Below are 54,706 nucleotides of genomic sequence, written 5' to 3' on the forward strand. Positions count from 1 at the left end.
TACGGCGATCTCGACGTGTTGAAGGGTGTTGATCTCGACATCGCTGCCGGAACCGTCACTTGCATCATCGGCCCTTCCGGCTCGGGAAAATCGACGCTGCTGCGATGCATGAACAGGCTTGTCGAGCCGAAAGGCGGCGACATCCTGCTCGATGGCGAGAGCATCCTGGCGATGAAGCCGGAGAGGCTGCGCCGGCGAGTGGGCATGGTGTTCCAGCACTTCAACCTGTTTCCCGATCACACGGCACTCGAAAACGTCATGCTTTCGCTGACCAAGATCAAGAAGATGCCGAGGCAGGAGGCGCAGCGCATCGCCGAGGCGCGTCTGGCGGAGGTCGGTCTCGCAGAGCGTAGGGATCATCGGCCCGCAGGCCTGTCGGGTGGGCAGCAGCAGCGCGTCGCCATCGCCCGCGCGCTTGCCATGGATCCGGAGGTGATGCTCTTCGACGAAGTGACAAGTGCGCTCGATCCCGAACTGGTGAAGGGCGTGCTCGACCTGATGGCCGCTCTCGGTCGACAGGGCATGACGATGGCCGTGGTGACGCATGAGATGGGATTTGCCCGCAGGGTGGCAGACCAAGTCGTCTTCATGGATGAGGGTCGCATCGTCGAGGCCGGCTGCCCGGAGCAGATCTTCGACAATCCCAAAAGCGAGCGGCTGAAGCGCTTCCTTGCGGAAGTTCTCTGAAGCGCCTGAGGCAACGCATGGTGCCCCCGGTCGTCCTCATGCCGGGTGCGCCGGATTTCATTCGATGTAGCAAGAGCAGACAACAAGGTTATCGACATGAATGCTTCCACCAAACCTTCGAAGGTCGTCGTCATCGGCGGCGGGATCTTTGGCGTCTCGACGGCTGTCCATCTGGCACGGCTCGGGGTCCGCATCGTGCTCATCAATGACGGCCCGCTCGCCAACGGCGCCTCCGGTCGTTCGCTCGCCTGGCTCAATTCGGCGCGCAAACGCACCGATGCCTATCACCGGCTGCGGTTGGCCGGCATAGATCGCTACCGCACGCTGGCCGTCCGGTATCCCGATGCGCCGTGGCTGTGCTTCGATGGCGGCCTGACCTGGGATGCGGACGATGCCGGCAACGAGATCGCTGAGATCTTCGACTATGAGCGCGATCTCGGCTATCACGCGCAGTGGCTCGCCCCCGAACGAATTGCCGCGGCGACGCCGGGTGTCGATGCAAGTGTGGTGACGCGGCAAGGCGCGATCTTCAACCCCGGGGAGGGCTGGGTCGATCTTCCGTCCTTGATCGCCACGCTTGTGGAAGAATTCCGCACGCTGGGCGGCGAGATCATCACGGACGCGGGTCGCGCGACGGTCGATATTGAAGGCGGGCGCGCCCGTGGCGTGATCACCGCAGACGGCATGCGCCGCGACGCGGATGCCGTGCTGCTTGCTGCCGGCGGCGACGTTCCCGCAATCGTTGCCGAGGCCGGCCAGCATATCGGCGATGCAACGCCCGTCGCCCTTCTCGTCAGGACAAAGCCGATCCGCCACCCGTTGAAGGCCGTGCTCAATACCCCTCGCGTCGCCATCCGGCCGACGCCCAACGGTGGCTTCGCGCTCGATTCCGCCTGGTCCGAGGAGGAGGTGAGCGTGAAGCCCGACGGCAGCTATGAAATCAGACAATCGACGCTGGAGGGGCTGCTGCGCGAGGCTTCCAGGGTTCTCGAAGGCAATCCTGCGCTGGAGGTCGAAGATTATGGGGTCGGCCTCAAGCCTATCCCGGGCGACGGCGAGCCCGTTTTCGGCGAACTGCCGTCGATCCCGGGTTATTTCGTCGCCTTCAGCCATAGCGGCGCCACCCTCGGCCTGATTGCCGGCGAACTGCTGGCGGACGAGATCGTCACTGGACGCCGGCATCCGCTGCTGGCGGAATTTCGGCCGGAGCGCTTCAGCGCGTCGCGACGGTGAAGGCCGGAGCGGAGGCCGATGCATCCTTCTGAGCCGTCGAGCGTTCTATCGCCAGGAACAACTGGAGACACATCATGCTCAAGGACGAACTCGGGGATACCGGCACAAACAAGGATATGCGCGACGCTGTGGAAACCGCGCCGGCCTCCTTCGAAGAGGCGGGCATCAACCCTGATCTTATCAGACGTGAGGGTTTCGCCAGCGAGGCCGAATATCGGGCATATATTGCGACGCTCGGTGGTTATGCTTCCGTTGGAGACACCGTCGAGGAGCCCCTCCCGATCTACGAAGGTCATGTGCTGGAAGGCCGTCTGCAAGAACTGCGAGAAGAACTCGAAAACCTCCGCGCTCGCCTTCACGTGATCCAACATCAGGCCGCGACCGTCGTGACGGAGAACGTCCGATGGGCCGATGCCAGCGCCCATGCGCAGCTCGGCAAACAGCCTTGGCTCAAGCTCGCAGGTGCAATGGCGGCGACCTTCGTCGTCACCAGGGGCATCATGCGCTTGCCTCTGGGAGCCGTGGCGACGACGGCGCTACCGTTGGTGGCGGCGGTGATGAACCGGAAGCTTGCCCGGTGAAATTCGTCATTGTCGATGACTGATCAGGCGAAGCCGATTTCCGCGAGCAGAGGCAGGTGGTCCGAGGCAATCCTTGTCAGGCGGTTTTCGAGGACCGCCGCCTGTTTGACGATGAGATCGTCAGTGACGAAGATGTGGTCGAGGCGCATCAGCGGGTAGCGCGAGGGAAAGGTGGCTCTCGGCGCGGCGCTGCCTGCGAGCTGGGCGTCCTTCAATGACCGCGCGGCAAGTCGGTAAGTCGCCGATGACGGAATGGCGTTGAAATCGCCGCAGAGGATGGTTGGAAGAGGTTCATCCGTCGTGCCGCGTAGCCAGCCGGGGTTCAGCAATGTCGTCATCTGCCGGATGCGCTCGCGGCCGCGAAGGCCGAGATGGGTGTTGACGACCAGCAGTTTTCTGTCGCCGACCACTATTTCGACGGAAATGGCGCCGCGCTGTTCGCCGATGGATGGCAATGGTCCGGCCTTCACCGCGCCGGTCGGCAGCGAAGTGATGATCGCATCGCCATACTGCTCCTCAGCGATCGACAGCGCCGGATGGAAATGAGCCTGCATCTTCAAAAGCGAGGCGATCGCATGGGCCTGGTCGACGCCGCCGGTCCTGCGGCGGAGGACGTCGACCTCCTGAAGAGCGACGATATCAGCCTCAGCCTCGGCAATGACAGAAGCGATGCGGCCGGGATCGAGCTTCCGGTCGCCGCCGATACAACTGTGCACGTTATAGGTCAGGATTTTGATTGATTGATCCGGCATAGGCCCTGCTGAACTCGTTCCCCCCGGGGAAACATAGAAGTTCCCCCCGGAAAGCACATAGAAGCTCCCCTGGAAAACATAGAACTGGTTCTGCAGGGAACACAAAACTCGTTTGATCGTTCCCGATCATCGACCATCGCGCTCGCACTCCTGAGGACAATCGATGAGCTTGAAAAGCATGATATGGAATGGACTGCTCGTTGCTGCCCTTTGTCTTGCGGTCTTTCTCCTCTATCGAATATTCCAACAATATAGCCTCGATCAGATCGTCCAATCGGTTCGCAGCATACCTCTTTCGACCTTTTGCACTGCACTTCTCTTTGCGGCGGCGTCCTATCTGTGCCTCAGTTGCTTCGACCTCCTGGCGATCCGCTCGCTCGGCAAATCCTTGCCCTACCGGAATATCCTGCTCGCCTCGTTCATCAGCCTTTCGCTCGGCCACAATATCGGCTTTGCCGGGCTGAGCAGCGGCGCCTTTCGCTATCGTTTCTATTCACGCTGGGGGCTGACGGCGGAGGACGTGGCGAAGATCATCCTGTTTTGCGGTGTCACGGTAGGGCTCGGGCTGATCACGCTTGGCGGCATCGCCATGATCGTCAATCCCGGCGATGCCGGGCGCCTTCTGCGCATCGACCCGGCAAGTGTGCGCATCTTCGGTTTGCTGGCGCTGGTCGTGCCGGCTCTCTATGCGGGCCTGGCGTTTTTCATCCGCGGCACGTTGGGGCTGTGGCGCTGGTCGTTTCAGTTGCCACCATTTTCGATCGCGGTCGCACAGGTTGCGGTCGGGACGATCAATTTCATGCTCGTCTCCGCCTGCCTGCACCAGATGCTTTCGGCCTTCGGCGACGTTGCCTTCTTCAGGTCGGTGACGGCTTACGTGCTTGCCAATTCGGCGATCCTCGCGACGCATGTTCCGGGCGGTCTCGGCGTGCTCGAGGCGACAGTCTCCTATGTCGTGCCGAAGGAGGCGTCGATCGGCGCGCTGATTGCGTTCCGCTGCGCCTATTTCTTTATTCCACTGGCGCTCGGCACGACGCTGCTCGTCATCAGCGAGGTCGTTTTCCGACGGAGGTCAGGCGGGGCGAATGAGGCGGCGGACGAGCGCGCCGAGGCCCAATCGGTTTAAAACTGTGAACGGTCGAACCGGGTCGAAGATCGCCGTGCCTGAAATCGGTGAAATGCTGCCCGACAGCTCGACGGTGAATTCCCGTAAACCCCGAGGCCCGTCATTGAGAGCGTCGACCGCCTCGATCAACGTGCCGCTTTGCATCAAGGCTGCGGCGAAGGTTTCCGGGGTGGTTCCGAGATATTCCGAAAGCAGGTGATTGCGCAGATCCGCGATCGCGCCGCGGTGCGCGTCACTACCTGCCTCAAACAACATGTCGCATTCGCCATCCAGCCCTTCCGAGCGATTGTTGAGATTGGAGGAGCCGATGCGGACCAGCTCGTCATCGGCGATGATCAGTTTGGAATGGACGAGCACCTCCACCTCGCCGTTCTCTCCGGGCGTGACTGGCCCGGGTACGACGGCATAATAGACGCGCAAGCGATCGGCGCGATCGGCGCGTTTGAGGCGGCGGATGACGCGGTCGCGATTGCCGCCCATGACAAGCTTTTCGATCAGCCCATGAGAACTGCGCGTGCAGATAATGACGACCTCGGGGCCGTCCTCCTCCTGCAGCCGCGCCGCAATGGCGTCAGCGACGCGGAAGGAGGCGAGATATTGCGCCTCGATGTAAAGCTGCCGCCGCGCCCGGGCGATGACGTCCAATGTCATGGCGATTCCGTCGCTGATGCCGGGGCGAAAAGCGGTCGACGGCTCCGTCAGCGCGAAGCTGACCGCGATGTCCCTCATCGAAACGGCGAGATCGTCCGGCCAGGAAAAAGCGACATCTTCGGCCAACGGCAGGTGGTTTTCACCGGTCGCGTTTTCCCAGCGCCGCCTGGCGATATCGCCGATCAACCTAGCAGCATCGCCGGTGACCATTGCCTGAACGTCGTGCAGGGGATCGTATGAAACGCCCTCGGGATCGCGCCGAAGTTTATCTTTGGCGCGATGAAGCCAGGTGTCCCATCGCCGCGATGTCAGGTCCATGCCGCCAATGAAGGAGACGGCATCGTCGATGCAGACGAGCTTCTGATGGTGGCAGCCGCGCACCGCGCGCTGAAGATCGAAGCGCAGATCGATCCGCTCATTCCTTGGGAAACTCTTCTTGCGAAGCAGCCGGAGCGACTTGTCCGAATAGATGGGGCCGAGGGTCCAGACGAGGATGCGTATTTCGAGCTGCGGATTTGCGGCCGCCAGTTCATGCAGTAGGTCGGACAGGGTCTCGTCGGATTTATCAGGTTCCATCGGGATGTCGGGGTTGAAATCCCAACCGACGATCCAGACGGTGCGCCGTGCCTGCCGCAGTGCGCGCGCCAACTCCGCAAAGTAGCTATTGCCGTTGATCAGGAAGGTCGCCTTCGCAGCGCTCCCGTGGAAACGCAAGTCGCTGCCATCCTGTTTTTGGCGGTCGCTCGGCCGTTTTGATTTTGTCTGGGGCAAGCTCGGGTTATTGAAGATGGTTTCGAATGTCGTCATGATTGCCTCGGCCTCTAACTGGAGCACAAACGCTCAGGATTTTCCCGGGTTCCCTACCGAACCTGATCAGGCGGCACCCGGCGATCCGAAATGCAAGGAAACGAGATGTCACAACGAGCAGGCAGCGCCGATCTTCCCCTTCACGGGGGACGCGTGCCTTATTGGCTTGGCGACAGGATGACGCGGCTCGGAACGCTGATCACCGAGGCGATCGTCCATCATTATGGCCGCGACGAATTCCTGCGCCGGCTCGCGCATCCCTTCTGGTTCCAGTCCTTCGGCGCGGTGATGGGCATGGATTGGCATTCTTCCGGCATCACCACCAGCGTTCTCGGCGCGCTGAAGCGCGGGCTGAAGCCGCGTGCCGGCGAGCTCGGCCTGCATGTCTGCGGCGGCCGCGGCGCGCATTCGCGCAAGACGCCGCAGGAGCTCGTCTCGATCGGCGAGCGGGTCGGTCTCGACGGGGAGGGGCTCGCGACCACGAGCCGTCTTATTGCCAAGGTCGACAGCGCCGCCCTCCAGGACGGGTTCGACCTTTATCTACACGGGTTCATCGTCGCCGATGACGGCCATTGGGTGGTCGTGCAGCAGGGCATGAACGGCGATAAGCGGCAGGCCCGGCGCTATCATTGGCTATCCGAAGGGCTGGAGAGTTTCGTCGACTCGCCGCATGCGGCAATCGAGGGAAGAAGCCAGGGTGAGATCGTCAATCTTGCCGACCGGCGTGCCGAGCGCTCGCGTCGCGGTCAGCTCGATCTGCTGGCGACCCTCGGTCCCGACCGGATCATCCGCGAAGCCGCCGCACTGCTGCGTGCCGAAGCGCCGGCGCCCGAACCCGCCGAACAGCCGATGCTGCCGCATCTGATCATGCCCGCCCATCACGATGTCCGCGAGAGCGACGTCAACATGCGGCGCCTGCATGGAAATCTGGCTGCCGCCGCCGACCGCGGGCCGGCGGATTTCGAAGAGCTGCTGCTCGTTCCAGGCGTCGGCGCCCGCACGGTGAAGGCGTTGGCGATGGTGGCGGAAGTCGTCCACGGCGCGCCTTGCCGTTTTTCCGATCCGGCGCGCTTCTCGATCGCCCATGGCGGCAAGGACCGCCATCCTTTTCCGGTCCCGCTCAAGGTCTATGACGAGACGATCGCCGTGATGAAATCGGCGGTGCAGAAGGGCAGGCTCGGACGCGAGGAGGAGTTGCAGGCGCTCAAGCGCCTGGACGACCAATCCAGGCAGATGGAACGCTATGTGACCGGTCCCGACCTCAAGGAAATCATCGCCGGCGAATTCCGCCAATCCGCCGATTTCGGCGGCCGGAGTGTCTTCGGCTGGGAGGAGCCGCCCGCAGAATAGGGCACGCTTTATGCCATGATCTTAACTCGCTGAGCCAGGCAGGACGACCTCGCCGTTTTCCTCACCATCCCAGTACCGGATGGAGGACGCTGAAACCTTGATAAGAACGATCCCAGGAGTATCCACTCCTTCAGGAAACCACCGCTCGATATCGGGCACCCAATGTTCTTCGAATGCCGCCTTGTCCCGCACCAGCGAGGCGAAGCCCTCGACAGCGATGAAAATCCCCGGCTTGCCGAGGAGGCTGGGAGGCGCCGTGAACGTCAGCGAGACGGTGTCGATGCCTTCGATCTCCGTGATTTTCCTGGTGTCTTCATAGGAAAAGAACCAGGAATCCCCGTCATATTCGACGTCGCCGTTATTGCTCATCGGTCGGGCCGAGATGCGGCCCGACCCGGCATTCGTCGACAGCATGCAGAAATCGATCTTCTTCAGTTGCGAGGATAGGTCTTCGAGGGTCATGGACGCCATTGCGATCTCCCGGGTTTGAATGCTCGGGAGTAGCGTGCAAGCGTCCAAATTGTTCCCTGGAAGGCCCGCGTGACTGAGCCCCCATCCGTTTGATCTATTCCCGCACGGTTTAAGGATGGAAGTATGCAGGAATTCCAGGAGTTACAGCCGCGTCCCATGCGAAGCTGAAAGATAAGCAGCGCTGTAGCCCTTAATGGCCGTCGGGCGGGACGGCCTCAGTCGGAACCGTCTCTTTCAAATTCTTCCGGTGGAAGATGAAGAGCCCGGCAACGACGATGATTGCGGCGCCGACGATGATCTGCGCATCGGGAATATCGTTGAAGAACAGGTAGCCGAGGACGATCGCCCAGAGCAGCAGCGTATATTGCAGCGGCGCGAGCAGCGATGCCGGTGCGAGCTTCAGCGAGCGGGTGATGAGCAGATGCGCGCAGGAGGCGACGATGCCGAGCAGCAGCATGCCGGACCAGTCGATGAGCGTTGCCGGCTGCCAGTGGCCGATGCTCAAGACGATGCCGGTGACGAGCGCGGCGATCGTCTGCCATGTCACCAGCGTCGTGTCGCTGGTCGAGCGCAGATAGCGGCTCATCACCAGCGACAGCGCAAAGGCAAGGCTGCCGGCAAGACCGAAGAGCGATGGAAGCGACAGCATCGCCGTGGATGGACGCAGCGCGATGACGACGCCGGCAAAGCCGATCAGAACGGCCAGCCAACGGCGCCAGCCGATCTTCTCTCCGAGAAAGAAATGCGAGAGCGCCGCGATATAGATCGGTCCGGCCATATAGAAGGTCATCACATCTGCGAGCGGCAGATAGGCGACGGCAGCGTAGAATAGGGCGACATCGACAGTCGCCATGAAAACACGGATGAACTGCAAGCCCTTCTGCTCGACGCGGAACAAGGCCATCGGCCCTTGCCGCAGGATCATTGGTCCGAGCACGATGAAAGCGCCGACCGAGCGGATCACCAGCACCTGGCCGACGGCAAAGCTCGCGACCAACCACTTGCCCATTGCATCGTTCAGCGCAAAGAGCAGATCGCCAAGCAGCATCAGCAGGACGCCGGTCATGATCAGGTTTCCGGCGTTGGCTACGCCAGTCTTGGTTGTCATCTCTCGCATCCTCGCAAAGCAGCCGCGCATGCGTGGCCGAGTGCGGCTTCTGCCTTAACAATGCCGATGTCAAGCGCTCGATGATGCGATGAAGCTGACCACCGGCGCGATGGATCCGACCTAAAGCGCCCAATCATCCCAATTCTGGACTTCGGCCGCTTTGTCCTCGCGGCAAATGGTTTCCAGCGCCAGCGAGGCACGACTGGAGTGCCTTTGTTTATGCCGCAGGATCGCAAATTGGCGGGACGGCAGAGGGAAGCGCGCCTTTACCAGCAGACCTTGCGTCAAGAGCGGTGCGGCCACGGCACCTGAGACGACCGTCGCGCAGAGGCCTTCTCTTGCCGCCGATATGACCGCCTCGTTCGACGGCAGCTCAAGCGCGACAGCCAGATCTGCGGGGGCTATGCCGAGACTGGAAATCGCCGCCTCGAAAGCCGACCGGGTTCCGGACCCCTTCTCCCGCATGACCCATTTTGTGCCCGAAACCAGCTCTGCCGGTGTTATTGGTTTGCCACGCGCCCAGGGATGGCGCGGACCGACGACGACAAGGAGTTCGTCCTCGGCAAGCGGCTGAACATTGAGCGCCGGCTCATCAACGCTGCCTTCGACGAAACCGACTTCGGCCAATCCATCGAGAACCGCTTTTGCTGCCGTGGTCGTGTTGCCAATCATCAGCTTCAGGTCAATGCCCGGGTAGCGGATCTTGAAACGCATCAGCATCGCCGGCAGCCAGTAGCTGGCGATCGTCTGGCTCGCAAAAACGACCAGTTCGCCCTTTTGCAAGCCGCCGAGATCGGACAGGACGAGCGCTGCCGCCTTTGCGCGCGCCAGCGTCGCTCTAGCCTCCCCCAGAAACACCCGTCCTTCATATGTCAGCTCTATGCGGCGTCCGACGCGGTGGAAAAGCTCGACGCCATAGGAGGTCTCGAGATTGCGGATAGCCGAGCTGACGGCCGATGGCGTGAGCCCGATCGCAAAGGCGGCTTTGGTCAGATGCTCGCGTTCTGCAACCGCGATAAAAATGGAAAGCTGTTCAAACGTCATTGAATCAATCGTTCGATTTTACCGAATGAACCATGCTATACTATTCAATGGAAGTCGACAATTGAGTGTGGGAGATTAGAGCCCTACGCAAGGTCTTGCCGATGCTCGTTTCCACCTCACGTTCCCTGTCGCTTCCTGCCGTCCTGCCGGGGCTTGTCCTGTGTGCGGCAGTCACGCTCTCTGCATATCTCGTTGAACAGCTGCAGACGATGGTTTTCGGCTCGCACTGGATCGAGAGCCTCGTGCTCGCCATTCTGATCGGCATTGCCGTGCGCTCCTCGGTCTGCCTGCCGCAGACGCTTATTCCCGGCATCCAATTCGCCGCCAAGACATTGCTCGAGATTGCGGTCGTGTTGCTCGGCGCCTCGCTCAGCACGGCTGCCATCAGGCAGGCCGGACTGCCGCTTGTCGGCGGAATTGCCGTTCTGGTTGCTCTGTCTTTGGCCGGCAGCTTTGTTATCGGGCGGCTCTTCGGGTTGTCGGCCAGCCTGGCGACGTTGGTTGCTTGCGGCAACTCGATCTGCGGCAATTCCGCGATTGCCGCCGCAGCGCCCGTGATCGGCGCCAAACCCGACGATATCGCGGCCTCGATAGCCTTTACCGCACTGCTCGGCATCGGTGCAGTGCTGACGCTGCCGCTTCTTCACCTGCTCTTTGGTCTGAGCGCCGTACAATATGGCGTTTTTGCAGGAGTGACAGCCTATGCCGTCCCGCAGGTCCTGGCGGCCACGGCCTCTGCCGGAGCCATCAGCACCCAGGTGGGCACGCTCGTCAAACTGATCCGCGTGATGATGCTCGGACCGGTCATCCTCGTGCTCGGCGCAGTTCATGGCCGCCGCCCTGGCGGTTCGCCAGTCAATCTCCGCCATGTTCTCCCATGGTTCATCCTCGGTTTTGCAGCCATCGCGACGCTTCGTTCCCTCGACGCGATCCCGGCGCCGCTGCTGCCCGGGATGGCGGCGGTCTCCGCCGCCTTCACCGTCACCGCCATGGCGGCTTTGGGCCTCTCCGTCGATGTCAGATCCGTCGCCCATACCGGCGGTCGTGTCCTCGCATCGGCGGCGCTGTCGCTGTTGGCGCTGGGGGCTCTGGGGCTTTGCCTGATCGGGCTGCTGAATATCGTCTGATCGAGGTGATACGCCCAAAATACTTGCAAAGATTCCGGGTGCCTTCCAAGCGATCGGCGGCCAGCCCGCGCATCCAAGTCAGGCGGAAGCATAGGTCGTCATGTTTCCGTGACCCCTATTGCGCGCAATCGGCTGTAGAGCAATTCCACCAAAGTGCCTCGCGGACTTGCACCCGGATTGCACAAAACCAAAAGATAAAGCGTTCCCGGTGCGCGGAAAAGCGGACGCGCTCTGTTGGGGTCGTTTGCGGAACTGGGCGACATCACCAGTCGCCACGACGATCGGCATGAATTCTCGAGCGCTGGGCGGCTTACATCGACCGCCACGCGAGAGAGCGTTGTGAAATATATTTCACATAATGAATTATATTGACAGCGCTCTGCCGTTGCGATTATCTGCCCATACCGGACTTCGAGGAGGAACTCCGGTCTTCAATGGATCATCGGCAGCCGCTGAGGCGCCGCCGGATATTTGGGAGGGGCTTCGGCCTCGAGGAGGAAACTTGCGCAAATTTCTAAGCACGACCGCATTGGCGGTCCTTGCATCGACGCTTTTCGCCGGCGCGGCCAATGCGGACGCGGAAAATCCGTTCCGCTGCAAGCCCGGTGAAAAATACGTCATGAACGTCATGGTATCGGGCGTCGAATATTGGTTCCCGGTCTATGAAATGTTCAAGCAGGCCGGTCAGCAGCTCGGTTGCGAGACCGCCTATACCGGCACGCCGGAATATGACGTCAACAAGCAGATCGCCACTTTCGACCAGGCGCTGGCCCAGAACCCGGCCGGTATTCTCGTTCACCCGATGAACTCCGACCCGTTCATCGAGCCGATCAACCGGGCGATCGACCAGGGCACGGCGGTCGTGACATTCGCAGCCGATGCGCCGCTTTCCAAGCGCATCTCGTTCGTCACGTCGGACAATACCCGCGAAGGCACCTATGCGGCCGACGCGATTGCCGAAAAGATGGGTGGCAAGGGTGAGTATGCCGTTCTCGAAAATCCGGGCCAGGACAACCACGACAAGCGTATCGCCGCCTTCATCGCCCGTATGGAGGAAAAATATCCTGATATGAAGCTGGTCGGCCGCGCTGCGTCCAACCAGGACCCGAACAAAGCCTATCAGGGTCTGATGAGCTTGGTGCAGGCACATCCGAACATTGGCGCCGTCTTCATGCCGGAAGCGAATTCGGCCATCGGCGCTTCGCAGGCCAATAAGGAAAGCGGCGGCAAGATCCTCGTGATGTGCGCCGACGTCAACGCCAACATTCTCGACATGATCAAGGCGGGCGAAGTGTTCGGCTCGATCAACCCGAACCAGGGCATGCAGGGTTACATGGGCTTCATGCTCCTGTGGCTTGCCAAGCATCCGGAACTCATCGACCCGATGAACGACGCCAAGCGCGTCGGCTTCAATCCGATGAGCATTCCGTTCGTCGACAACGGCTTGTCGATCGTCACGGCTGCCAATGCCGACGATTTCTACTGGGACAAGTATCTGAAGCGGCGGGGCACCAAAGGCATCGAGGAGTAAGCTTTTGTGCCGGCTGTCCGGGGGCAGGAAACTCCGGACAGCCACCGCGAGCGGGAGGAGGAGACGATGATGGCGTCGGTGCCGGTTTTGGAAATCCGCAATGTCAGCATGCACTTCGGTGCGGTGAAGGCGTTGACGGAGGTGAGCTTCAGCCTGGAGAAGGGCGAGGTTCATGCGCTTTGCGGCGAAAACGGCGCGGGCAAGTCGACGCTGATGAACATCATTGCCGGCGTGCTGCAGCCGACCGAGGGGGATGTTCTCGTCGATGGCGCGCCGGTAAAAGTGACGTCGCCGGCCGTGGCGCAATCGCTCGGGCTTGGCCTCGTGCATCAGGAAATCGCGCTCTGCCCCGATGCGACGGTGGCCGAGAACATGTTCATGGCCGCGACCAACCGCCGCCGCTCGCCTTTCATGAATTATGGCCGGCTGGAGCGGGATGCGCAGGTCGTGATGAACCGTCTGGCGCCGATCGACGTGCGCCGCAAAGTCGGCGACTTGTCGATTTCCAGCCAGCAGCTTGTCGAGATCGCCAAGGCGCTGACGCTCGATTGTCGGGTGCTGATCTTCGACGAACCGACGGCGGCTTTGACGGAATCGGAGACGCAGGTCCTGTTCGCAATCATCCGCGACCTCAAGGCGCAGGGTATTTCGATCATCTATATCAGCCACCGCATGGCCGAAATCTTCAGCCTGTGCGACCGGGTCACCGTGTTTCGCGATGGCCGTTATGTCTCGACGGAGAAGGTGGCGGACGTGACGCCGGATGATGTTGTGCGCCGCATGGTCGGGCGCGAGATCACCCAGCTCTATCCGGAAAAGCAGGCGCCGGCGGAGCGGACCGATGAGGTCATTCTGAGCGTTCGCGATCTCGGTGACGGCAGCCGCTTCACGGATGTGAACTTCGACCTGCGCAAAGGGGAAATTCTCGGCGTCGGCGGGCTGATCGGCTCGGGCCGCACCGAGATGGCCGAAGGAATTTGTGGATTGCGTCCGGTAATCGACGGCGAGGTGCAGCTGCACGGACAGCGGCTGCGGGCGCGCTCCTATGCGCAGGCAGCGCAGGCGGGCGTCGTCTATCTGTCGGAAGACCGGAAAGGCTCCGGCATATTCCTCGATCTTTCCATTGCCCAGAACATTGCCGTTCTCGATTTGAAATCGCTGACCGGGCCACTGGGACTGTTGAATTCCAAGGCCGAGGCGGATCGCGCCCACAACCTGGTCCGGCGGCTCGGCGTGCGGATGGGTGGCATCGACATGCCGGTCTCGTCGCTGTCGGGCGGAAACCAGCAGAAGGTGGCGATTGCCAAGCAACTGGCGGTCGATCCCAAGGTCATCCTGATGGATGAGCCGACCCGCGGCATCGATGTCGGCGCCAAATCGGAAATCCATCGGCTGCTGCGCGATCTCGCGCGCTCCGGCATCGGCATCGTCGTCATCTCGTCGGAACTGCCGGAGCTTCTCGGTCTGTGCGATCGGGTGCTGGTCATCCACGAAGGTACGGTTGCAGGCGAGGTCGAGGGCGAGGCGATGACGGAGGAAGCGATCATGCGGCTCGCCTCGGGTATCGGCGGTCACAACAATTCAAAGGCATCAGAGCATGCCGCATAGGGAAAAAGCAGGGGCAGGAGACAGGGTCATGGCGGACGCTACATTGGCAACGGCACCTCAGGCACGCGCGCCCGGCTGGAAACGGCTGGGGACGATGCGCGAGGCGGGACTGATCGCGATCATCCTGGCGCTCTGCATCGTCATGAGTTTTGCCTCGCCGCATTTTCTGACGCTCGGCAACTTCCGGGCGATGCTGATGTCGTTCTCGGTGGAAGGGATCGTCGTCGTCGGCATGACCATCCTGTTGATCGTCGGCGGCATCGACCTGTCGGTCGGCTCGGTCGTCTGCTTCTCGATGGTGCTGTCGGGCTCGCTGTTCCTGATGGGGCTCGATCCGTGGAGCGCATCTCTGATCGGCATTCTTGCCAGCGGCCTGATCGGCTGTGCCATGGGCTTCTTCGTCACGGTCGTCGGGCTCAACCACTTCATCACCTCGCTTGCGGCGATGGTCATCGTGCGTGGTATCTGCCTGATCATCACCAAGGGAACGCCGCTGTCGCTGTTCACCTTGCCGCCCTCGTTCAAGGCGGTCGGGCAGGGCACATTCTATGGCGTCCCCTATGTGATCCTGATTTTTGTTGCGGTTGTCGTGCTGTTCGATTTCCTGCTGCGCCGGGCAACCGCCTTCCGCAAGGTGTTCTACACCGGCAGCAACGAGAAGGCGGCGCTCTATTCCGGTATCAAGACCAACCAGGTGAAGTTCTGGGTGACGGTGCTCTGCGCCACACTGTCCGGTGTTGCCGGGGTCATCTACATGTCTCGCTTCGGTGCCGCGACCCCGACCTTTGGTGTCGGCATGGAACTCAACATAATCGCAGCCGCTGTGATTGGCGGTGCGTCGCTGAATGGCGGTTCCGGCACGATCCTTGGGGCTATTCTCGGCATTGCCCTGCTGTCGGTCGTAACAAGCTCATTGATCTTGCTCGACGTGTCTGTCTATTGGCAAGACATGATCAAAGGCTGCATTCTGCTTGCCGCCGTCTCGATCGATCATTTCCTGCACAAGCGGAAGGCTGCCTGATATGCCGATAGCCAAGCTCAAACCCGCAAATGCGCCGCGCGAGGAAATCGTCATCGCCCGGCAGATGCACCAGGCTCTGGTGCTGCATTTCCTCGAAGGGCTGACGCAGGCGCAGATTGCCGATCAGCTTGGCATCTCGCACGCCACCGTCAACCGGCTGATCAAGCGCGGCCGCCAGCTCGGTCTGGTCGAGATCAAGATCAAGTCGCCGGTCGAGCCGCTGGTCGATATGGAAGAACGGCTACAAGCGCTTGGCGGTATCGGCCGCGCCGTGGTGGTGCCGACAGTGTCCGACAATCCGCAGACGGCACTTCAAGCCGTCGGCGAAGCGGCAGCAAGGTTGCTGCTGGAAGAGATCACCGACGGCGATACGATCTGCATCACCGGCGGCAAAGGGGTGAGCGCCGTCGTTGCCGGTCTGCAGCCGCCGCGTCGTTTTGATGTCGAGGTCATTCCAGCAACTGGCTGCGTGCAGGGTAAACACTATACCGACGTCAATCATGTCTCGACCTTGATGGCCGACCGGCTTGGGGGGCGTTCCTACCAGATCCATGCGCCCCTCTTTGCCGATGATGCCGAGCAGCGGGCGATGCTGATCAACATGCGTTCCGTTGCAGACGTTTTCAAACGGGCGCGTGAGGCGAAGGTGGCGGTGGTCGGCATCGGCTCGATCCTCTCGGACGATTCGAGCTATTACGACCTCCATCCATCCTCGAGCACCGACCGCGCCGCGATCGAGCGGTCCGGCGCCTCCTGCGAATTGCTGGCGCATCTGCTCGATGATCATGGCCAGGTCTGCGACTACAGCCTCAACCGTTCGCTGGTGTCGCTGACGCTGGCGGAATTCGCCTCCATCCCCACCAAGATCGGTGTGGCGAGCGGGCCGAACAAGGCAGGTCCCATCCTCAGTGTTCTGCGCGGCAATCATCTCGATACGTTGGTGACCGATGAGGCGACGGGTGCCCGCGTGCTGGCACTGGCGAATGGTGAAGGAAAATGGGCATGAGCGAACAGCAACTGACACGTGAGATCGGCAGATCGGGCGTTTCCGCCTCGGCGGTGGGGCTCGGCACCTGGGCGATCGGCGGCTGGATGTGGGGTGGGACCGATGAGGCCGAATCCATCGCCGCAATCCAGGCATCGCTCGATGCCGGCGTGACGCTGATCGACACGGCGCCGGCCTATGGGCTCGGACGTTCCGAGGAGATCGTCGGCAAGGCACTGACCGGGCGCCGCGACAAGGCTGTCATCGCTACCAAATGCGGCCTTTTCTGGCATACGCAGAAGGGCCGTCGTTTCTTCGACCAGGACGGCAAGCCGGTCCACCGTTATCTCGGCCGCGACGCGATCCTGCACGAGGTCGAGGAAAGTCTTAGGCGGCTCGGAACCGACTATATCGACCTCTACATCACTCATTGGCAGGACCCGACGACCCCGATCGAGGAAACGATGCGGGCGCTGCAAGACCTGCGCTCATCGGGCAAGATCCGGGCAATCGGCGCAAGCAATGTCAGCCCCGACGACCTCAATGGCTATATCGCTGCCGGTGATCTCGATGCGATCCAGGAGCGGTTCAGCATGATCGACCGGGAAATCGAGGCGGAACTTCTGCCGCTGACAAAGGCCAACGGCATTGCGACGCTGAGCTATTCGTCGCTGGCGCTGGGGTTGCTGTCCGGGACCATCGGTCCTGACCGCGTGTTTTCCGGCGACGACCAGCGCAAGGGCAATCCGCGCTTTTCAGTCGGCAACCGCCGGAAGGCAACGGCGCTGGCCGACGCCATCCGGCCGGTCGCCGAAAAACACGGCGCCAGCATCGCCCAGATCGTGATTGCCTGGACGCTGGCACAGCCTGGCATCACTTTTGCACTTTGCGGGGCGCGCAATCCGGCACAAGCGCTCGATAATGCGCGGGCCGGGACCATCCGGCTGAATGCGGCCGAGCTTGCGGCCATCGATACGGCCATAGCGGCGAAACTGACTGACATGGACAGGTAGCGGATCGCCATCATGAAACGGCAAGAGATATTGGACGGGCTCCGCCGGAGCCCGAAGGTGGACGTGTGTGTCATCGGCGGCGGCATCAACGGCATCAGCGTCTTTCGGGAGCTGTCGCTCCAGGGGCTGAACGTGCTGCTCGTCGAGAAACACGACTATTGCTCCGGGGCCAGTTCGGCGCTGTCGCGCATGGTGCATGGCGGGCTTCGCTATCTTGAAAACGGCGAATTCAAGCTGGTGCAGGAATCGCTGGTCGAGCGGGACCGGCTGCTGCGCAATGCGCCACACTACGTCGCGCCGCTGCCGACGACGGTGCCGGTGTTCGATATCTTTTCCGGCCTCGGCAATGGCATCGTCCGCTTCCTGGGTCTCAGCCGCCGCCCGAGCCGGCGTGGCGCTATCGCCATCAAGGCAGGCCTGAGCATCTATGATTTCCTGACCCGCAAGCGGGCATTGATGCCGCACCACCAGTTTCGCGGCCGCCGCACGACGCTTGCCAAGTGGCCGGCGCTCAATCCCGACATCAAGAGTTCCGCCACCTATTTCGACGCCTGGGTCAGCCATCCGGAGCGGCTGGGCATCGAGCTTCTACAGGACGGTCTGTCAGCAAAGTTCGGGGCAATGGCGCTGAACTATGCGGAACTGCGGCTGACAGAGGATGGTCAGTACCGTGTCGAAGACCAGATCGGCGGTGCGTCCGTTGCCGTTGAACCGGCGCTGATCATCAACGCCACCGGCGGCTGGATCGACATCGCCAATCAGACCTTGTTTTCGCCGGAAGCGCGGCCGGCTCCACTGATGGGCGGCACCAAGGGCTCGCATCTGATCGTCGACAATGCAGAGCTGCGCGACGCGCTCGCCGATCACATGATCTACTATGAGAACGAGGACGGGCGCATCTGTATCCTGTTTCCCTATCTCGGCAAGGTTCTCGTTGGTTCCACCGATATCCGTGTCGATGATCCGGAAACGGTGCGCTGCGAGGCAGACGAGCGGAATTATATCCTGCAATCGCTCGCCTTCGTGCTGCCTGATATCGTCATCCGGCCGGAACAGATCGTTTTCCAGTTTTCCGGCGTGCGGCCGCTGCCGGCCAGCACCGACAGTTTTACAGGGCGCATTCCCCGCGATCATTTCTGCACCGTGCTGGAGCCTTCCGAGGGTGGTCCACCGGTTCTGTGCATGATCGGCGGCAAGTGGACGACATTCCGGTCCTTCGGGGAACTGGCGGCCGACATGTCTTTGGAACGGCTAGGCAGGCAGCGCCGCGTTCAGACAACCGATCGGCCGATCGGCGGCGGGCGGTCATTCCCCGCCAACGCGCCCGCTTGGCTAACGCAGGTGGCAGCCAGCAAGGGCCTCTCCGGCCCACGCATGGGCGAGCTGTTTGCCCGATACGGTACGGATGCGGAGACGATTGCCGGTTTCATCGCGGCAGGCCCCGATGCCGCGCTGCCGCACGCCGGCTACTCGACGCGCGAATTGCAGTTCCTGATCCGCTGTGAAGCGGTGGAACATCTCGACGACCTGCTTTTGCGGCGCACGACGCTGGCTGTTTCTGGCGAGCTTTCGCTCGACATGATGGATGCTGTGCTCGACCTGCTGACGCAGGAAAAGCACTGGACGCTCGCGCATCGCACCCGTGAGCGCGACCGTTTTCTCACCCTTCTCACCGGACGCCACGGCGTCGACGAAGACATGCTTTCCGCAAGGAACGAACCAAGGAGCATAGAATGCGACACAACAGCAAAGTCCGGATGAACCGGCTGTTCGGCGGCGGCCGTTGCCTCGACGTGGCGATCGATCACGGCGTGTGCAACGAACCGTCCTTCCTCAACGGGCTGGAGGATATTCAGGCCGTCGTCAAGGCGCTGGTTTCTGCGGGGCCGGATGCCATCCAGATGAATTACGGCCAGGCGGACCTGCTGCAGGACGTGTCAGGCAAGGACAAGCCGGCTCTGGTCATGCGCATCGACATGGGCAATCCCTATAACCGGATCCGCCATCGCGACATGTGGGCGGTGCTGCAGAACGAGGCCGAGCCGCTGATCGGCGCGATCGAAATGGATGCGGCCTGCGTCGTCGTCAACCTGTTCATGCTGCCGGACGAGCCGGACCTGTTCCGCCAATGCGTGCAGAACATTTCCCGGGTGCGGGCCGATTGCGACAAGTATGGCATGCCGCTGATGATCGAGCCGCTGGTGATGCAGCCGGTCACCGAAAAGGGTGGCTACATGGTAGACGGCGATGCAGACAAGATCGTTACGTTGACGCGGCTTGCCCGCGAGATGGGGGCGGACATCGTCAAGGCGGATCCGACCACCAATGCCGAGGATTTCCATAGAGTGGTGGAAGCAGCCCGTTGCCCGGTTCTGGTGCGCGGTGGCGGCAAGGAAGATCTTCGTGCCGTCTTCGACAAATCCGCCGCCTTGATGCGACAGGGCGCAATGGGCATGGTTTATGGGCGCAACATCTATCAGCACGCCAATCCGAGTGCGGTGGTGCGTGGGCTGATGGCGATCGTGCACGAGGATGCGAGCGGCGAACAGGCCATTGCGCTCTATCAGCAGGGTTGAGCAGCGATCTCGAACCTTGGGAGGGTTCTGCATGGGAAACTATCTTTTGGGGCTCGACGCCGGAAACACCGTCATCAAGGCGGTGATTTTCGACCGGGCGGGCAAGGAGATCGCAGCTGCGTCCGAAGAAGGACACAGCCGCATGCCGAGCCCGGGGCATGTCGAGCGGGGTCTGGACGAACTCTGGACGAATGCACGGCAGGTTATCCGCGCTTGCATCGAAAAGGCAGAGATCCAGCCGGAGGAAATTGCCGCGATCGGTTGCGCCGGGCATGGCAACGGTCTCTATGCGCTTGATCGCGACGGCGCTCCGCTCATCGGCATCCAGTCGCTCGACACACGGGCGGCCGGGCTGGTCGATGAATGGCGAGAAGCCGGCGTTGGAGACCGGACCTATCCGATTGCCCGCCAGCGCCCGTGGCCATCCCAGACGCCGACATTGCTTGCCTGGCTGAAGCGTCACCGGTCGGACCTGTTCAACCGCATCGGTACGGTGTTCTTCTCCAAGGATTTCGTCGTCAACCGCCTGACTGGCCGCCGCGTCAGCGAGGTATCCGACATGTCGGGGGCCGGTCTGCTCGATCTTGCCGCGCGCCGCTACGACAAGGCACTGATGGAGGCCTATGGGCTGGGCGATTGCATGGACCTGTTGCCGCCGCTCATCGAAAGCGCCGACATTGCCGGCACGGTAACGGAAGAGGTGGCGGCGCAAACCGGGCTCGCCGCCGGGACGCCTGTGGTCGGCGGGCTCTTCGACGTTGTCGCCTCGGCGCTCGGCTCGGGCGTTTCGCGCACCGGCAGCGCCTCGATCATTGCCGGCACCTGGAGCATCAACCAGGTCGTTATCGATAGTCCCGACCTCGACGGGCCGGTCTTCATGTCCTCGACCTTCGATCGCAGCCGCTACATGGCGATGGAAAACAGCGCCACCTCGGCGGCCAATCTCGAATGGCTGGTGCGGGAGTTCTTCGAAGGCGAGCATGCGGAAGGCGTGTCGCCCTTCGATGCCTGCTGCGCGCTGGCCGGGGCGATCGAGCCCACGGCAGACGACCCGCTCTACCATCCCTATCTCTATGGCGCCCAGCAGGACGGCCGCGCACGCGCCGGCTTCTATGGCATTGCCGGTTGGCACACCAAGGGGCATCTCGTTCGCGCGCTTCTCGAAGGGGTCGCCTTCGGTCATCGCCAGCACATCGAGACGATCCGAAAGGCCGGCGCGGTGTTCAACGAAGCGGTGCTCTCCGGCGGCGGCTCGCGCAGCCTGATCTGGCCGCAGATCTTTGCCGATGTGCTCGGCGTTCCGGTCAGCGTTGCCCGCTCGCGTGAAACCGGTGCGCTGGGAGCGGCGATTGCGGCTGGAACCGGCGTCGGCATTTTCGCGGACTTCGGCGCTGGTGCTGCGGCCATGGTCCGGACCGAGAGGCTTTATCGTCCGGATGTCTCGCTTGAGGCGCATTACGCGCGGCGCTACGCTCTCTATCAGGATATCGCCGAAGCGATGGCACCGCTCTGGCGGCGTCTGACGGCGGTCCCCCCGGCGGCAGCGGGGGCAGCGGCGTGAATATTCGTGTGAATGATGCAGCCATTGATGCGGGAAGCTACGACATCATCATCGTCGGCGCGGGATCGGCGGGATGCGTTCTGGCCAACCGGCTATCGGCCGATCCGAAAACCCGCGTCCTGCTGCTCGAAGCCGGCGGCAGCGACCGGTACCATTGGGTGCATGTACCGATCGGCTATCTCTACTGCATGGGCAATCCGCGCACCGATTGGATGATGAGGACGGCGGCGGAGGCCGGACTGAACGGTCGGTCACTGCCCTATCCGCGTGGAAAAGTGCTGGGCGGCTGTTCGTCGATCAACGGCATGATCTACATGCGCGGCCAGGCGGCCGATTACGACGGCTGGCGGCAGGCGGGTAATTCCGGCTGGGGCTGGGACGACGTGCTGCCCTATTTCCTGAAATCCGAGGACAACTATCGTGGCCAGTCGCCAATGCACGGGGCAGGCGGCGAATGGCGGGTGGAAAAGCAGCGGCTGTCCTGGCCGATCCTCGATGCCTTTCGCGATGCCGCCGAAGAACTCGGCATCCCGAAGACCGACGATTTTAACGATGGCGACAATGAAGGCTCGGGCTATTTCGAGGTCAACCAGCGCGGCGGCCTGCGCTGGAACACGACCAAGGCCTTCTTGCGCCCGGCGATGAAGCGGCCCAATCTGCGTGTGCTGACCGGCGCCGAAACCGAGCGGATGGAATTCGAGGGCAGAATGGTGACCGGCGTGCGGTTCCGGCTGAACGGACGGAGTCATCTGGCTCGCGCCGGTCGCGAGGTCATTCTGTCTGCCGGTGCGATCAATTCGCCGAAAATCCTTGAGCTTTCCGGGATCGGTCGACCGGATGTGTTGTCGGCTGCTGGGCTGGACGTCGTCCACGAACTTCCAGGTGTCGGCGAAAACCTGCAGGATCATCTGCAAATCCGCACGGTCTTCCGCATCGAGGGCGCAAAGACGCTGAACCAGCTCTATCACAACCTGTTCACCCGCGCGGGCATGGGGCTTGAATATATGCTGCGCCGGTCCGGGCCTCTGTCGATGGCGCCGAGCCAGCTCGGTATCTTTGCCAAGAGCGATCCGGCTGTTGCGACCGCCGATCTCGAATATCACGTGCAGCCCTTGAGCACCGACCGGCTCGGCGAGCCGCTGCACAAATATCCCGCCGTCACCGTCTCCGTCTGCAATCTGCGGCCGGAGAGCCGGGGGAGCGTGCATGTTAGCGGCCCGAACCTTTCGGTGGCGCCGGAAATACGCCCGAATTATCTTTCGACCGTCGGCGACCGGATGGTTGCGACGAAATCGATCCGGCACGCCCGCCGGCTCATGGAGGCCGGTGCCATCGCCCAGTACCAGCCGCAGGAGATGTTGCCGGGCACGGAATACCGGACCGACGAGGACCTGATCCGTCGTGTCGGCGATATCGCCACGACGATCTTCCATCCGGTCGGCACCTGCAAGATGGGCAGCGACACGATGGCGGTTGTTGATTCGCAATTGCGGGTGCATGGGCTGGCGAAACTGCGGGTGGTCGATGCCTCGATCATGCCGACAATCGTGTCGGGCAATACCAACTCGCCGGTGATCATGATTGCCGAGAAGGCCGCGGAAAGCATTCTATCAGGGGTGTGATGGGCTCTTCGCCGTGATGAACTCCTCGCATTGTCTAAAGCGAATGCGTGGAACATCCTTTTCTCAGAGACAAAATGCTCAGTTTGCCGCGACTGCGCTGGCGTGAGGGTCGTCACTATTCGGAATTTCCAAGGTGCTGACGTTAAACGACACGCCCAGACCTCGATTGGCGGCGTTTCGGCTTAAAGCATGTCGCGCAACTGTGCAGCGGTTTTCCGACAACGACATGCGCACAAAGACCTAAAGCGCGAAGAGCGAATATGAAAAATCGCGCCGCGCTGTAGAGTACGAAGGCATTCGCGCCTGCGGCTCGTAATGATGAGCCCAACCCGCTCAATGCAGGTTGGGCCATTTTTGATCAGAGAGTCGAGACGTTCTCAGCCTTCGATTTTCCGGTCTTGCGATCTTGTCCAACTTCGAAGCTGACCTTGTCGCCTTCGCGGAGCGACCCGCCGCTCTGCAGCGCAGACACGTGAACAAAAACGTCCTGCCCGCCACCCTCAGGGGTGATGAAGCCGAAGCCCTTGTCGTCATTGAAGAATTTAACGGTACCTGTCGGCATGAGATAACTATTTCCTTGTGTCGTTCAGCGATTTGCGAAGGCGAAACTATAGCTTCGGGGCTTCTCTATCAACCCTTTAGCACGCCGACGGCTCTTTGAATGTAAAAAGATATCAGCTCCGACGAAGGTCAATGCGGCTCGTAACAACCGATCGACCTGTAGCGGGGTCGGTATCGACGGTTGTGAGGCGCATGCCCGATGCCCCGGTTTTTTCGATCGTCATCTGCGCACGGCGGTCGCCATTGACCTCTTTTGCCCATTTGATCGCGAGGCTTATGGCATTACCAGCGCGCTTTCCGCCTAGACCCGCGGTGCCGGTGCCCGCGCCCACGTAGGAGCCGGTGTAGCTGTCACCGCTAGCCTTGAGGTTAGCGCTGATGACACGGGAAAAAACGACGAGACTGGTGCAGCGTCCATTGAGTGCGAGGGAACTTGCATTCGCGTCCGACTTGAAGCGGCAAGTGACTTTAATGGTGGGTGCGTTTGTTCGCACTTTCACCGTACCGTTACCGCTCCAATTTCCCGCCAGTGTTTTGAGGAAGGCGGATTCGTCGGCGTGGGCGGCGCCGGCCGTGAGCATTGACGCCGTCGCAGCGGCGATTGCGCAGGCAAGGATCTTAAACATCTGGCTAACTTTCGGGCCGCATAACATCCGCATCATGACGCTCGGCTCTTCGAGGAGGAGGGTGTCATATAACCGCTCGACGATGATTTGGTTCCGCATGGGCGGCATTCGATCGCGTTCCCAACACGGCGCGCACGTTTTCAACAAGATCAACGGGCCAATGATGCCCACGCACGCTGAAAGGGATTGCCGATCTACCGCCTGAAGCTTTAGATCGGTCTTGCACAATGAGATTGTGCGAGCCGGCTGGGATGGCTTCAGTTCCGCTACAGCGCCGCGCGTCTTGAGATGCGCAAAGCAGGTTGTTGCGTTTTGAACTGCTGCATAGGGGGCCGCCGACAGAAACTTTGCCAGCCCACGGGGCTGTCACATATGAGGGGGCCGACGCCTTTGATTTCGCTTGTTCTTCCTGGTCGCCCGCTCTCGTTGGCGCGCAACGTCATCTCCACGCCGAATGCTTACTTTTGGTCAACGCCCATTATCCTGGCACTGGCTGGCTTTCTATTCGTCTCGGAAGCACCAGGTGTGATCCGCGATTTCCAGATCAGCCAGAACCCTTTGACGCTCGAAAATGGCGACGTGCAAAATGGGCGATGCACGACACGCAAGGCAGTCTTTACCGATTGCGAGGCACGCCTGGTCTACAGCTACGGTGGACGAGACTACGATACCGAAGTCGAGGTCATGTTCGTCGATTTCCATACCGGCGACTATGAAACGGGTCTGGTGATATCAGCCGATCACCCGGAACTTGCGACGATGAGCCTGGGTCTGGACATGCTCTGGAACCGGATCATCACGCTTACTGTGTTTGCCGTCCTGCTTGGCGGCATGGGCCTGGGGATGATTTTTCTCGCCATCCGCATTTGGCGGGTCAAGGGCCAGTTGCTTCGGCCTGCCATGCTGACCCCTGTCCCGGTCGAGATCACCGCATTCGACCGCAAACGCGGCGTCCTTTCCATCACCTACAACGACAAGATTGCCGACGACAAAACAGGGCGATCGGCTTACACGCGCATGAAGGATGGAGAGGAGCCTCTGATCGTCGGTGAAGCCAATGGCAAGGCGATCGGATTGGCCGTGAGGCACGGCAATACTGCCCTGCCGGTGCTTCTCGACGATCGGCTGCAGCGTGTGGAGCTTACGGATAAAGAACGCACCGCAGCTCTTGCACCTTTCGCGTATCAGCAAGAACGCGATCAGAGCGTTCCGGTGTTGATCGAAGACACCAAAAGGACGGTATCGATCTGGAAGCGGGTGAAGTTTTTCTTCGGTGTGTTGCTTCTGATGGTCGTCGGTGTGGTCGGCTTCTGGCTCTGGTACATCACGACTTCCCCGACAGCATTCCAATCGCCTGGCATGGACATCAACAATCTCATGCCAGCGCCGTTGAACGAGTGGGGATGCGAGCAACTGAAGAAGCGGTTTGGTCAGGGTCGCGCGCCGTTTGGTTGCGTCGCCGACGATTATACGAGCTGGAAATAAAAAGATGGCGCCCGCTGTTTGACCGGGCGCCCTCATCATCGGTAGGGGCAATCGGCTGCGCGCGTGGAAGCGGTCGGCCAAAGGGGCACAATGCTGCACGGTTGTAGGTGCCCCGTTCGGTTGCGCGCACCGTAACCCACTTCTCTTCCACTCTCGCGGCTCAATGGGTAGCAACTGGCTACGTGGTGCTGCCGTGAATGCCGGCCAGCGCGCGAAAGGTGCGGGCCATTTCCGACGAGGCGCGGACCTTGCCCATTCGACCGGCGCTTCCCTCCTGGGCAACCAGATCGAGACCCTCGCCGAAAAGGCCCGCATTGATCTACGAAACGGCAAGGAAGGTGGTATGCCGAAGGCACCCCTCGGCCTGACGGATCGGGAATTCGAGGTCCTCCGGCTTCTCGCCGCGGGACAGAGCAATTCATCTCCAGGATTGGCAGGAGATCACTTCTGCTATCGAAGCCCATTGCGGTCGGTAGCTTGTGGCATCAAGAAGCAGGCAGGGCCGTACCGACCAACAGCTACGCCCTCCCGTACATCCGGCTCGCGCGCAGCAGGCGTTGCGAGTAGGGGTGTTCGACCGCACCTCTTCGGAGGGCGCCGACATCGACTTGTTCGACGATCTCGCCCGCTTCCATGATGGCGACGCGGCTGCACATGTGCGAGACGACGGCGAGGTCATGGCTGACAAGCAGATAGGTCAGACCGCGATTGACGCGCAAATCCTGGAGGAGATTGAGGATCTCGGCCTGAACCGACACGTCGAGCGCCGATGTCGGTTCGTCGAGAAGCAGAACGTCCGGATTCAGCATCAGCGCGCGGGCGATGGCCACGCGCTGGCGCTGGCCGCCGGAGAGCTGGTGCGGAAATCGGTAGCTCAGCGCCGGATCGAGGCCGACCGATCTCAGGACGGCGTTGACGTCGACGGAATTCGTATCGAGGCCCTGGTTGCGCAGCGGTTCTTTCAGCTGCGAGCGGATGGTCTTGCGGGGATGGAGGGATCCGTAGGGGTCCTGGAACACCATCTGCACCCGGCGGAAGAATGGCCGGCTGCGCTGTTGACTTAACGGCTCGCCGTGGAGCTCGATCCGGCCGTCATAGTTGGCGTTGAGGCCGGAAAGCGCCCTCAAGACAGTGGACTTCCCGCAGCCGGACTCGCCGACCAGACCGAAAGCAGTTCCCTTTTCGATGGCGAAGCTTACGTCTCGAACGACAGGCCGCTGCCCGGGTCCGAAACGGACCGTAAGATTGTCGATTTTAATCACCGCGGCGGCTCCAATGCGAATTCTTCAAGCCAGGCCGGATCTCGTTTAAGGATCGGCAGCCGGGCAGGGGGATCTTCGATCGTCGGCAGGGATGCCAGCAATCCTTGCGTATAAGGATGTCGGGCCTTGTCGAGATCGCGCGCTTCGAGCACTTCCACGACCCGCCCCGCATACATGATGAGGACGCGATCGCAGAAATTCCGGATGAGATTGAGGTCGTGGCTGATGAAGATCAGCCCGAGATTGCGCCGCAAGACGAGCTCGTCGAGCAGTGCCAGGATCTCGAGCCTCACCGTCACGTCGAGCGCTGACGTCGGCTCGTCGGCGATCAGCACTTCGGGTTCGGCAATCAGCATCATGGCGATCATCGCCCGCTGACCCATGCCACCCGAGATTTCATGCGGGTAAAGGCGGGCAACACGCTCGGGATCACGGATCTGGACGGCTTCGAGCATATCGAGCGCTTGCCTGTAGGTCTTGCTCTTGCTCACCCTCGGATGATGGAAGCGGTAGGTCTCGGCGATCTGTTCGCCGATCCGCATGACGGGATTGAGCGAATATTTCGGGTCCTGCAGGATCAGGCCGATCCGCCGGCCCCTGATCATCATCATCGTTTTTTCGTTCGCCTTGAGCAGATCGACGTCGCGAAACCGCATCCGCTCGGCATTGACGATCGCGGTCGGTGGCAGCAGCTTCATGATGGCGCGGCCGACGGTCGACTTTCCCGATCCGGATTCACCGACGATCCCGAGCTTTTCCTGTCCAAGCGAAAAGCTCACGCCGCGCACGGCCCGCACCTGTCCGCCGCCAAATGCGATTTCGAGGTTCTGAATATCGATCAGGTCAGTCATTCGGAACCTCTAGGATCAAGCACATCGCGAAGCGCATCGCCGACGAGGTTGAAGGCGAGGCTGACGAGCGCAATGGCAATGCCGGGTGCTGCGATGACCCAGGGGCTGTCGAGCATGAATTCACGTCCGCTGGCGGCCATCGACCCCCATTCCGGCCATGGCGGCTGCGCGCCGAGGCCGAGGAAGCCGAGACCGGCGGCAGTGATGATGATGCCGGCCATATTGAGGGTGACGCGGACGATCACCGAGGGAATGCACATCGGCAGGATGTGACGAGTGATGATCGCGAGTGATGTCGCGCCCTGCAGGCGCACGGCGGCGATGTAATCCGCCTTGCGAAGGCTGAGCGTCTCGGCGCGCGCAAGACGCGCGATCGGCGGCCAGGCCGTCAGTGAAATCGCGATAATCGCATTGGTGATGCCCGGACCGAGCGCTGCGGCAAAACCCAGCGCCAGCACGAGACCGGGGAAGGAGAGAAAAATATCGGTGACGCGCATCAGGATTTCGTCGACGAGGCCGCCGAAATAACCTGAGACGGTGCCGATCAGCAGGCCGAGCGGGGCGACGATGACCGTGACGAGCATGATGATGTAGAGCGTCGTGCGGGCGCCATAGATCACCCGGGAAAAGACGTCGCGGCCGAAATTGTCGGTGCCGAGCCAATGGCTCGCCGATGGCGCGGCAAGCCGCCCGGCCATGTCCTGAACGATCGGATCGTAGCTCGTCAGCAGGGGTGCGGCCAGCGCCACGGCGATCAGCAGCAGGATAAGGGCCAGTCCCGCCAGACCAAGCGGGTGCAGGCTGAATTTCCGCCAGCCTTGATGAATCTGCTGCGCCGATGACTGGAACCAGCCTCGAGGCTCCGGTGCGAGCAGCCAGTTGCGGAGGCCGCCGGTGTTGACGCTGTCTGCGTGCTCAGAGGAGATCGTCATGGCGTCACCGTGTCCTCGGATCAAGAATGCGATAAAGGAAGTCCGACAGGATGTTGATCGTCAGGAAGACGGCGCCGATCGTCAGCACCGAACCCATGACCACGTTCATGTCGTTCATCTGCAGCCCCCGCGTCAGGTACTGGCCGAGCCCCGGCCACCCGAAGACGGTCTCGATCAGCACCGCGCCTTCGAGCAGCCCGCCGAAGGTCAGCGCCATGATCGTCAGGAGCTGTACGCGGATGTTCTTGAATGCATGGCGCCAGACCACCTTGCGGGTGCCAAGCCCCTTGGCCCGGGCGGTGATGATGTATTCCTGGCTCAGTTGCTCCAGCATGAAGCTTCGCGACATGCGGCTGATATAGGCGACGGAATAGTAGCCGAGGATGGCGGCCGGCAGGATGATGTGGCCAAGGGCGTTGTAAAACACGTCCCATTGGCCCTGAATCGCTGCGTCGATCAGGAGAAAGCCCGTCATCGGCGTGACGAGGCCTTCATAGAAGACATCGATCCGGCCCGAGGCGCCGACGAGCTTCAGCTTCGCATAAAAGACGAAGAGTGCCATCAGCCCGGTCCAGAAGATCGGGATGGAGTGGCCGGCAAGGGCGACGATCCGCGCAATGTGGTCGATAACGGTTCCCCGCCTGACCGCGGCGGTGATCCCTAAGGGAATGCCGACGATCGCCCCGATGATCATGGCGATGATCGCAAGTTCGATCGTTGCGGGAAAGATTGTCAGGAGATCGGTGAGGATCGGCTGGCCCGTCGTCGCCGACATGCCGAGATCGCCTGTGGCGATCTTGCCGACGTAGGAGAGGAACTGCATCCAGATCGGCTGCCCGAGACCCAGCTCGTTATAGACGCGATCGTAAACATCCTTGCTGACCTCCGCCCCGGTGATGGCGAGCACCGGGTCGGCGGGCAGCAGGCGGCCCATCGAGAAGGTCAGGAAGAGCAGGCCAAGCAGCGTCGTCACGACTGCCACGACGCGTCCCGCCAGGCGCCGCAGCAGGCTCAGCGCCGGGTGCGGGGCCGCCTCGGCGAACCCGCCCTCCGTGGAACCACGGCTGCTCTCAGACTTCGATGTCAGATCGGCGCTCGCCACGGCGTTCTACTCCTTGGTCACGTCATGCCAGCGCGTCGACCATGTCGTATGCCCGTGATAGCCCTTGACGTTGGCGCGCATGACATAGGGGTCGGTTCGCTGGAAGAAGATGACCAGCGGCGAAGCCATGCCGGCATAGATGCCATCCATCTTCTTGAAGATGTCTGTGCGCTTTTCCGTGTCGCGCTCCTTCATCGATTGGTCGATGAGCGTGTTGAGCTCGTCCACCTTCATGCCCGTGCGCCAGAGGTAATAGCTGCCGAGGCGTGCCTCGTCGCTATTGTCGGGGTTGAAGGCATATTGCGTGGCGACCGCGAAGGGATCGGGCAGGCGGGCGCCGGAATTGCCGAGCAGCACTTCGAATTTGCGCTCGCGGAAGGCGGGCGTGAACTCGCCGGGCACGAGATCGAGATCAAGGCCGGCGGCGCGCGCACTCGCCTGCAGCGCTTCGGCGAAGGGCAGGGTCGCGGCTCCCGACGGATTGAGCACCTTCTTCAGGCCATTGGGATATCCGGCTTCCGCCAGCAACTGCTTGGCCTTGGCGGGATCGTAATCGTAGCGGACCGCCGCCTCACCGGGAGCGCCGATCATGCCGCGCGGGATCATCGACTGCCAGGGAAAGCCCGTATAGCGCATGATGTTGCCGGAGATCGCTTTCCAGTCGAAGGCATGCTGGAAGGCCTCGCGAACCTTTGGCTTCTGCAGATCCGGGTCTTTCTGATTGAGGGCGATATAGTAGAAGCCGAGACCCGGGACATTCTCGATGACCATGTCCTTCTTGGTGGCGAGCGCATCGAGGTCGCCGCTTGAAACATATTGGCCGACATCGACGTCGCCGGCTTCGAGCTGAAGCCGGAGATTGCCGGATTCCGGGATGTGACGGGCAACGACACGGGCCATGGCCGGCTTGCCGCCCCAATATTTCGGCTGGGCATTGAAGATCGCGACATCGTTCGGCCGCCACTGCGCCAGGCTGAATGGGCCGCTGCCGGCGGAATTGGCGGAAAGCCAGGCGCCGCCAAAATCGCTGTTTGCCTCGTGCGACAGTACCGTCTTCTTGTCGACGATGCCGATCGACGAGCCCGCCAGCGAATAGAGCACCAGATCGGTATTGACCGCCTGCGGCAGCTCGATCTCGAGCGTGTGTTCGTCTTTTGCGCGAACGAGCTTTTCGACGTTTTCAGGCGTGAAACCCCAGAGCGCGATGTCGGTGGAGCCGACCTGACCCATCTTGATGACGCGCTGGATCGACCAGGCCGCATCCTCGGCGGTGACCTTGTTGCCGCTCTGGAAGACCGCGTCGTCGCGTAATGTCAGCGTGATGATCTTGCCATCCGCCGAGACACTCCATTGCTTCGCGAGCATCGGCTTCAGCGTTTTAAGGTCGTCCGGCGACAGCTGCACGAGGTTGTCGTAAATATTCGAGATCAGTTCGGAAACCGTGCGGGCATTGTTCTGCGCCGGATCGAGCGTCCTTATGCCGGTGAGATTGGTGCCGATCACCAGCATATTGGGCGGCGACGCCGCGAAGCTGGGCTGCGCCGTCATCATGGCGCCGGTAATTGCGATCGTTGTCAGTACTTGTCTCAGCATCTCAAGACCTCCCAATCCTGTTGTTGGCGGAAATAGAGCAATTCCAGGAAAAGTGCGAAGCGATGTTCCGTGCGAAATTGCGTAAAAACAAAGGGTTAGAGCGGCTCTGCGCTTCCATGAAAAGTTGAGCCGCGCTCGTGTTGAACTCAGCCGGCCGCCTTTGCGGAATCCTGCTGGTGTGGATCGATCTGGTTGTTACCGGCGGCATCCCAGCGTTGAAGCAGCCGATGGAGTTCCTCGCGATCGTGCCGATCGAGCAGCGGCAATCCCGGCACGCGCACGGGGCCGACATCGAGGCCGGAATAGGTGACGGCCTCCTTGACGACAGTCACGTTCGCGCCATTGCGGAATTTCGTCCGCATCCGCTCGAATGGTTCAAGCTGGTTGACGATAGCCCTGGCCGCGCCGAAGTCTCCTCTTTCGAGCGCATTGTGAACGGCAAGCGACAGATGCGGCGCAACATTGACGAGGCCGGATGTGAAGCCGCGCGCACCCGCAGCCGTAAATGTCGGCGCCCAACTCTCCGCCAGGCCGCAGACGAACAGTGCGCCGGCCGGATCGGCCGCAGCGATCGCTCTGGAAAGCAGCATCAGATCGGTCGTGGCAAATTTGATGCCGGCAATATTGCCGTGGTTTGCGAGACGAATGATATCGTCGACGCCGAAACCTTCTGCCCGGACATAGGCGACGAGCGGCAGGGTGGAAGCATCCGCAAGATTGCAGAAATAGTCGATCTGGGCCGAAGGTGCTGCGAAAGGATCGACGGGCTGATGAGACATGACGGCGGATGCGCCGATCGTCGCCGCATCTTTCGCCATGCCGATCGCCTCGCGCAGCGACCGGCCGATTGCCGCCGTCACCGGCGCCTTGCCGTTGACGCCTGAAACCGCCGCCTCATGAACGATCCTGATTTCCTGCGGCGTCAGAGCATAGAATTCCCCGGTATTGCCGGCAGCGACGATGTTGTGAATGCCGGCTGCCGCCACCCGCTCATAGACTTTCGCCGTGATCCGTGGTTCGACTTCACCTTTGCCGTCATAGGCGGTGACGGGAACACCCGATACGCCTGTAAGCGCCCTGCGCATGGTTGCGATGCTCATCTTTCTTCCCCGTTATCTTTCCATCAATCCGCCGTCACCCGAAGGGTGATCGGCACGCTGTCATCCCACGGGATGATCCCCGAAGCGAAACGGCGGCAGGCCCTCTGCATCCACGTCGAAGGCGATGACCTTCCCCGCCTCGAAACGTCCGGTGCGGTCTGTCGACAGGCACGTGACGAAGAGGGTGCGCAGATCCGGCCCCCCGAAACACGGCATCGTCGGTGCAGCGACCGGCAGAATGTAGATTTCGACGATGTCGCCTTCAGGCGAAATTCGGTTGAGGCGACCGGCGGAAACCCCGGCGCTCCAGTAGAACCCGTCACGATCGGTTGTCGCTCCATCCGGCCGACCCTCGTCTTCCGTGAAGCTGCGAAGCCGGCGCCCATCGCCGAGGTCGCCCGTATCAGGATCGAAATCGAATGCCTGCAGGAAGCATTGCCGGCTGTCGGAATGATACATCCGCCGGCCGTCCGGCGACCAGGCAAGGCCATTGGAGCTCGTCAGTTTCGTGGCCACGGTCCGGGTGCTGCCGTCGGCGCCCACGCGGAAAAGTGCGGCCTCATCGATCTGTGGCTTGGATTCGCTGATCGAGCCGATCCAGAAGTGCCCGTCAGGACCGACCTTTCCATCGTTGAGGCGGCAATTGATGTCGCGTCCGACCGGATCGGACACAAACTCGAAATCTCCGGAGACGGGATCGAAGAGATGGACGCCTGTCTGGAGCGCCACGACGATCCTTTGATCGGGGCAAAGCCCGAGCGCGCCGATGGCGGCCGGCATCTCAAAGCGGTCGTTCTTTCCTGAAGCCGAGAGCCGAACGAGTGCTGGCGCCAGAATATCGACGAACCACAAAGTGCCGGTCTCGTCGTCCCATACCGGCGATTCACCGACCGTCAGCGGCTGCTCGCTCACGGAGCGGACGTCCGGGCGGATGATCCGAGGCGCCGTCATTCAACCGTCTCCAGGCTCTTGGCCAGACCCTCGGCGTCGCGCATGCGGATGGTGCCGTCGTGATTGATCTCACAGAACCCGCCTCCCTGGAACGCCAGCGCGACCGGCCCTTCGGATCCCTCTTCGATGCGGGCGTGATCACGCGGCCGGTCCTGTGGTTGGTAGCCCAATCGTGCCGCCAGACCGTTGTCCCACCACATCTCTTCGGTGTCCGAAACGCCGTAGACCACTGTTGCTGCGATCAACGGGTGCGACAGGCCGATCCTGACCAATTGCGCCAGGTCTCGCGCGCTGATCCAGATCGCAACCGATCGTTCGCTATTGGGATAGGTGCCCGCATTGCCGATGCGGATGGAAAGAGAGCGAATGCCTGACGTGTCGTAATAAAGCCCCGCCACAAGTTCGCCCCAGCATTTGGAAAGTCCATAGGGGCTATCGGGGCGCATCGGGTCGAGCGGCGACACGAGCTGGCCGCGCGGATAAAAGCCCGTGGCATGATTGCTCGATGCATAGACGACCCGCTGGACCTTGTTGATCTGCGCCGCTTCGTAGAGATTGTATGTCCCAAGCACGTTCGCATGCAGAATGGCGTTCATGTCGATGCCGCTTGCGATACCTGCCAAATGGACGACGCCGTCGATATCCTTCAGCGCAGCCGTCGCCTCGTCGAGCTTTGTAAAGTCGGCCCTGACGAAAGTCTCGTTTTCGCCAAGCCCGTCAGGCTCCTGCAAATCGATCAGGCTGAGGTGCTCGAAATGCGACCGAAGAAGCGGGCGCAGCAGCGTCCCCACACGTCCGGCAGCACCCGTCACAGCGACCCGTTTCATCGTCTCTCCTCCCATTATCGCTCAAACGCCCTGGAACATGCGGGCGCGAGCATTCAGTATGTGTTTCTTCATCGCATCGTGCGCTTCGGTTTCCCGGTGCGCGAAGATCGCCTCGACGATCACCGCATGCTCATCCTGGACGCTGCGGATCTGTTCCGGCGTCCGCTTCAGGCTCAAGCTTCGCGTAACGGAATGCCCGATGGCGAAATGCGGCTTGAACCACTCGCGCATGGTGATGTGGAACTGGTTACCGGTCGCCATGGCAATTGCATCATGCAGAGCCTGGTCCTCCTCGGCACCAAGCTCCCCATCGCGCAAGCATTGCTCGATCGAAAGAAGCGCTGCCATTATCCGCTCCCTGTCGTCCGGTTGCCAGTTTCGCGCCGCAAGCTCAGCCGCTTCGGCTTCGAGACCGGCGCGAAATTCGAAGAACCGCTGGACATCGGCCAAGGAGCCGACCGGCACCATTTTCAGCATCGACGAATCCGGCCTTTGCCTGACATAGGAACCGGAACCTTTGCGCGAAACGACCAACCCATCGGCTCTCAAGCGTTCGAGCGCTTCGCGCACGACGGGTCTCGATGCGCCGAAATCAGTGGCCAGCTTCGTCTCCGGCGGCAGTCGTTCGTTCACCGGAAAGTTGCCGTCGGCGATCATCCCCACGATCTTCTCGTAGATGATGTCGCTGAAGCGCGTTGCGCCCCTGTTCGAACCGGCATCGACCGCGAATGTCACCATGGTCCTTTTCTCTCAACGCCGCGTGCGCCGTGGCTGTCGCCGGCCATGATGTTCAAGGCGGTGCACAGCATCTGACAGATTTAACGTTTTTGGTCTTGTTGGTCGCATTTCGGCGGCGCAACATGGCGTTTCAATGCTGCATGGCTACAAAATTTGTAATTATCTGTCAACTCTTGTAATCATTTGAGAACGTGTCTATGGTTTCGCTCGTCGCGCCGAGGAGGGCGTCAGCGTCGGGTCGGGAGCCCGACGCATCAGCCGGTGCAAAGGCTGCGCCGGTACAAAAGGGAGGAATTCGATGGCCAAAGAAATACTGTCGCGTGGCGTCACCCGCCGCGCCGTGCTTGGTGGCATGGCTGGTGTCGCGGCGCTGTCTATCGCCGGTCGCGTGTCTGCCGCAGGTGGTGAAGCGCCGGCACTTGCCCAACTCGCCAAGGATGGAAAGCTGCCGCCGCTCGCCGAGCGCCTGCCGAAAAAGCCGATGGTCGTGACGCCATTCGAGAAAGTCGGCACCTATGGCGGTTCGCTGCGCCGCGGCCTTCGCGGTTCATCCGACCATAACGGCATCCTGCGTATGGTCGGCAACCAGAGCCTTGTGCGCTGGAATCTCGATTTTACCGCCGTGCAGCCGAACCTTGCCGAGCGCTGGGAAGTCAGCGACGACGCAACACAATTCACGTTCCATCTCATCGAAGGCGTGCGCTGGTCGGACGGTCATCCCTTTACGGCCGATGACGTCGTTTTCGCGATCGAAGACTGCGTCAAGAACACCGAGCTCTACAGCTCGACACCGGCGCAGCTTGCCGTCGCCGGCAAGCCAGTCACCGTCGAGAAGATCGACGATTACACCGTAAAGTTCACCTTTGCCGCTGCCAATGCGCTTTATCTGGAAAACCTCGCCACGCCGCTTGGCCAGCATCCGACGCTGTTCCCGAAGCATTATTGCAGCCAGTTCCTGCCGAAATATAATCCCAATATCGAGGCCGATGCGAAGAAGGCCGGCGTCACCAGCTGGACGGAGCTGTTCCGCAGCCGTTGCGGCGACATCGAGATCCCATCGCGATGGGGGAATGTCGACAAGCCGACGCTCGATCCATGGGTGGTCAAAGAGCCCTATGCCGGCGGCGCGACGCGCGTCGTCATGACCCGTAATCCTTACTTCTGGCAGGTCGATACCGAGGGCAACCAGCTCCCCTACATCGATGAAATCAACTTCGGCATCTCGCAGGACGTCGAATCGCTGATGCTGAACGTCATCTCTGGAAAAATCGACATCCAGGAACGCCACATCAGCGTTCTCGCCAACAAGCCGACGCTGTCCAAGAACATGGAAAAGGGCGATTATCGGCTGCTGACGCTCGTGCCTTCGGCCTCGCAACAGTGCCAGATCTACTTCAACATCACCCACAAAGATCCTGCCATGCGCAAGATGTTTGCCGACAAGGCGTTCCGGCAAGCGCTCTCGATCGGCATCAATCGTCAGGAGCTCATCGACATCGTCTATTTCGGACAGAGCGAGCCCTATCAGGCCGGGCCGCGTCCGACCCATCCCTGGTATAACGAGAAATACGCGCGCCAATTCACCGAATTCGACGCCGACAAGGCAGGCGCGATGCTCGATGGGGCCGGCTATAAGAAAGGCGGCGACGGTTTCCGCCTCCGGCCCGACGGCCAGAAGGTGTTCTTCTCGATCGACGTCATTCCGACGCTCTATCCCGACCTCGTCGATGCCCTGGAACTGGTCAAGGCGCATTGGGCTCAGATTGGTGTCGACATGAAGGTCAACACGATCGAGCGGGCGCTCTATTACACCCGCGGCGACGACAACGCCCATGACGCGGCGGTGTGGCCAGGTCCTGGCGGTCTCGATCCGATGCTCGATCCGCGCGATTTCTTCGCCTTCCATCCGCAGGGTTCGCGTTACGCCATTCCGTGGACGCTTTGGTACACCTCCAACGGCGCACGCGGCGAAGAACCGCCAGAAAGCCAGAAGAAGCGCATGAAGCTCTTCGATGAAGCGCGTTCGACGGCCGATCTCGACAAGCGCGGCGCAATCATGAAGCAGATCTTCGACATCGCGGCCGAGGAGTTCGAGACCGTCGGCCTTTGCCTTGCCGTCGGCGGTTTCGGCATCATCCGCAACAATCTGCGCAATGTTCCCGAGAAGGAGCCGGATAGCTGGTCCTGGCCCAATCCCGGTCCGGCAATGCCGCAGCAATTCACCTTCACGAGCTGATTTTCGTCATAAGCGCCGTACCATCAGGTGCGGCGCTTTCTTTCAGTTCGCTCTCCGAGAAGTCTTGCCGGTCGTGACGGCCGACAAGGCCCGGAAGGCGGCGTTCAATGCAAGAGGCGCCTCATGCTGGTCTTCATCGCCAAACGCTTCCTATGGATGATCCCATCGCTGTTTGCCGTCAGCTTCCTGGCTTTCGTGCTGATCCAGCTGCCGCCGGGCGATTATGTCACGACCTATATTGCGACGCTGGCAGCCTCCAACGAGATCGTCGATCAGAACACGGCGGCGCAATTGCGCGAGCGCTTCGGCCTCGGCGACCCGATGCTCGTCCAATATTTCAAATGGATATGGGGCATTCTCACGCGCGGCGATTTCGGCATCTCCTTCGAATGGCAGCAGCCGGTCTCCGACCTGATCTGGGAGCGCATGGCGCTGACGCTCGTTCTGGCTCTGTCGACATTGATCGCCACATGGGCGATCGCGCTGCCGATCGGCGTCTATTCCGCCGTGCGCAAATATTCGATCGGTGACTATTTCTTCACCGCCTTCACCTTTTTCGGCCTGGCCGTTCCGTCCTTCCTGCTGGCGCTGGTGCTGATGTATGTCGCGGCGGTCGAATTCGGACAGGATGTCGGCGGGCTCTTTTCGCCGGAATACGAGAACGCGTCCTGGAGCTTCGCCAAAATGGTCGATCTCTTCTCGCATCTCTGGCTTCCCGTCATCATCCTTGCCGTCTCCTCGACGGCGAGCCTCATCCGCGTCATGCGCGCCAACATGCTCGATGAATTGCCGAAGCCATACGTCACCACGGCACGGGCAAAAGGTCTCTCAGAGTTCCGGCTGCTGATGAAATATCCGCTGATGATCGCCCTCAATCCGTTCATCTCGACGATTGCCTGGCTGCTGCCCAACCTCATCTCCGGCTCGGTCGTCGTCGCCATCGTCCTCAATCTGCCGACGGCGGCACCTTTGCTGCTGCAGGCGCTGATGGCTCAGGACATGTATCTCGCAGGCGCCTTCGTCCTGCTGATCTGCGCGCTGACGCTGATAGGCTCTCTGATCAGCGACATCCTGCTTGCGCTGGTCGATCCCCGCATCCGGTTGGAATAGGAGCCCCAAGTGGCCGACATCACCGTTACAAACATTCCCCCGGATCGCGCCGCCGTTGCATCGCAGTGGCAGCTCATCTGGTGGGCTTTCCGCCGGCACCGGCTGGCCATGGTGGCGCTTGTCGTCACTGTGCTGATGTATATCGTTGCCCTGCTTCCCGGCTTCTTCGCCATCAACGACCCGTACCTGCAAAATGCGCGGGCGACCTTTCACCCGCCGCAGAAATTGCATCTGATCGATACTGAGAACGGGTTCTCGTTCGGCCTGCATTATTATCCGATGAAGCTGGCCCGCGATCCGGAAACGCTGGCCGCCATCTACAAGGAAGACACGACAAAACGTGTCGACGTCCAGTTTTTCGGGCGCGGCTATGAATATTCGGTGTTCGGCCTGTTCAGGACCAACATCCATTTGATCGCCTCGCCCGACAAGACGACGCCGCTGCTTCTGTTCGGCGCCGACAGGCTTGGGCGCGATGTTTTCAGCCGAACGGTGCAGGGTTCGCAGATCTCGTTGTCGATCGGCCTCGTCGGCGTCTTCTTCTCGTTGATGCTCGGCATCGTGCTCGGCGGCATCTCGGGATATTACGGCGGCCGCATCGATTTCTTCCTGCAGCGGGTGATCGATTTCGTGCTGTCGCTGCCGACGATCCCGATCTGGCTGGCGATGGCCGCAGCCCTGCCGCAGGACTGGCCTGCGACGCTACAATATATGATGATCACGATCATCCTGTCGCTGACCGGCTGGGCGCAGCTCGCCCGCGTCGTGCGCGGCCGCTTTCTGTCCTTGCGCACCGAGGAATTTGTCGCCGCCGCCAGGCTCGACGGCGTTCGCGAAAGACGCATCATCTTTCGCCACATGCTGCCAAGCTTTGCCAGCCATATCATCGCGTCGATCACGCTTGCGGTGCCGGCAATGATTCTTGCCGAAACCTCTCTCTCCTTCCTGGGGCTCGGTCTGCAGCCGCCGACCATCTCCTGGGGCGTGCTTCTGCGCGAGGCCCAGAACATTCGCTCGATCGCCACCGCGCCATGGCTCTTCATGCCGGGCTGTGCCGTCGTGGTCGCCGTGATGGCGCTCAACCTTCTCGGCGACGGCCTGCGCGATGCGGCCGACCCCTACAACAAATGAGGCCGGCATGACCGATACCCCTCCTATTGCCGGCAGGCCGCTGCTCCAGGTGAAAAATCTGACGGTCGAGTTCCCTCTGCGCACCGGCGTCTTCCGCGCCGTCAGCGATCTGTCTTTCTCGATCGAGCCGGGCAAGACGCTCTGTGTCGTCGGCGAAAGCGGATCCGGCAAATCGGTGACGGCGCGTTCGATCCTGCAGATCGTCGATGCGCCTGGCCGCATATCCGGCGGATCGATCATATTGAACGATCAGAACGGCGGCTCGATCGATCTGACCAGCCTCAATCCGCGCGGGCGTCAGATCCGGGCGATCCGCGGCCGCGACATCGCCATGATCTTCCAGGAGCCGATGTCGTCGCTGTCGCCGATCCACACGGTCGGCAACCAGATCGTCGAGGCGCTTCGCCTTCACACCCGGATGAGCAAGGCAGAGGCGCGCGCTGAAGCCATATCGCTGCTCAGCCAGGTCGAAATTCCCTCGCCGGAAAAAGCGCTGGACCGATATGCCTTTCAATATTCCGGCGGCATGCGCCAGCGCGCGATGATTGCCATGGCGCTCGCCTGCAAACCGCAGCTGCTGATCGCCGACGAGCCGACCACGGCCCTCGACGTGACGACGCAGGCCGAGATTCTCGACCTGATCGCCCGGCTGCAAAAGGCCAAGGGCATGGCCGTTCTTTTCATCACGCATGACATGGGCGTCGTGGCGCAGATCGCCGATGATGTGCTCGTCATGCACAACGGCGTCGCCAAGGAATATGCGCCGGTCGAGCAGATCTTTCATGCACCGAAAGACGACTATACGCGCATGCTGATCGGCTCGGTGCTGAAGCTGGAAGCGAAGGCCGAAATCCGGCTGGCGCGCCCGCCGCTCGACACGACGGCGCCACCGATCCTCGAGCTCCGCAATGTATCAATGGATTTCGGCGAGGTGAAAGCGCTGGACGATGTGTCCATTTCGCTTCTGCCCGGCGAAACGCTCGGCATCGTCGGCGAGAGCGGATCCGGCAAGACGACGATGGGTCGCTCGATCATGCGGCTGATCGATCCGACTTCAGGCGAAATCCTCTATCGCCGCGCCGACGGCGACATCATCGATCTGGCAACGGCAAAAGGTCAGACGCTTGCCGCGGCACGGCGGGAATTGCGAATGGTGTTTCAAGATCCTTTCGGCTCTCTCAACCCGCGCATGACCGTCTCGCAAATCATCGGCGAGCCGCTGCTCGTCAATGGCGTCGCAAAGGGGCGGGCGCTGGAGGAGCGCGTTTGCCATCTGATGGAGCAGGTTGGCCTCGACCCGAGGGCGCGCGAACGCTACCCGCACGCCTTCTCCGGCGGCCAGCGCCAGCGCATCGGCATTGCCCGCGCCATCACCCTTAATCCGCGCGTCATCGTTGCCGATGAGGCGACCTCGGCGCTCGACGTCTCGGTGCGCTCGCAGGTGCTCGATCTATTGATGCGCCTGCAGGACGAACTCGGGCTCGCCTATATCTTCATCAGTCATGACATCGGCGTTATCCGCTACATGTGCGACCGTGTCGGCGTCATGTACAAAGGCCAGCTCGTCGAAATCGGCGACGCGGAGAAGGTCTGCCGCACGCCCGAGCACGCCTATACGCAGGCGCTCATATCAGCGATCCCGCGCCCTGATCCGCGTGATCGCGACCATTCCAGGCGTTTCCGCTACGTCGCGCCGGAGATTTTGAAGAATGGAAGTTTGCAGCGATGAAAATCACCGGAATCCGCACTTTTCTCATGCATGTCGGTCAGCCTGATCCCGCGAACTGGGCTTCCGACCAACGGTCCAGCAGTGGCGCCTCGAAACAGTTCGGCGGCACCAGAAACTGGCTCTTTCTGAAGATCGATACCGACGAGGGCATCACCGGCATCGGTGAATGCTCAGGGTGGCCGCGCGTCGTCGAGACAGCGATCCATGATCTCGCCCCACTCCTTATCGGCGAAGATCCGGCCCATACCGAACGGCTATGGCAGAAGATGCATATCGCCATGATGGGACATGGCATGCTCGGGACGGTCGGAGGCGGTGCGATGACCGGCATCGACATGGCGCTATGGGACATCAAAGGCAAGGCGCTCGGTGTGCCGGTCTGGATGCTGCTCGGCGGCAAGATGCGCGACCGGATTCCGATCTACTCGCATGCGAATACTCCCGAGCGCGCGCTTGCCATCAAGGAACGCGGCATAAAGGCGATCAAGTGCGGCGGTGTCGCCGATCCGGTCCGCAAGGTCGCCGCGCTCCGTGACGCCGTCGGTGACGACATGGATATTGCTATCGATCTGCACGGACCGCCATGGCTGACACCGGCGGATGCCTGCCGGCTGGTGCGGGCGCTCGAACCCTATGAATTGATGTGGGTGGAAGATCCGATCGCGCCGGAGAATATCGACGGCTACCGGCGCATCCGCGACGCAGCACATGTGCCGCTTGCCGCCGGCGAGCGCTCGGCGACCATCTTCGGCGAGCGTGAGCTCATCGAGAAGGAACTGGTCGACGTCATCCAGCCGGACACCGGCCGGGCCGGCGGTATCACCCAGATGAAGAAGATCGCGGCCATGGCCGAAGCCCATCATATCCAGATGGCGCCGCATTCGGGTTCGCTCGGACCGGTGGCGGAATATGCGGCTCTGCATCTGCTCGCCGCGATCCCCAACGCGCTCATCCTCGAGCGCCTCGACGACGACTGGGACGGCCGCCGCCAGACGATCGTGCCGCATCCGCAACAGGTCGACGGCTTGATCGCCGTTCCTGATGGCCCGGGACTTGGCTGCGATATCGACGAGGCCTTCGTGGCGCGCTTCCCCAGCAACGGCAATGTCTCGGTGCCGCAAAGTGCCGGTGCCTACAATACCGGAACCGACAACGAGCATCTCTACGTGCAGACGCGCCAGTCGCGCCGCACCTATTTCAATCGCTAGAAGGACAGAAAGATGAAGATCGACCGCATGCGGGTTTTCATGACCCGCGACAAGGATCGTCCGCGCGTGATCGTCGCGCTCGACACCGATGACGGGTTGACGGGTTGGGGCGAATGCTACAATCACGGCCCCGACAAGGCGCTGCCGCCGCTGCTCGATTATCTCTATGGATTTGTCTCCGGCCAGGACCCGACACGCGTGGAGTATCTTGTCAATCTGCTGATCCAGCAGAGCCGGTTTCCGCCGGGGGCGCTCGGTCTTGCCGCGATCTCCGCGCTCGATCACTGCCTGTGGGACCTTGCGGCCAAGGCGGTGAATGTCCCGGTCTACAAGCTGCTCGGCGGCGAAGTGCGCGACCGCATCAAGGTCTATGCCGGGGTCTATACCGCGCCGGATGCGCCGGCGGCCCGCGACGAGTTCGATCGTCTGAAGGAGGGGTGGGGTTTCACCGCCTTCAAGCTCAGCCCCTGGCGTATCGACATGCACTCCAATCGCTGGGGCAATGTCGTCAAAGCCTCGGCGGATTATTTCCGCTCGCTTCGCGAAACGGTCAATGACGAATATGAGATCGCCTTCGATGCCCATGCCAAGATTTTCGAGCCGATCGCCGCTCGCCAGCTCGGCAATGCGCTGGCGCCCTACGACCCTCTGTTTTTCGAGGAGCCGCTGCGTCCTGAAAATATCGAGGCCTGGGGCGATCTGAAACAGGGTCTCAACTGCACGCTGGCGACCGGCGAGTCGCTCTATAACAGAAACGAGTTCCTGCGCCTGCTGCAGGTCAAGGGCGCCGACCTCATCCAGCCTGACATCTGCGTCGTCGGCGGCATCAGCGAAATGCGCCGCATCGCCACGCTTGCCGAAGCCTTCTTCGTCGGTGTGGCCCCGCACAACCCGATGGGTCCGCTTGCGACGGCGGTCAACGTTCATTTTTCGGCGGCGGCACAGAATTTTCGCATCCTCGAATACCGGCTGCCAAAGGGACAGGCCTACGTCTATGGCGGCCTCGATATCGAGAAGCGGGAGGGGGAAACCCGTTACGTCGTCGATCCCTATCTGCCGAAGGACGGCTATCTGGAGCTGCGTCCCGACCGGCCTGGCTGGGGCGTCGAAATGGACGAGAAGGCGATGGAAGAGGAAGGCTACATTCATTGGCAGCGGCGCGTGCCGAAGCGGCCCGACGGCTCCTACGCCTTCGCCTGAGGGCATTGCCGCTTTAAAAACAGGAACTGGCCAACCGGATGGCCCGGCAAGCTCCCGCAGGACGACGCTTCTAGAGCATGACGCCGAAAAGTGTCAGCGGTTTTCGGACGACCTCATGCTCTAACTCACTAATTTAGAACAGGATTTAGATTTTAGGCCGATGGGCCTAAAATCGTCCTGTTCTAGGCATCTTTCGGCAGCACTGAGCGAACCCTTGCGATGAAGACATGGAAGTCCTGCATGAACGTGCGAAGGAAATCGGCGGTTTTGTCGTTCGTGACCTCGCCGTCATCGGTGATCAGCCCAGGTGTGAACTGGATGTAGGCTTCCGGGGCGTTCATCTGGGGAGAGTTGCAGAAACTGAGCACACTGCGCAAATTCTGCTGGGCGACCGCTGTGCCTATCGCGCCCGGCGACGTGCCGATCACCGCTGACGGCTTGCGTGTGAACGAGTTGGTGCCGTAGGGGCGGCTCGCCCAGTCGATGGCGTTTTTCAGCCCACCGGGTATCGATCGATTGTATTCGGGCGTGACGAACAGCACGGCATCGACGGCCGCGATTGCCGCCTTGAATGCCTTGCCAGCCGGAGGATAATCAGCGTCATAGTCGTAGCTGTAGAGCGGCAGGTCCTTGAAGGATATCTCCGACATTTCAAGCTCCGGCGGGGCGAACCGCACCAACGCCTTGGCGAGCTTGCGGTTGATCGAGCCCTTGGCGAGGCTGCCGATGAGGTAGCCTACTTTATGCGTGGTCATGGCGTTCTCCAATATCTCGCATGAGAAGGGACGTATCATACGCTAGGATCACAGAGGTGGTTTCCTGTTCTTTGATCGCAAGTCACTAATCGCCGAGGAACGTGACCGTCTCGTCGAGCGGGGCGCGGCCTGTACGGGCGTAACCGACCGTGGGATCCTCGTACCCGATCGACATGCCGCAGAAGAGGATGAGCCCGTCCGGGGGCGACAGGACCTCCGCCACCGTCTCGCGAACCTGCGACCACGCCATCTGCGGGCAACTGTGCAGACCTTCGGCGCGGAGCAGCAGCATGACGGTCTGCAGATACATGCCGACGTCGGCCCATTGGGGTAGGCCGAGGTCACGGTCGATGTAGCAGAACAGGGCGGCGGGCGCGCCGAAACAGTTCCAGTTGGCGATTGCTGCCCGCTGGCGCCTCCCAGTCCTCGCGCGCAATGCCGAGCGCGCTGTAGCGCTCCTTGCCAAAGGCGGACCGGCGCTCGCCGTAGGGGGGCTTCAGCCCGGCCGGGTACATCTCGTATTGCCGCTTATCCCAGGCGTCGCCATGGGCCACGCGCTCGACGGCGGACGTCTTGAGCTCTGCCAGCGATGCGCCGGTCATCACATAGGTATTCCACGGCTGGATGTTCGATCCTGACGGCGACCAAGCTGCGGCGGACAGCACACGCTCAAGCACCTCCCTGTCCACAGGCTCGTCTTTGAACCCTCGCACCGACCGTCGACTTTTGACTGCCTCATATACGTCCATGATCGCCTCCATGGCGCTGGCCGTTCGTTACGTCCATAGTCATGGCCGCTTCCTCCAGACTGTTCCGTTGCTGATGTGATTCATTATCTCCATTCGCAATGGAGGCGTAATCACACCGTGGTCTAGGAGGCGTACATCAAACGTACATCAGGGATCGATGCGTTGCGGGGGGGCATGTGGGCGAAGCATCGCTGGACTCCCGCGCCACCGCATCCCGGCCTGGAAGGACGCCCCTGAAGGGCCTCAGCTTGGCGCTTGCGCTCAAGCCGCAGTTGTCTTTTTCGCCGACTTCGCCATTGCGCTGCTCTTCGTTGCCGCTGCGCCGATCCCGAGTTGCCTACAAGATCATGTGCCGCAAGAGCACCGCTTTGTCATTTCGTCAGCTGCCTACGGCTCGGACGCGTTCCACTGGGGAGCGAGGATGCCATCCGAAGATGTCGGCGAGCGTATCGAGCATCGCGGTGGCTGCGGCGGATTGAAGTGAATAGTAGATCGTCTGGGCTGCCCTTCGCGTCTGCACGAGTTCCTGTTCTCGGAGAATTGCCAAATGCTGGGACGTCGAAGATTGGCTCAATCCCACCTCGTCGGCCAGGACGCTCACGGACATTTCTCCTTCGGCCAACAGATGCAGAATGTGAAGCCGTTTGGCATTCCCCATGGCCGACAGGAAGTTTGCTTCGTTGTCGAAGGCGTTGGTTTCAGGGGAAGGCGCAACTGACGATTGATTGTTCAAGGCGAGATCTCCTTTAGGGAACCAAAGCCGGGCAACAGGTCATATCCCCGAGCTTTAATTTAGAGATAACGCATGGGTGCGGAGCCGAAACCCATTATCGGCGCTCTATCGTCTTTTTTGGCGCGAATCGGATACGGCGCGCATCAAATGGACAGCGGCGGCAGGCTCGTCTTCGAGCCCGGCATCCTTCACCTATAAGCTAGCGCGCACCGACTTGGCGCATTTGCGCGGGCAGCGTTTCCCAGGCCCGGATCAATTCGCCGATGGAGGCGGCCTCCATCTTGTGCATGACATTGCTGCGATGCAGCTTCACCGTCACTTCACTGATGCCGAGATCAAAGGCGATCTGCTTGTTGAGGCGGCCGCGAGCCACTTCATGCAGAACTTCGCGCTCGCGCTGCGTCAGCGTCTCCAGGCGCTTGATGTTGCGCTCGGCGATCGCGGCTTCCGCCCGTCGCTCGGCATCCATCGCAATGCCGGCAGTCACGGCGTCGAGCAGCGTCTGGTCCCGCACCGGCTTGGTGAGAAAATCCACGGCGCCGGCCTTCATCGCCTGGACTGTCATCGGAATATCGCCATGTCCGGTCAGGAAGATGATCGGCTTGGAAATGCCGTTTTCGGCTAGATGACGCTGCAGATGGAGGCCGCTTGCGCCCGGCATGCGCACATCGAGGATAAGGCAGCCGGGGCTATCCAAGATATCGGCATCGAGCAATTCACGGGTCGAAGAAAAACTGGTCGACTGGAAACCCGCCGACAGGATCAATTCCGACAGCGCCTCGCGAACGGATGCGTCGTCATCGACGATAATGACGAGCGGCTGGTTCTCTTCATAACTGCACTGCAATGATAGCGGCGCCGATCTCCGCAGCAACGGCTGGTCAACTCTCATGTCACCCTCCATCTGTCGATTTATGCAAAGCGTTGGCAATGGCCGCCAGCAGGGCCTGGGCGTCGAAGGGCTTGCGGAAAAATCCGCTCGCGCCTTGAGCGCGCCCCTGATCCGCTATCTCGTGGCGGCCCGTGATCATGAATACCGGCAGCTCCGGACGTGACTTCCTCACGAGGTCACGAAGTTCGAAGCCGTCGATGCCAGGCATTCCTATATCGGTGATAAGCAGGTCGAGGTCCGACAGCCCGTTGACGAGCAGTGAGCCCGCCGACGAGAAGCTGCGGGCCACATAGCCCGCGGATTCAAGAAGGTCGCCCATCGATTCAAGCAACCTTGGGTCGTCATCGACAATTGCCACGACGTGTCTTGTCTTGTTCATGTTCAATTCCCTCCCACTCGGCGCGAGTGGGTTATCGGTATTTCCAATCTCTCCGCGATCCGCACCAGATCGGCGAGTGATGCCGCGGCCATTTTCTGCATCACATTTCTTCTGTGGATTTGCAGCGTCACTTCGCTGATCCCCAATTCGGCTGCTGCCTGCTTGTTGAGAAGACCGCTGACGACAAGCGGCAGCACCTCGCGCTCTCGTGGCGTCAGGTCGAGATAGTGTCGTTTGAGCGTATCGAGTTCGGCGCGTTGCGATCTCTTTTCCCGATCCTCAGCGAGCGCCGCGTGGATTGCTGCCATCAGGTCCGCATCGCTGAAGGGTTTGGTCAGGAAATCCACCGCGCCGTGCTTGATCGCACGCACCGAGGAGGGAATGTCGCCGTGACCTGTGATGAAGACGATCGGCGGATGATCCCTGTCGGCGATCTGTCTCTGCAGGTCGAGGCCGTTGATGTCAGGCAGCTCGATATCGAGGATGAGGCAGGAGGGCACATCCGGCTTGTCCGCTTTCACGTAGTCGCCGGCCGATTCGAAGGTGATGGCGCGCATGCCGTGCGAGTCCAGCAGCTCGCTGAGCGCTTCCCGAACACGTTCATCGTCATCGACGACGAAGACGATATGGTCATCACCCGTCATGACGCCGCCTTCGTTTCTATGGGCAAGGTGAATAGCAACGTCGCTCCATGCGGATTGTTCTTCTCGGCCCACAATCGTCCGCCATGCAGCTCGACGATCGAGCGGCAGATGGCCAGCCCCATGCCCATGCCGTTTTCCTTCGTCGTAAAGAACGGCTCAAACATCTTTTCGGGAAAGTCGATGCCCTGTCCGCGATCGCTGATCTCAGTTTGGAGGATATTCCCAATCTGGCGCACGCGGATTTCGACGACCCTGTCGCCTGTCGTGGCGTCCATTGCCTCGATGCCGTTGCGGATGAGATTGATCAGAACCTGCTGGATCTGGACGCGGTCGATTGCGATCGGCGGAAGGGTGGGGTCGACCTCCACCTCCATCCGAACGTGACGACGCCAGGCCTCGTCGGCCATGAGGTTGCGCGCTTCGTTGACGATACCGGAGAGCGTCGATGAGATCCTCCTGTCCACGGATTGTTTGAACAGGGCGCGGATCCGGCTGACGACATCTGCCGCCGAGTTGGCATCCCGGATGATGCGCTCGACCGTCCTCTGTGCCCGCTCCATATTCGGCGGCTCGGCCATGAGCCAGCGCTGGCAGGCATGTGAGTTCGCCACGACGGCCGCAAGCGGCTGGTTCACCTCGTGGGCGATGGAGGCTGACAGCTCGGCGAGGCTCGCCACTTGGCTCGCCCGTGCAAGACCCTCTCGCACTCGACGCAGATCTTCCTCCGCGTGAACCTCACCGTCGATATCAAGGCAGATGACATTCCACTGGACGATGACGCCTTCGGCATTGCGCATCGGTGCCGCACGCGTCTCGACCCAGCGATATTCACCATCATGGCGCCGCAGACGGTGCCTACGCGCATAGGGCTCGCCAGTGGACAACGAATGGGAATAGTTTTCTTTGACCCCTGCCACATCGTCGGGATGAACACCGGCATCGAGTGTGCCGTCCAGCCGGGTTTTGCCCGTTCCATCCAACTCATCGAGATTATAACCGAGGAAGTCGCGCAGTTGCTGGCTGCGATAGATCGGTTCTCCATCAGGTGCTGCGCAATCGATCATTGCCGGCAGCGTTTCAACGAGCTGCCAGAGCGATCGTTCTCTCTCCCGCAGTGCCTCCTCGACGCGCAGTTGATCGTCGATGTCATGCGACAGACCATACCATTGGACGATCCGGCCGCTTTGATCCCGCAGCGGCTCCGCGCTGCCTTTCACCCAGCGGTAGACGCCGTCGGCGCGCCGCAGGCGATACTGGCTGGAGAAGCGCTCCCCCGTGGCAAAGGAATGGTTGAGCGCTTGCTCGAGGCCGGCTGCATCGTCGGGATGGACGGCGGCCTCGATGAGCGCCGCTAGCCGGCTGACGCCCGGCTTTTCTGTATCGACAATGTCGAGACCCAAAAAATCGATCAGGCGCTGGTTGAAGAAGGTCGGAGCGCCTTCCGGGTTGAGCCGCCAGAGCAGGCTCGGAACCATGTCCACGAGTTGCGAAAGCTCCCGCTCCCGGTCGCGTAGCGCTTCCTGCGCGCGCATCTCATCGTCAATGTCGACTGAGATCACATACCATTGCATGATTGCGCCGCTTTGATCCCGCAGCGGTTCCGCGCGACCATCGACCCAGCGATAGGCACCGTCGACGCGACGCATGCGATATTTTATCGAGAAAGGTTCGCCGCTGGTGAGGGAATGGTGGATCGTCTCCAGCACCATTGGGGCGTCGTCGGGATGGATGAGGGTACCAATGACCGCCGCCAACCGGCTCATGCCCGGCCTGTCCATATCCCCTACGTCGAGACCGAAGAAGTCGATCAGTCGCTTGTTGAAAAAGACCGGCTCGCCCTCCGGCGTCAGACGCCTGATCTGAACCGGGACCATGTCGACGAGCTGCGAGAGTTCGCGCTCCCGATTGCGCAACGCCTCCAGCGCGCGTACCTCTTCATCGATGTCGAGAGAAACGCCGTACCATTGCACGACCGTTCCGTCGTCATCGCGCCGCGGCTCCACCCTGCATTCGGCCCAGCGGTAGACGCCATCCTTTTCAAGCCAGCGAAACCGCATGGCGGAGCCGTCGCCGGTCTCGAAGCAGTTCCTGAGCGTACGCTGGACATCGGGAGCGTCTTCGGGATGAACCAGCTGCTGCAGAAGATCGTCGATACGCGGTTCACCGAGAGCGTCAAAATTGGCGATTACGGAGCGGAAATGATCCTGATATCGCTTATTGAAATAGAACGAGCCGCCGGTGGGCTCCACACTCCAGATGCGGACCGGCACGGCGTCTATGATCTGCTGGAGCTGTTGTTGGCTCCGCCGCACAGCGTCCTCGGCATGGACCTGATCGTCGATGTCGTGACAAAGGCCGTACCACTGGACGATGCGCCCCGACTGATCCCGCATTGGTTCGGCACGGCTCGACATCCAGCGATAGAGGCCGTCGGCACGGCGCAGGCGATAGCGCATGGCAAAGCTGCCGCCGCTGACGAGACAATGACGAAGGGTGTCTCCGAACCCCGCCGCATCCTCGGGGTGGATGGTGGCCTCTAGAACCGCCTCCAGCCGGCTCATGCCGGGCTTGTCGAAATCCACCACATCGAGACCGAGGAAATCGACCATCCGTTTGTTGAAAAAGCTCGGCTCGCCTTCAGGCGTCAGGCGCCAGACGTGGCTCGGAACCATATCCACGAGGTGTGAGAGTTCCCGTTCCCGTTCGCGTAATGTCTCCACGCTTTGGCGCAAAGTGAGCACCGCCTGCTGATGCTGTCGGGATATGGCGGCGACAATCAGCGCCGAAAATGCCGAGATAGCCAGAAACAGCTGCAGCATGATCTGATTGTGTTTCTGGGACTCGGGATCGCCGGAAAATTGGCTGGCGCCTGTTATCGTGAATACCGCCGTGATCAGAGCAAGCAGAGCGAGCGATACCGCGGCGCCCTTGAACTCGAAGCGGACCGCGGCCCAGAGAAGTGGCGGCATGATGATGTAGGCGAAGGGAAGGTAGCCGCTCAGCGAAAGAGCCGCGACACCAAGAAAGATCAGCCCCAGGACGCAGGCTTCCACCCATTGCGCGGCCGAGAACTGCATCTTGCTGCGCCAGCTGTGAAAGAGGACCAACGCCAGCGGCGCGACGATGAGGACACCGGTTGCGTCTCCGATCCACCATAGCGGCCAGGCCGTCGCGAAGGATTGCGATTGGATCGCGAACCAGGCAAGCGTGGCACTTCCCACGGTCGCGCTCACGATCGGTGCGATTCCGGCGGCCAGGATGACGAATGTGAGAACTTCCCGCAGAGTTTCCAGCTGAACGGGATGTTTCAAGGTCCGGTTCACCAGCCATGCCGCGACCATTGCTCCAAGAGCGTTGCCGACATAGATCAGGAAGGCCGCAGGCACCGGGCTGTAAAACCACAGGAAATTGCTGAACATTTCCGCCAGGCAGCCCACCAGGATCCACCATGGCCAGCTGCGCCTGGAAGCGAGGATGAGGGTCGCGACGAAAAGCCCGCCCGGGGGCCAGATGGAAATACCCGTTCCCGGCACGATTGCCAGCGACTGTGCGAAGCCGCAGGCGAGTACATAGGCGAGGAAGAAAAGCCCCAGATGCAGGAGCCGGGGACGGTGGGACCAGACGCTCAGCATCAACTGCTCCTGCCGGACAGAGAGAACCGGCGGATCGTCAGCATTTCCTGCAGCAGTCATTCTCGATTTCGGGGCTGGCGAGCTCATGTTACGAACCGTAATCCCGCTGCACCACAACCGCAACTCATGGAAACCCATGCATTGCGCGGGAATGTAGCCGGAATTTTCGGGCAAACGACGGATCGGAAGAATGCTCTGTTTTCCCGATGGCGCATCCTAAGCTTCGGGCTGGTTCCGCTATGCCGTAGGACCTAGGACGCCTGACCTCAGTCACGATGGAAGGCGTCCGGCTTTCCGGTCATTGTCGATCCCACGTGAGGCATTGCAGACGAGATGCAACAGAGGATGCCGATATGAAAATCACCGTGGTGGGAGCAAGCGGTCTGATCGGAACGCGGCTCAGCGAGAAGCTGCGCCAATCGGGCCACGACGTCGCGGCCGCATCATTGTCGCTTTGCGTCGACACGGTTGCCGGCAAGGGACTGGACGTGGCGATGGCGGGAACCGAAGTCGTTGTGGACGTGACCAATGCCGCATCGTTCGGTGACAGTTCGGCGCTCGATTTCTTCAAGGTGTCGACAAAGAACTTGCTCGCAGTTGCGGCGCAGAGCGGCGTCCGGCACTATCTCGCACTCTCCGTCGTTGGCACGCCGCGCCTCGTGGAGAGCGATTATTTTCGTGCGAAAATGGTGCAGGAAAATCTCATCCGGGCTTCAGGTCGACCCTATACGATCCTCCGCTCCACGCAATTTTACGAGTTCATAAACGGATTGATCGACATCGGTGCAGAAGACAATGTCTTTCGGTTGCCACCGGCCTTGATGAGGCCGGTCGCAGCCGGAGATGTCGCTGCATTCCTGGCGGAACTGGCAGCCGGTGCTCCCTTTGGCGATGTCGTCGAAATCGGCGGTCCGGAGCAGTTCGGCATCGATGAAATCGCCCGGATCTATCTCGCCGCGAACGAAGACGAACGCCAGGTGATAGCAGATCGATCCACGTCGTATTTCGGCGTCGAACTGACCGACGACGCACTGATTCCCGGCGCCGGTGCGCGCATGGCGCGCCAGACGCTTGCCGACTGGCTCTACCAATCGATGGGGGAGTAGGCCATGTGGCTTTTCTTCCGGCCGGTAGGAGACTTTGACCCGCGACAGAACGTCCATCTGGCTGCGATTAGAACCCTCAAAGGCTCACCGCAATCTTTAAATCGAGATGAGCGGGGGTTTCAAGGCTTGCCTCCTGAAAGATTGGTGGCGGGTACAATAATGAGCGAGCATATTCCGTGTCGGTTGAGCAGCGTTTAACCCAGCCGCCTAGATCAGTGCTTCGGGGATGCCCCAAGGTTGACAAAAAGACATCCATTGCCGATCTCTATCTGGGTCAGAAGGTCGGCCCTTACCTCTTCGCCAACAACCGCTTTTATGTGCCGCCACTTTTGGCTCTTCGGATGTGCGGGCACCGGTACGCCTTCTCGTAAGAACAGCGTCACTTCAGGAGCTTCATCTGATTTGTAGATGCAAATTCTCAACGGCTCACATCCCTGTTATCAGCAAATATTGTGCACTGCAAAACGAGGGATGGCAAACATTCATTTGCCGGCTACGTCAACGTTGGCCGGTTTAGACCCCGTGATCTGAGTCCCACCCTGCCGCCCGATGCTGAGGACGGCGTCCGTCGGAAGGTCGAGGGGCGCGACTCTGGAGGTTCGGGTGTTTTCACCCAAGTCGCCGGGGTTCATCACCTCGGAGCATTCAAGAAACCTGTATGAAGCTCAGGGTTGAACTCGTCGCACCCCGCTCCAAATCCCGTCGGCAGCAGTCGAAAAGGAGGGCAGGCGCACATGGGCAACGCACAGATCGATCGGGTCGGTCGAGTGAGACCAGGCTTGGGTTTCATTCTCGTCCTCGTTTCCCTACTGTCCAGCCCTCAATCCTTCGCCGCACCCGCCGATATCGGCGGCCTGACGGTGACCCTGCCCGATGCTGCTTCCGGCTGGAGGAAAGCCGGAAAGGGCAATCTCTTCATGCTCCAGAAGGAATTTCTGGAAACGGAGGACGACAAGCGCGGCAATGCTCTGATTCAGATCACCAAGCCGCTCGCGGCAGCGCGCAATTCCCTGCAGGCCGGCATGAAGACCTTCGTTGCGACGCTGCCCGACATGGCAAAGGAAGATATCCTGATCAAGCATTACGGGGTCTCGGTAAACGGCTATGACATCCGCGCGGAAGAACGCTGCTGCGTCCAACAGAAGAACGTCAGCATCAGCCAGATGGTCGTCGGCATCGCCGGCGACAAGCGGCAGGCCTTTCTGCAGCTCGTGCTGCTGAATGTCAGCGGTGACAGAAGCAGTGGCGCCGAGGCCGATTTCGCTGCCCTGGTCCGCTCGGTGAAGCTTGATCCTTCCGACAAGGATTTAGACCTCGTGCCGACGAGCGGCGATGGCGGGCTGGACGGCGTCTTCACCCATCTCGATACCGGAATCCGGCCGAATGTCTTCGGCGGCATGGATTTTTATTCGGACAGCACGATCACCATCTTCGACCCGAAGGGTCTGTTCAGCACAGAGCTACCGAAGGGCGGCCGGAGCATCACCGAACATTGTAAGGAGACCCCGACCGATTGCGGCCTCTACAAGCTTGTCGGCGGCGGTTTCTTCTCCTCCGCCGGGTCGATCGAAACGCGCAGCGTCACCTCTGCCTACGGCACGATCGAGATAGAGACTAAGACATTCTCGAAAAAGGGCGAAGACCTGGTGATTGCCGAGGCAGACTATCGCGCCGTGCCGCCATTTGATGAGAGCACGACACTTGACGGCGAATGGGTATCCACCTTCGCCTCGAGCGGCATGACCGCGACCTCATCGGGATCGGTGGCGTCCAGCCATACGCTGAGGCTTCATCGAAACGGTACTTTCGAACGCACAGGCTGGTCGGGCGCCTCGACGACGAACGAAGTCGGCGGATCGAAATCGGGCGTCACCTCGTCAAGCAACCGGCCGGGCGCCAGCGGACGCTACAAACTTTCCGGCTACCGCCTCGATCTGACCGACGCCAGCGGCAAGACCGAGACCATGAGCATATTCGAACCGGACAAAGGTTCCGACGGGCTTCTGGTGATCAACGGCAACAACTACCTGAAGGACGACGGAAAATAGAGAGGCAGCGTCCAGGCTATTGATAAATTGGATTTATCCGGGGAATTTCTTGAATTCCGGCTGGCTTGAAAGTCACCCGTGTTGTCAACCATTGCGAACCATTGGCATGGCTCGCACCGACTTAAATCTGCCCGACGTCGCCGGTCGTCTCGGCGGGCGGAAACGGGTGGTTTGGTTAAGCATTTGTAAATTGGTAACGAATCGAGGCATATAGTAACTGCGCAACTGAAGCGCTTTCGTTCAAAATTGCGCAGTTACTTGGGAAAAAGATC

General features: G+C 61.1%; 46 protein-coding genes and 2 pseudogenes (1 of these 48 running past the window's edge). 25 read left to right on the forward strand and 23 right to left on the reverse strand.

Annotation, left to right across the window (positions count from 1 at the left end; translation table 11 throughout):
• The 3 genes from AC25BC_RS27270 to AC25BC_RS27280 form a co-directional block, all read left to right on the forward strand.
• Nucleotides 1–687 carry the final stretch of an amino acid ABC transporter permease/ATP-binding protein gene (locus tag AC25BC_RS27270; RefSeq protein ID WP_003562728.1) on the forward strand. 846 nt of this gene lie to the left of the window's left edge, so 687 of the gene's 1,533 nt are visible here — the last part of the coding sequence; its start codon lies off the left edge, out of view; it ends in the stop codon at nt 685–687.
• 96 nt (nt 688–783) lie between these two features.
• The gene (locus AC25BC_RS27275) at nt 784–1,920 is read left to right on the forward strand and encodes an NAD(P)/FAD-dependent oxidoreductase (RefSeq protein ID WP_012755481.1); all 1,137 of its coding nucleotides are present in this window, start codon (nt 784–786) and stop codon (nt 1,918–1,920) included.
• A 74-nt stretch (nt 1,921–1,994) separates the two neighbouring features.
• A complete protein-coding gene (locus AC25BC_RS27280; protein ID WP_128439720.1) occupies nt 1,995–2,501 on the forward strand; it encodes a hypothetical protein in 507 nt (168 codons plus the stop codon).
• A gap of 23 nt (nt 2,502–2,524) precedes the next feature.
• On the opposite strand, the gene AC25BC_RS27285 is transcribed toward AC25BC_RS27280, so the two are convergent.
• A complete protein-coding gene (locus AC25BC_RS27285; protein ID WP_128439721.1) occupies nt 2,525–3,253 on the reverse strand; it encodes an endonuclease/exonuclease/phosphatase family protein in 729 nt (242 codons plus the stop codon).
• Between the two features lie 163 nt (nt 3,254–3,416).
• On the opposite strand from AC25BC_RS27285, the gene AC25BC_RS27290 reads away from it, so the two are divergent.
• Nucleotides 3,417–4,379, forward strand: coding sequence for a lysylphosphatidylglycerol synthase domain-containing protein (locus AC25BC_RS27290; protein WP_128439722.1), 963 nt, complete (start codon nt 3,417–3,419; stop codon nt 4,377–4,379).
• Here AC25BC_RS27290 and AC25BC_RS27295 read toward each other — a convergent pair.
• Nucleotides 4,326–5,837: a phospholipase D-like domain-containing protein gene (locus AC25BC_RS27295; RefSeq protein ID WP_128439723.1), complete on the reverse strand. Its 1,512-nt coding sequence runs from the start codon at nt 5,835–5,837 to the stop codon at nt 4,326–4,328. The genes AC25BC_RS27290 and AC25BC_RS27295 overlap by 54 nt on opposite strands.
• A 105-nt stretch (nt 5,838–5,942) precedes the next feature.
• On the opposite strand from AC25BC_RS27295, the gene AC25BC_RS27300 reads away from it, so the two are divergent.
• Nucleotides 5,943–7,187, forward strand: coding sequence for a DUF763 domain-containing protein (locus AC25BC_RS27300; RefSeq protein WP_128439724.1), 1,245 nt, complete (start codon nt 5,943–5,945; stop codon nt 7,185–7,187).
• A 21-nt stretch (nt 7,188–7,208) separates the two neighbouring features.
• Here the strand turns inward: AC25BC_RS27300 and AC25BC_RS27305 are convergent, their stop codons facing one another.
• The 3 genes from AC25BC_RS27305 to AC25BC_RS27315 form a co-directional block, all read right to left on the reverse strand.
• Nucleotides 7,209–7,658, reverse strand: coding sequence for a pyridoxamine 5'-phosphate oxidase family protein (locus AC25BC_RS27305; protein WP_017996313.1), 450 nt, complete (start codon nt 7,656–7,658; stop codon nt 7,209–7,211).
• Nucleotides 7,659–7,848: 190 nt separating this feature from the next.
• Nucleotides 7,849–8,766, reverse strand: a complete 918-nt coding sequence (locus tag AC25BC_RS27310) for a DMT family transporter (protein WP_026157593.1) — start codon at nt 8,764–8,766, stop codon at nt 7,849–7,851.
• A gap of 120 nt (nt 8,767–8,886) precedes the next feature.
• Nucleotides 8,887–9,810 carry a LysR family transcriptional regulator gene (locus AC25BC_RS27315; protein ID WP_128439725.1) on the reverse strand — a complete coding sequence of 308 codons (924 nt, stop codon included), beginning with the start codon at nt 9,808–9,810 and terminating at the stop codon, nt 8,887–8,889.
• Between the two features lie 65 nt (nt 9,811–9,875).
• Here AC25BC_RS27315 and AC25BC_RS27320 point away from each other — a divergent pair, with 65 nt between their 5' ends.
• From AC25BC_RS27320 to AC25BC_RS27365, 10 genes are all read left to right on the forward strand, one after another.
• Nucleotides 9,876–10,937 (forward strand): YeiH family protein, encoded by a 1,062-nt coding sequence (locus tag AC25BC_RS27320; RefSeq protein ID WP_128439726.1) that lies wholly within the window; start codon nt 9,876–9,878, stop codon nt 10,935–10,937.
• 502 nt (nt 10,938–11,439) lie between these two features.
• Nucleotides 11,440–12,468 carry a substrate-binding domain-containing protein gene (locus tag AC25BC_RS27325; RefSeq protein WP_003562681.1) on the forward strand — a complete coding sequence of 343 codons (1,029 nt, stop codon included), beginning with the start codon at nt 11,440–11,442 and terminating at the stop codon, nt 12,466–12,468.
• A 69-nt stretch (nt 12,469–12,537) separates the two neighbouring features.
• On the forward strand, nt 12,538–14,076 hold the full coding sequence (locus tag AC25BC_RS27330; RefSeq protein WP_128439746.1) for a sugar ABC transporter ATP-binding protein: 1,539 nt from the start codon (nt 12,538–12,540) through the stop codon (nt 14,074–14,076).
• 28 nt (nt 14,077–14,104) lie between these two features.
• Entirely contained in the window at nt 14,105–15,097 is a 993-nt protein-coding gene (locus AC25BC_RS27335; protein WP_128439727.1) for an ABC transporter permease, read from the forward strand.
• A gap of 1 nt (nt 15,098) precedes the next feature.
• The gene (locus AC25BC_RS27340; protein WP_003562674.1) at nt 15,099–16,103 is read left to right on the forward strand and encodes a sugar-binding transcriptional regulator; all 1,005 of its coding nucleotides are present in this window, start codon (nt 15,099–15,101) and stop codon (nt 16,101–16,103) included.
• The gene (locus tag AC25BC_RS27345) at nt 16,100–17,095 is read left to right on the forward strand and encodes an aldo/keto reductase (RefSeq protein WP_128439728.1); all 996 of its coding nucleotides are present in this window, start codon (nt 16,100–16,102) and stop codon (nt 17,093–17,095) included. Before AC25BC_RS27340 ends, AC25BC_RS27345 begins: the two co-directional genes overlap by 4 nt.
• A gap of 12 nt (nt 17,096–17,107) precedes the next feature.
• Complete coding sequence (locus AC25BC_RS27350; RefSeq protein WP_128439729.1) at nt 17,108–18,856, forward strand: glycerol-3-phosphate dehydrogenase/oxidase; 1,749 nt, start codon at nt 17,108–17,110, stop codon at nt 18,854–18,856.
• Nucleotides 18,829–19,671 (forward strand): class I fructose-bisphosphate aldolase, encoded by an 843-nt coding sequence (locus AC25BC_RS27355; RefSeq protein WP_128439730.1) that lies wholly within the window; start codon nt 18,829–18,831, stop codon nt 19,669–19,671. Before AC25BC_RS27350 ends, AC25BC_RS27355 begins: the two co-directional genes overlap by 28 nt.
• A gap of 31 nt (nt 19,672–19,702) precedes the next feature.
• On the forward strand, nt 19,703–21,232 hold the full coding sequence (locus AC25BC_RS27360; protein WP_128406911.1) for an FGGY-family carbohydrate kinase: 1,530 nt from the start codon (nt 19,703–19,705) through the stop codon (nt 21,230–21,232).
• Nucleotides 21,229–22,854 (forward strand): GMC family oxidoreductase, encoded by a 1,626-nt coding sequence (locus tag AC25BC_RS27365; protein WP_128439731.1) that lies wholly within the window; start codon nt 21,229–21,231, stop codon nt 22,852–22,854. The genes AC25BC_RS27360 and AC25BC_RS27365 overlap by 4 nt, the downstream gene beginning before the upstream one ends.
• A gap of 358 nt (nt 22,855–23,212) precedes the next feature.
• Here AC25BC_RS27365 and AC25BC_RS27370 read toward each other — a convergent pair whose 3' ends face one another.
• Both AC25BC_RS27370 and AC25BC_RS27375 read right to left on the reverse strand, forming a co-directional pair.
• Complete coding sequence (locus AC25BC_RS27370; protein WP_003550088.1) at nt 23,213–23,416, reverse strand: cold-shock protein; 204 nt, start codon at nt 23,414–23,416, stop codon at nt 23,213–23,215.
• Nucleotides 23,417–23,528: 112 nt separating this feature from the next.
• Complete coding sequence (locus AC25BC_RS27375) at nt 23,529–24,149, reverse strand: hypothetical protein (RefSeq protein ID WP_128439732.1); 621 nt, start codon at nt 24,147–24,149, stop codon at nt 23,529–23,531.
• Between the two features lie 264 nt (nt 24,150–24,413).
• On the opposite strand from AC25BC_RS27375, the gene AC25BC_RS27380 reads away from it, so the two are divergent.
• Nucleotides 24,414–25,526: a hypothetical protein gene (locus tag AC25BC_RS27380; RefSeq protein WP_012755511.1), complete on the forward strand. Its 1,113-nt coding sequence runs from the start codon at nt 24,414–24,416 to the stop codon at nt 25,524–25,526.
• 184 nt (nt 25,527–25,710) lie between these two features.
• A pseudogene (locus AC25BC_RS27385) lies at nt 25,711–25,944 on the forward strand (hypothetical protein); the annotation flags it as partial.
• Between the two features lie 100 nt (nt 25,945–26,044).
• Here the strand turns inward: AC25BC_RS27385 and AC25BC_RS27390 are convergent.
• From AC25BC_RS27390 to AC25BC_RS27430, 9 genes are all read right to left on the reverse strand, one after another.
• A complete protein-coding gene (locus tag AC25BC_RS27390) occupies nt 26,045–26,788 on the reverse strand; it encodes an ABC transporter ATP-binding protein (protein ID WP_128439733.1) in 744 nt (247 codons plus the stop codon).
• Nucleotides 26,785–27,639: an ABC transporter ATP-binding protein gene (locus AC25BC_RS27395; protein ID WP_128439734.1), complete on the reverse strand. Its 855-nt coding sequence runs from the start codon at nt 27,637–27,639 to the stop codon at nt 26,785–26,787. Before AC25BC_RS27395 ends, AC25BC_RS27390 begins: the two co-directional genes overlap by 4 nt.
• Nucleotides 27,636–28,571 (reverse strand): ABC transporter permease, encoded by a 936-nt coding sequence (locus AC25BC_RS27400; protein ID WP_128439735.1) that lies wholly within the window; start codon nt 28,569–28,571, stop codon nt 27,636–27,638. Before AC25BC_RS27400 ends, AC25BC_RS27395 begins: the two co-directional genes overlap by 4 nt.
• Nucleotides 28,572–28,575: 4 nt before the next feature.
• Nucleotides 28,576–29,673: an ABC transporter permease gene (locus tag AC25BC_RS27405; RefSeq protein WP_012755516.1), complete on the reverse strand. Its 1,098-nt coding sequence runs from the start codon at nt 29,671–29,673 to the stop codon at nt 28,576–28,578.
• Nucleotides 29,674–29,679: 6 nt separating this feature from the next.
• Nucleotides 29,680–31,266 carry an ABC transporter substrate-binding protein gene (locus AC25BC_RS27410; protein WP_003562644.1) on the reverse strand — a complete coding sequence of 529 codons (1,587 nt, stop codon included), beginning with the start codon at nt 31,264–31,266 and terminating at the stop codon, nt 29,680–29,682.
• A 146-nt stretch (nt 31,267–31,412) separates the two neighbouring features.
• Nucleotides 31,413–32,366 carry a dihydrodipicolinate synthase family protein gene (locus tag AC25BC_RS27415; protein WP_128439736.1) on the reverse strand — a complete coding sequence of 318 codons (954 nt, stop codon included), beginning with the start codon at nt 32,364–32,366 and terminating at the stop codon, nt 31,413–31,415.
• A 60-nt stretch (nt 32,367–32,426) separates the two neighbouring features.
• A complete protein-coding gene (locus AC25BC_RS27420) occupies nt 32,427–33,317 on the reverse strand; it encodes an SMP-30/gluconolactonase/LRE family protein (protein ID WP_128439737.1) in 891 nt (296 codons plus the stop codon).
• The gene (locus tag AC25BC_RS27425; RefSeq protein WP_128439738.1) at nt 33,314–34,144 is read right to left on the reverse strand and encodes an NAD-dependent epimerase/dehydratase family protein; all 831 of its coding nucleotides are present in this window, start codon (nt 34,142–34,144) and stop codon (nt 33,314–33,316) included. Before AC25BC_RS27425 ends, AC25BC_RS27420 begins: the two co-directional genes overlap by 4 nt.
• Nucleotides 34,145–34,165: 21 nt before the next feature.
• Nucleotides 34,166–34,879, reverse strand: a complete 714-nt coding sequence (locus AC25BC_RS27430; protein WP_128439747.1) for a FadR/GntR family transcriptional regulator — start codon at nt 34,877–34,879, stop codon at nt 34,166–34,168.
• Between the two features lie 301 nt (nt 34,880–35,180).
• Between AC25BC_RS27430 and AC25BC_RS27435 the strand changes: the two genes are divergently transcribed.
• The 6 genes from AC25BC_RS27435 to AC25BC_RS27460 all read left to right on the forward strand — a co-directional run bounded on the left by AC25BC_RS27435 (nt 35,181) and on the right by AC25BC_RS27460 (nt 43,496).
• Entirely contained in the window at nt 35,181–37,118 is a 1,938-nt protein-coding gene (locus AC25BC_RS27435; protein ID WP_128439739.1) for an ABC transporter substrate-binding protein, read from the forward strand.
• Nucleotides 37,119–37,241: 123 nt separating this feature from the next.
• On the forward strand, nt 37,242–38,228 hold the full coding sequence (locus AC25BC_RS27440; RefSeq protein ID WP_003562632.1) for an ABC transporter permease: 987 nt from the start codon (nt 37,242–37,244) through the stop codon (nt 38,226–38,228).
• 9 nt (nt 38,229–38,237) lie between these two features.
• On the forward strand, nt 38,238–39,359 hold the full coding sequence (locus tag AC25BC_RS27445) for an ABC transporter permease (protein ID WP_003562630.1): 1,122 nt from the start codon (nt 38,238–38,240) through the stop codon (nt 39,357–39,359).
• A 7-nt stretch (nt 39,360–39,366) separates the two neighbouring features.
• On the forward strand, nt 39,367–41,088 hold the full coding sequence (locus tag AC25BC_RS27450) for an ABC transporter ATP-binding protein (protein WP_003562629.1): 1,722 nt from the start codon (nt 39,367–39,369) through the stop codon (nt 41,086–41,088).
• Complete coding sequence (locus tag AC25BC_RS27455; RefSeq protein ID WP_003562627.1) at nt 41,085–42,296, forward strand: mandelate racemase/muconate lactonizing enzyme family protein; 1,212 nt, start codon at nt 41,085–41,087, stop codon at nt 42,294–42,296. The genes AC25BC_RS27450 and AC25BC_RS27455 overlap by 4 nt, the downstream gene beginning before the upstream one ends.
• Nucleotides 42,297–42,308: 12 nt before the next feature.
• On the forward strand, nt 42,309–43,496 hold the full coding sequence (locus AC25BC_RS27460; RefSeq protein ID WP_011649533.1) for a galactarate dehydratase: 1,188 nt from the start codon (nt 42,309–42,311) through the stop codon (nt 43,494–43,496).
• A 182-nt stretch (nt 43,497–43,678) separates the two neighbouring features.
• Here the strand turns inward: AC25BC_RS27460 and AC25BC_RS27465 are convergent, their stop codons facing one another.
• The 7 genes and pseudogenes from AC25BC_RS27465 to AC25BC_RS27495 all read right to left on the reverse strand — a co-directional run bounded on the left by AC25BC_RS27465 (nt 43,679) and on the right by AC25BC_RS27495 (nt 51,280).
• A complete protein-coding gene (locus AC25BC_RS27465; protein WP_003562623.1) occupies nt 43,679–44,251 on the reverse strand; it encodes an NADPH-dependent FMN reductase in 573 nt (190 codons plus the stop codon).
• 85 nt (nt 44,252–44,336) lie between these two features.
• Nucleotides 44,337–45,000: pseudogene (locus AC25BC_RS27470) on the reverse strand (nitroreductase).
• 379 nt (nt 45,001–45,379) lie between these two features.
• Complete coding sequence (locus tag AC25BC_RS27475; RefSeq protein WP_128439740.1) at nt 45,380–45,733, reverse strand: ArsR/SmtB family transcription factor; 354 nt, start codon at nt 45,731–45,733, stop codon at nt 45,380–45,382.
• A 199-nt stretch (nt 45,734–45,932) separates the two neighbouring features.
• Nucleotides 45,933–46,625 (reverse strand): response regulator transcription factor, encoded by a 693-nt coding sequence (locus tag AC25BC_RS27480; RefSeq protein ID WP_128439741.1) that lies wholly within the window; start codon nt 46,623–46,625, stop codon nt 45,933–45,935.
• 1 nt (nt 46,626) lies between these two features.
• Nucleotides 46,627–47,004: a response regulator gene (locus tag AC25BC_RS27485; RefSeq protein ID WP_003550117.1), complete on the reverse strand. Its 378-nt coding sequence runs from the start codon at nt 47,002–47,004 to the stop codon at nt 46,627–46,629.
• Nucleotides 47,005–47,006: 2 nt separating this feature from the next.
• Complete coding sequence (locus AC25BC_RS27490) at nt 47,007–47,648, reverse strand: response regulator transcription factor (protein ID WP_113547494.1); 642 nt, start codon at nt 47,646–47,648, stop codon at nt 47,007–47,009.
• Nucleotides 47,645–51,280 carry a PAS domain-containing protein gene (locus AC25BC_RS27495; RefSeq protein ID WP_128439748.1) on the reverse strand — a complete coding sequence of 1,212 codons (3,636 nt, stop codon included), beginning with the start codon at nt 51,278–51,280 and terminating at the stop codon, nt 47,645–47,647. The genes AC25BC_RS27490 and AC25BC_RS27495 overlap by 4 nt, the downstream gene beginning before the upstream one ends.
• Before the next feature lie 353 nt (nt 51,281–51,633).
• On the opposite strand from AC25BC_RS27495, the gene AC25BC_RS27500 reads away from it, so the two are divergent.
• Nucleotides 51,634–52,386: an SDR family oxidoreductase gene (locus AC25BC_RS27500; RefSeq protein ID WP_128439742.1), complete on the forward strand. Its 753-nt coding sequence runs from the start codon at nt 51,634–51,636 to the stop codon at nt 52,384–52,386.
• Nucleotides 52,387–53,120: 734 nt separating this feature from the next.
• Nucleotides 53,121–54,434 carry a hypothetical protein gene (locus tag AC25BC_RS27505; RefSeq protein WP_128439743.1) on the forward strand — a complete coding sequence of 438 codons (1,314 nt, stop codon included), beginning with the start codon at nt 53,121–53,123 and terminating at the stop codon, nt 54,432–54,434.
• Nucleotides 54,435–54,706 lie beyond the last annotated feature (272 nt).

It is taken from the genome of Rhizobium sp. WSM409, from assembly GCF_057653825.1.

Coding starts and splice junctions, on each gene's coding strand:
- AC25BC_RS27340 (WP_003562674.1), top strand. CDS start 15,099: ATGCCGATAGCCAAGCTCAAACCCGCAAATGCGCCGCGCGAGGAAATC.
- AC25BC_RS27460 (WP_011649533.1), top strand. CDS start 42,309: ATGAAGATCGACCGCATGCGGGTTTTCATGACCCGCGACAAGGATCGT.
- AC25BC_RS27480 (WP_128439741.1), bottom strand. CDS start 46,625: ATGAGAGTTGACCAGCCGTTGCTGCGGAGATCGGCGCCGCTATCATTG.
- AC25BC_RS27500 (WP_128439742.1), top strand. CDS start 51,634: ATGAAAATCACCGTGGTGGGAGCAAGCGGTCTGATCGGAACGCGGCTC.
- AC25BC_RS27410 (WP_003562644.1), bottom strand. CDS start 31,266: ATGCTGAGACAAGTACTGACAACGATCGCAATTACCGGCGCCATGATG.
- AC25BC_RS27505 (WP_128439743.1), top strand. CDS start 53,121: ATGGGCAACGCACAGATCGATCGGGTCGGTCGAGTGAGACCAGGCTTG.
- AC25BC_RS27495 (WP_128439748.1), bottom strand. CDS start 51,280: ATGCTGAGCGTCTGGTCCCACCGTCCCCGGCTCCTGCATCTGGGGCTT.
- AC25BC_RS27380 (WP_012755511.1), top strand. CDS start 24,414: ATGAGGGGGCCGACGCCTTTGATTTCGCTTGTTCTTCCTGGTCGCCCG.
- AC25BC_RS27285 (WP_128439721.1), bottom strand. CDS start 3,253: ATGCCGGATCAATCAATCAAAATCCTGACCTATAACGTGCACAGTTGT.
- AC25BC_RS27465 (WP_003562623.1), bottom strand. CDS start 44,251: ATGACCACGCATAAAGTAGGCTACCTCATCGGCAGCCTCGCCAAGGGC.
- AC25BC_RS27425 (WP_128439738.1), bottom strand. CDS start 34,144: ATGAAACGGGTCGCTGTGACGGGTGCTGCCGGACGTGTGGGGACGCTG.
- AC25BC_RS27275 (WP_012755481.1), top strand. CDS start 784: ATGAATGCTTCCACCAAACCTTCGAAGGTCGTCGTCATCGGCGGCGGG.
- AC25BC_RS27400 (WP_128439735.1), bottom strand. CDS start 28,571: ATGACGATCTCCTCTGAGCACGCAGACAGCGTCAACACCGGCGGCCTC.
- AC25BC_RS27370 (WP_003550088.1), bottom strand. CDS start 23,416: ATGCCGACAGGTACCGTTAAATTCTTCAATGACGACAAGGGCTTCGGC.
- AC25BC_RS27415 (WP_128439736.1), bottom strand. CDS start 32,366: ATGAGCATCGCAACCATGCGCAGGGCGCTTACAGGCGTATCGGGTGTT.
- AC25BC_RS27305 (WP_017996313.1), bottom strand. CDS start 7,658: ATGGCGTCCATGACCCTCGAAGACCTATCCTCGCAACTGAAGAAGATC.
- AC25BC_RS27345 (WP_128439728.1), top strand. CDS start 16,100: ATGAGCGAACAGCAACTGACACGTGAGATCGGCAGATCGGGCGTTTCC.
- AC25BC_RS27490 (WP_113547494.1), bottom strand. CDS start 47,648: ATGACGGGTGATGACCATATCGTCTTCGTCGTCGATGACGATGAACGT.
- AC25BC_RS27440 (WP_003562632.1), top strand. CDS start 37,242: ATGCTGGTCTTCATCGCCAAACGCTTCCTATGGATGATCCCATCGCTG.
- AC25BC_RS27290 (WP_128439722.1), top strand. CDS start 3,417: ATGAGCTTGAAAAGCATGATATGGAATGGACTGCTCGTTGCTGCCCTT.
- AC25BC_RS27485 (WP_003550117.1), bottom strand. CDS start 47,004: ATGAACAAGACAAGACACGTCGTGGCAATTGTCGATGACGACCCAAGG.
- AC25BC_RS27350 (WP_128439729.1), top strand. CDS start 17,108: ATGAAACGGCAAGAGATATTGGACGGGCTCCGCCGGAGCCCGAAGGTG.
- AC25BC_RS27435 (WP_128439739.1), top strand. CDS start 35,181: ATGGCCAAAGAAATACTGTCGCGTGGCGTCACCCGCCGCGCCGTGCTT.
- AC25BC_RS27375 (WP_128439732.1), bottom strand. CDS start 24,149: ATGCCGCCCATGCGGAACCAAATCATCGTCGAGCGGTTATATGACACC.
- AC25BC_RS27360 (WP_128406911.1), top strand. CDS start 19,703: ATGGGAAACTATCTTTTGGGGCTCGACGCCGGAAACACCGTCATCAAG.
- AC25BC_RS27355 (WP_128439730.1), top strand. CDS start 18,829: ATGCGACACAACAGCAAAGTCCGGATGAACCGGCTGTTCGGCGGCGGC.
- AC25BC_RS27280 (WP_128439720.1), top strand. CDS start 1,995: ATGCTCAAGGACGAACTCGGGGATACCGGCACAAACAAGGATATGCGC.
- AC25BC_RS27295 (WP_128439723.1), bottom strand. CDS start 5,837: ATGACGACATTCGAAACCATCTTCAATAACCCGAGCTTGCCCCAGACA.
- AC25BC_RS27300 (WP_128439724.1), top strand. CDS start 5,943: ATGTCACAACGAGCAGGCAGCGCCGATCTTCCCCTTCACGGGGGACGC.
- AC25BC_RS27395 (WP_128439734.1), bottom strand. CDS start 27,639: ATGACTGACCTGATCGATATTCAGAACCTCGAAATCGCATTTGGCGGC.
- AC25BC_RS27455 (WP_003562627.1), top strand. CDS start 41,085: ATGAAAATCACCGGAATCCGCACTTTTCTCATGCATGTCGGTCAGCCT.
- AC25BC_RS27420 (WP_128439737.1), bottom strand. CDS start 33,317: ATGACGGCGCCTCGGATCATCCGCCCGGACGTCCGCTCCGTGAGCGAG.
- AC25BC_RS27450 (WP_003562629.1), top strand. CDS start 39,367: ATGACCGATACCCCTCCTATTGCCGGCAGGCCGCTGCTCCAGGTGAAA.
- AC25BC_RS27315 (WP_128439725.1), bottom strand. CDS start 9,810: ATGACGTTTGAACAGCTTTCCATTTTTATCGCGGTTGCAGAACGCGAG.
- AC25BC_RS27335 (WP_128439727.1), top strand. CDS start 14,105: ATGGCGGACGCTACATTGGCAACGGCACCTCAGGCACGCGCGCCCGGC.
- AC25BC_RS27310 (WP_026157593.1), bottom strand. CDS start 8,766: ATGACAACCAAGACTGGCGTAGCCAACGCCGGAAACCTGATCATGACC.
- AC25BC_RS27330 (WP_128439746.1), top strand. CDS start 12,538: ATGGCGTCGGTGCCGGTTTTGGAAATCCGCAATGTCAGCATGCACTTC.